The sequence below is a fragment of the Pseudoalteromonas sp. DL2-H2.2 genome, assembly GCF_021532535.1.
GTDB classification, from domain to species: domain Bacteria; phylum Pseudomonadota; class Gammaproteobacteria; order Enterobacterales; family Alteromonadaceae; genus Pseudoalteromonas; species Pseudoalteromonas rubra_A.
Genome location: NZ_JAKGBD010000014.1, coordinates 57,672 through 115,342 on the forward strand (window position 1 = coordinate 57,672; position 57,671 = coordinate 115,342).

Annotated in this window: 50 protein-coding genes (2 of these 50 cut by a window edge); 20 read left to right on the top strand and 30 right to left on the bottom strand. The window is 48.0% G+C overall.

Translation table 11 applies throughout. The features are described 5' to 3' along the window. Together L1285_RS19470 and L1285_RS19475 are read right to left on the bottom strand one after the other, a co-directional pair. A protein-coding gene (locus L1285_RS19470) for a VOC family protein (RefSeq protein ID WP_235413862.1) crosses the window boundary here: on the bottom strand, window positions 1-342 show its 5' portion. The gene continues 66 nt to the left of window position 1, outside the view; the window shows 342 of its 408 coding nt (coding positions 1-342); its start codon is at window positions 340-342; its stop codon lies beyond the left edge, outside the window. 72 nt (window positions 343-414) lie between these two features. Beyond that, window positions 415-825 (bottom strand): AraC family transcriptional regulator, encoded by a 411-nt coding sequence (locus tag L1285_RS19475; RefSeq protein WP_235413864.1) that lies wholly within the window; start codon window positions 823-825, stop codon window positions 415-417. Window positions 826-1,189: 364 nt separating this feature from the next. On the opposite strand from L1285_RS19475, the gene L1285_RS19480 reads away from it, so the two are divergent. From L1285_RS19480 to L1285_RS19500, 5 genes are all read left to right on the top strand, one after another. Further along, window positions 1,190-1,660 carry a GNAT family N-acetyltransferase gene (locus tag L1285_RS19480; protein WP_235413865.1) on the top strand — a complete coding sequence of 157 codons (471 nt, stop codon included), beginning with the start codon at window positions 1,190-1,192 and terminating at the stop codon, window positions 1,658-1,660. A 15-nt stretch (window positions 1,661-1,675) separates the two neighbouring features. Further along, on the top strand, window positions 1,676-2,074 hold the full coding sequence (fos, locus tag L1285_RS19485) for a fosfomycin resistance glutathione transferase (RefSeq protein WP_235413867.1): 399 nt from the start codon (window positions 1,676-1,678) through the stop codon (window positions 2,072-2,074). Window positions 2,075-2,216: 142 nt separating this feature from the next. After that, window positions 2,217-4,250 (top strand): S9 family peptidase, encoded by a 2,034-nt coding sequence (locus L1285_RS19490; RefSeq protein WP_235413869.1) that lies wholly within the window; start codon window positions 2,217-2,219, stop codon window positions 4,248-4,250. A gap of 189 nt (window positions 4,251-4,439) precedes the next feature. Beyond that, entirely contained in the window at window positions 4,440-5,438 is a 999-nt protein-coding gene (locus tag L1285_RS19495; RefSeq protein WP_235413871.1) for a S41 family peptidase, read from the top strand. Between the two features lie 211 nt (window positions 5,439-5,649). After that, on the top strand, window positions 5,650-6,408 hold the full coding sequence (locus tag L1285_RS19500) for an alpha/beta hydrolase (protein WP_235413872.1): 759 nt from the start codon (window positions 5,650-5,652) through the stop codon (window positions 6,406-6,408). 55 nt (window positions 6,409-6,463) lie between these two features. On the opposite strand, the gene L1285_RS19505 is transcribed toward L1285_RS19500, so the two are convergent. Next, window positions 6,464-6,745 (bottom strand): hypothetical protein, encoded by a 282-nt coding sequence (locus tag L1285_RS19505; protein WP_046006507.1) that lies wholly within the window; start codon window positions 6,743-6,745, stop codon window positions 6,464-6,466. Between the two features lie 168 nt (window positions 6,746-6,913). Continuing rightward, a complete protein-coding gene (locus tag L1285_RS19510; RefSeq protein WP_235413874.1) occupies window positions 6,914-7,267 on the bottom strand; it encodes a MerR family transcriptional regulator in 354 nt (117 codons plus the stop codon). A gap of 81 nt (window positions 7,268-7,348) precedes the next feature. On the opposite strand from L1285_RS19510, the gene L1285_RS19515 reads away from it, so the two are divergent. Next, window positions 7,349-8,164, top strand: a complete 816-nt coding sequence (locus L1285_RS19515) for an aminotransferase class IV family protein (protein ID WP_235413876.1) — start codon at window positions 7,349-7,351, stop codon at window positions 8,162-8,164. Between the two features lie 44 nt (window positions 8,165-8,208). On the opposite strand, the gene L1285_RS19520 is transcribed toward L1285_RS19515, so the two are convergent. The 7 genes from L1285_RS19520 to L1285_RS19550 all read right to left on the bottom strand — a co-directional run bounded on the left by L1285_RS19520 (window position 8,209) and on the right by L1285_RS19550 (window position 13,852). Continuing rightward, window positions 8,209-8,811 carry a hypothetical protein gene (locus L1285_RS19520; RefSeq protein WP_235413878.1) on the bottom strand — a complete coding sequence of 201 codons (603 nt, stop codon included), beginning with the start codon at window positions 8,809-8,811 and terminating at the stop codon, window positions 8,209-8,211. After that, window positions 8,808-9,296 carry an RNA polymerase sigma factor gene (locus L1285_RS19525; protein WP_235413879.1) on the bottom strand — a complete coding sequence of 163 codons (489 nt, stop codon included), beginning with the start codon at window positions 9,294-9,296 and terminating at the stop codon, window positions 8,808-8,810. The genes L1285_RS19520 and L1285_RS19525 overlap by 4 nt, the downstream gene beginning before the upstream one ends. Window positions 9,297-9,474: 178 nt before the next feature. After that, window positions 9,475-11,637, bottom strand: coding sequence for a S9 family peptidase (locus L1285_RS19530; protein WP_235413880.1), 2,163 nt, complete (start codon window positions 11,635-11,637; stop codon window positions 9,475-9,477). Between the two features lie 197 nt (window positions 11,638-11,834). Continuing rightward, on the bottom strand, window positions 11,835-12,026 hold the full coding sequence (locus L1285_RS19535) for a hypothetical protein (RefSeq protein WP_125779337.1): 192 nt from the start codon (window positions 12,024-12,026) through the stop codon (window positions 11,835-11,837). A gap of 41 nt (window positions 12,027-12,067) precedes the next feature. Beyond that, window positions 12,068-12,238, bottom strand: a complete 171-nt coding sequence (locus tag L1285_RS19540; RefSeq protein WP_235413881.1) for a DUF1328 family protein — start codon at window positions 12,236-12,238, stop codon at window positions 12,068-12,070. A 70-nt stretch (window positions 12,239-12,308) separates the two neighbouring features. Further along, the gene (locus L1285_RS19545) at window positions 12,309-12,755 is read right to left on the bottom strand and encodes a PA2169 family four-helix-bundle protein (RefSeq protein ID WP_235413882.1); all 447 of its coding nucleotides are present in this window, start codon (window positions 12,753-12,755) and stop codon (window positions 12,309-12,311) included. Between the two features lie 152 nt (window positions 12,756-12,907). After that, entirely contained in the window at window positions 12,908-13,852 is a 945-nt protein-coding gene (locus L1285_RS19550) for a mechanosensitive ion channel family protein (protein ID WP_235413883.1), read from the bottom strand. 250 nt (window positions 13,853-14,102) lie between these two features. On the opposite strand from L1285_RS19550, the gene L1285_RS19555 reads away from it, so the two are divergent. Then, window positions 14,103-14,663: a BON domain-containing protein gene (locus tag L1285_RS19555; protein WP_235413884.1), complete on the top strand. Its 561-nt coding sequence runs from the start codon at window positions 14,103-14,105 to the stop codon at window positions 14,661-14,663. A gap of 48 nt (window positions 14,664-14,711) precedes the next feature. Here L1285_RS19555 and L1285_RS19560 read toward each other — a convergent pair whose 3' ends face one another. From L1285_RS19560 to L1285_RS19595, 8 genes are all read right to left on the bottom strand, one after another. Further along, window positions 14,712-16,661, bottom strand: coding sequence for a hybrid sensor histidine kinase/response regulator (locus L1285_RS19560; protein WP_235413885.1), 1,950 nt, complete (start codon window positions 16,659-16,661; stop codon window positions 14,712-14,714). Window positions 16,662-16,670: 9 nt separating this feature from the next. Then, on the bottom strand, window positions 16,671-17,117 hold the full coding sequence (locus L1285_RS19565) for a response regulator (RefSeq protein ID WP_235413887.1): 447 nt from the start codon (window positions 17,115-17,117) through the stop codon (window positions 16,671-16,673). Then, window positions 17,089-18,597, bottom strand: coding sequence for a sensor histidine kinase (locus tag L1285_RS19570; protein ID WP_235413889.1), 1,509 nt, complete (start codon window positions 18,595-18,597; stop codon window positions 17,089-17,091). The genes L1285_RS19565 and L1285_RS19570 overlap by 29 nt, the downstream gene beginning before the upstream one ends. Before the next feature lie 11 nt (window positions 18,598-18,608). Next, the gene (locus tag L1285_RS19575; protein WP_046006493.1) at window positions 18,609-18,809 is read right to left on the bottom strand and encodes a histidine kinase; all 201 of its coding nucleotides are present in this window, start codon (window positions 18,807-18,809) and stop codon (window positions 18,609-18,611) included. Window positions 18,810-18,822: 13 nt separating this feature from the next. Beyond that, window positions 18,823-20,232 (bottom strand): sigma-54-dependent transcriptional regulator, encoded by a 1,410-nt coding sequence (locus L1285_RS19580; RefSeq protein ID WP_235413890.1) that lies wholly within the window; start codon window positions 20,230-20,232, stop codon window positions 18,823-18,825. A 15-nt stretch (window positions 20,233-20,247) separates the two neighbouring features. Then, window positions 20,248-21,879, bottom strand: coding sequence for a diacylglycerol kinase family protein (locus L1285_RS19585; protein WP_235413891.1), 1,632 nt, complete (start codon window positions 21,877-21,879; stop codon window positions 20,248-20,250). Window positions 21,880-22,140: 261 nt separating this feature from the next. Next, window positions 22,141-23,130 (bottom strand): tetratricopeptide repeat protein, encoded by a 990-nt coding sequence (locus tag L1285_RS19590; protein WP_235413892.1) that lies wholly within the window; start codon window positions 23,128-23,130, stop codon window positions 22,141-22,143. A gap of 74 nt (window positions 23,131-23,204) precedes the next feature. Then, window positions 23,205-23,660, bottom strand: a complete 456-nt coding sequence (locus L1285_RS19595; RefSeq protein ID WP_235413893.1) for a DUF6326 family protein — start codon at window positions 23,658-23,660, stop codon at window positions 23,205-23,207. A 199-nt stretch (window positions 23,661-23,859) separates the two neighbouring features. Here L1285_RS19595 and L1285_RS23930 point away from each other — a divergent pair, with 199 nt between their 5' ends. Next, window positions 23,860-25,044 (top strand): helix-turn-helix domain-containing protein, encoded by a 1,185-nt coding sequence (locus L1285_RS23930; RefSeq protein WP_235413894.1) that lies wholly within the window; start codon window positions 23,860-23,862, stop codon window positions 25,042-25,044. A gap of 205 nt (window positions 25,045-25,249) precedes the next feature. Beyond that, window positions 25,250-32,152 (top strand): leucine-rich repeat domain-containing protein, encoded by a 6,903-nt coding sequence (locus L1285_RS19605; RefSeq protein WP_235413895.1) that lies wholly within the window; start codon window positions 25,250-25,252, stop codon window positions 32,150-32,152. 90 nt (window positions 32,153-32,242) lie between these two features. On the opposite strand, the gene L1285_RS19610 is transcribed toward L1285_RS19605, so the two are convergent. The 5 genes from L1285_RS19610 to L1285_RS19630 form a co-directional block, all read right to left on the bottom strand. Then, window positions 32,243-32,656, bottom strand: a complete 414-nt coding sequence (locus L1285_RS19610) for a GNAT family N-acetyltransferase (RefSeq protein ID WP_235413897.1) — start codon at window positions 32,654-32,656, stop codon at window positions 32,243-32,245. Further along, entirely contained in the window at window positions 32,649-34,604 is a 1,956-nt protein-coding gene (locus tag L1285_RS19615; RefSeq protein ID WP_235413898.1) for a methyl-accepting chemotaxis protein, read from the bottom strand. The genes L1285_RS19610 and L1285_RS19615 overlap by 8 nt, the downstream gene beginning before the upstream one ends. A 216-nt stretch (window positions 34,605-34,820) precedes the next feature. Beyond that, window positions 34,821-36,173, bottom strand: a complete 1,353-nt coding sequence (locus tag L1285_RS19620) for a sigma-54-dependent transcriptional regulator (RefSeq protein ID WP_235413899.1) — start codon at window positions 36,171-36,173, stop codon at window positions 34,821-34,823. Beyond that, on the bottom strand, window positions 36,173-36,712 hold the full coding sequence (locus tag L1285_RS19625) for a hypothetical protein (RefSeq protein ID WP_235413900.1): 540 nt from the start codon (window positions 36,710-36,712) through the stop codon (window positions 36,173-36,175). Before L1285_RS19625 ends, L1285_RS19620 begins: the two co-directional genes overlap by 1 nt. Further along, the gene (locus L1285_RS19630; protein WP_235413901.1) at window positions 36,709-38,118 is read right to left on the bottom strand and encodes a sensor histidine kinase; all 1,410 of its coding nucleotides are present in this window, start codon (window positions 38,116-38,118) and stop codon (window positions 36,709-36,711) included. The genes L1285_RS19625 and L1285_RS19630 overlap by 4 nt, the downstream gene beginning before the upstream one ends. Window positions 38,119-38,417: 299 nt before the next feature. On the opposite strand from L1285_RS19630, the gene L1285_RS19635 reads away from it, so the two are divergent. The 4 genes from L1285_RS19635 to L1285_RS19650 all read left to right on the top strand — a co-directional run bounded on the left by L1285_RS19635 (window position 38,418) and on the right by L1285_RS19650 (window position 39,410). Further along, a complete protein-coding gene (locus L1285_RS19635) occupies window positions 38,418-38,639 on the top strand; it encodes an EF-hand domain-containing protein (protein ID WP_235413902.1) in 222 nt (73 codons plus the stop codon). Between the two features lie 26 nt (window positions 38,640-38,665). Next, a complete protein-coding gene (locus L1285_RS19640; protein WP_235413903.1) occupies window positions 38,666-38,881 on the top strand; it encodes an EF-hand domain-containing protein in 216 nt (71 codons plus the stop codon). A gap of 23 nt (window positions 38,882-38,904) precedes the next feature. Further along, complete coding sequence (locus L1285_RS19645; RefSeq protein WP_054013406.1) at window positions 38,905-39,111, top strand: EF-hand domain-containing protein; 207 nt, start codon at window positions 38,905-38,907, stop codon at window positions 39,109-39,111. A gap of 95 nt (window positions 39,112-39,206) precedes the next feature. Then, complete coding sequence (locus L1285_RS19650) at window positions 39,207-39,410, top strand: EF-hand domain-containing protein (RefSeq protein WP_046006480.1); 204 nt, start codon at window positions 39,207-39,209, stop codon at window positions 39,408-39,410. Between the two features lie 320 nt (window positions 39,411-39,730). Here the strand turns inward: L1285_RS19650 and L1285_RS19655 are convergent, their stop codons facing one another. After that, window positions 39,731-40,288: a GNAT family N-acetyltransferase gene (locus L1285_RS19655; RefSeq protein ID WP_235413904.1), complete on the bottom strand. Its 558-nt coding sequence runs from the start codon at window positions 40,286-40,288 to the stop codon at window positions 39,731-39,733. A gap of 22 nt (window positions 40,289-40,310) precedes the next feature. Further along, on the bottom strand, window positions 40,311-41,477 hold the full coding sequence (locus tag L1285_RS19660; RefSeq protein WP_235413905.1) for an MFS transporter: 1,167 nt from the start codon (window positions 41,475-41,477) through the stop codon (window positions 40,311-40,313). Between the two features lie 106 nt (window positions 41,478-41,583). On the opposite strand from L1285_RS19660, the gene L1285_RS19665 reads away from it, so the two are divergent. Beyond that, the gene (locus L1285_RS19665) at window positions 41,584-42,459 is read left to right on the top strand and encodes a LysR family transcriptional regulator (RefSeq protein WP_130243818.1); all 876 of its coding nucleotides are present in this window, start codon (window positions 41,584-41,586) and stop codon (window positions 42,457-42,459) included. Window positions 42,460-42,779: 320 nt separating this feature from the next. Here the strand turns inward: L1285_RS19665 and L1285_RS19670 are convergent, their stop codons facing one another. Further along, window positions 42,780-43,370, bottom strand: coding sequence for a hypothetical protein (locus L1285_RS19670; RefSeq protein WP_235413907.1), 591 nt, complete (start codon window positions 43,368-43,370; stop codon window positions 42,780-42,782). A gap of 194 nt (window positions 43,371-43,564) precedes the next feature. Here L1285_RS19670 and L1285_RS19675 point away from each other — a divergent pair, with 194 nt between their 5' ends. Next, window positions 43,565-45,748, top strand: a complete 2,184-nt coding sequence (locus L1285_RS19675; protein WP_235413909.1) for an OsmC domain/YcaO domain-containing protein — start codon at window positions 43,565-43,567, stop codon at window positions 45,746-45,748. 432 nt (window positions 45,749-46,180) lie between these two features. Here L1285_RS19675 and L1285_RS19680 read toward each other — a convergent pair whose 3' ends face one another. The 3 genes from L1285_RS19680 to L1285_RS19690 are packed head-to-tail and all read right to left on the bottom strand — an operon-like array spanning window position 46,181 to window position 53,056. Continuing rightward, window positions 46,181-48,142 carry a YcaO-like family protein gene (locus L1285_RS19680; protein ID WP_235413911.1) on the bottom strand — a complete coding sequence of 654 codons (1,962 nt, stop codon included), beginning with the start codon at window positions 48,140-48,142 and terminating at the stop codon, window positions 46,181-46,183. A gap of 41 nt (window positions 48,143-48,183) precedes the next feature. Beyond that, window positions 48,184-48,957, bottom strand: coding sequence for a hypothetical protein (locus L1285_RS19685; RefSeq protein ID WP_235413913.1), 774 nt, complete (start codon window positions 48,955-48,957; stop codon window positions 48,184-48,186). Between the two features lie 10 nt (window positions 48,958-48,967). Then, window positions 48,968-53,056, bottom strand: a complete 4,089-nt coding sequence (locus L1285_RS19690; RefSeq protein ID WP_235413915.1) for a TOMM system kinase/cyclase fusion protein — start codon at window positions 53,054-53,056, stop codon at window positions 48,968-48,970. A 454-nt stretch (window positions 53,057-53,510) separates the two neighbouring features. On the opposite strand from L1285_RS19690, the gene L1285_RS19695 reads away from it, so the two are divergent. The 5 genes from L1285_RS19695 to L1285_RS19715 all read left to right on the top strand — a co-directional run. Beyond that, a complete protein-coding gene (locus L1285_RS19695) occupies window positions 53,511-54,239 on the top strand; it encodes a hypothetical protein (RefSeq protein ID WP_235413916.1) in 729 nt (242 codons plus the stop codon). A 96-nt stretch (window positions 54,240-54,335) separates the two neighbouring features. Beyond that, window positions 54,336-55,574 (top strand): hypothetical protein, encoded by a 1,239-nt coding sequence (locus L1285_RS19700; protein WP_235413917.1) that lies wholly within the window; start codon window positions 54,336-54,338, stop codon window positions 55,572-55,574. A 9-nt stretch (window positions 55,575-55,583) separates the two neighbouring features. Continuing rightward, window positions 55,584-56,555 carry a methionyl-tRNA formyltransferase gene (locus L1285_RS19705; protein ID WP_235413918.1) on the top strand — a complete coding sequence of 324 codons (972 nt, stop codon included), beginning with the start codon at window positions 55,584-55,586 and terminating at the stop codon, window positions 56,553-56,555. Window positions 56,556-56,728: 173 nt separating this feature from the next. After that, window positions 56,729-57,202 carry a hypothetical protein gene (locus L1285_RS19710; RefSeq protein ID WP_235413919.1) on the top strand — a complete coding sequence of 158 codons (474 nt, stop codon included), beginning with the start codon at window positions 56,729-56,731 and terminating at the stop codon, window positions 57,200-57,202. A gap of 167 nt (window positions 57,203-57,369) precedes the next feature. Then, window positions 57,370-57,671, top strand: partial view of a phage tail protein gene (locus L1285_RS19715; RefSeq protein WP_235413920.1) — the beginning only. It continues 313 nt past the right edge of the window; only the first 302 of its 615 coding nucleotides appear in the window; it begins with the start codon at window positions 57,370-57,372; its stop codon lies off the right edge, out of view.

Here is a 57,671-nt window from a genome sequence, read left to right on the forward strand (position 1 = left end):
CTGCTCTGTGGGCGGTTGCATAAATTCCACACCTTTGGCGACAAGTGCGTCGTACGTTTGCTGGCAATTTTCCGTTTCGAACACGCCCGCGCCAAATGCGCCTTCTTTGACCAGGCTGCGGATTTTATCCGCTGCGTCTTTGCTGAACATGGGGCCCTCTTTTGGCTCGGCCAGTACCAGCTGAAGCTGAGAGTTCGATTTCGGATAAACCGTCAGCCATCGAAAACCGCCTTCTACTTTCATGTCATCACCAACTTCGAATCCGAGCTTATTTTTATAAAAATCAAGTGCTTCATCCTGGTTAAGGACATAGATTGTTGCATGTGCTATGGATGTGATCATGGTTATATTCCCTATTGTAAGTTCAACTTTATTGTATAGATAAAATCCTGCTAAGGTTTCTCCAATATTGCGCTATTTGCCCAAAAAGTGAAAAGCGTAGCAGGCAGGAATGGCCCGCGCGGGAAAGCAAAATGGCTCAGCCGACAAAGCCCACAGCTTGCGTCGATACAAAGTTGGCGCCATACCCGTTTGTTTTAAAAACAACGAAGAAAAGCTTCCCAGACTGGTGTAGCCCACATGCTCGCACACCTCTGAAATACTATAATTCTCTGTGATCAGCATTTTCTTAGCCTGCTCAACTCTGAGCCGGATCAAAAACTCGTTGGGCGTTTCACCGTAAGTATGCTTGAAAACACGTAAAAAATGGTAGGGCGAGAGATATGCCTGCTGTGCCATATCAGCCAGGCTAAGTGGCGTTTGAAAATTGTCAGTAATGTAATCCCTGCCAGCTTTCAGCCTGGTTAATTTGTAGCTTGTAGCCATAACAATTGACTTGCTGTCCGTTTTAATAATGCAGCGAGATTAGCCTGAGCCAAAAGCTGACTGCGCTCTTAAAAGCGCTCTATGCTAATCACAACTTGCGATAAGAATAATAAACTAGCACCGCTAAAACTCTTGCTCAAGCGCAAAATAGCCGAGTTGCGTTTCCAGTTTACGCGAAATAGGCGGTGCAACCAGATGTTGTTTAGATGCAAACGAACCGAACCTGATCTGCGCCTGTGAGTGGCGCTGAGAACACACTGACAGAGCCATTTTTTACTAGCATACATACTTGCACACACGTACCAATATTGAGACATTAATATTGAGGTATTAGTGCCTATCAGTCAGACAAGGAATAACACCATTGGAATTTTGTTTTCTCGCCGAACGACCCGAACTCAAGCCGCTGGTCGCAAAATGGTATTTTGAACAGTGGGGCGCTATCGTGCCCGATGCCTCTTTGTCTTCGTTTGAAGATAAGCTCACAGAGTATCTGCAAACGGATGCTATCCCTTTAATCGTGCTGTTGATGCAAGATAACAGGCCCATTGGCGCGGCTCAGCTGCGTTTTCATGAAATGACCATCTATCCGGATAAAACCCACTGGCTGGGTGGGGTTTATGTTGCTCCCCATGCAAGAGGCAACAAAGTTGCATCGGTACTGGTACAAAAAATTGAGCAGCTGGCGCTTTCTTTTGGTGTCCGGGAATTACACTTGCAAACCGAGCAGCAAGATGGTGGTTTGTACGCTCGCCTGGGCTGGCAGGCTCAGGAGCGAGTGAATTATCGCGGTGTAAATGTGGTTGTGATGTGCAAGCGTTTACCACATTCGTAAAGATTTGGGGGGAACATGATCACAGGATTGAACCATATCACTATAGCAGTCAGTGATTTACAGCAATCTATAAATTTTTATATGGATGTATTGGGCTTTACCGGTCACGTTAAATGGGAGACGGGTGCGTACTTATCAGTCGGTGAGTTGTGGTTTTGTCTGTCGTGCGATACCCCAAGTGCCAAAACGGACTATACGCACATTGCTTTTACAGTATCAGACGCTGACTTTCCCGGCTATTGCCAGAAGGTGCTGGCTGGCGGCACAAAACAGTGGAAACAAAATTCCAGTGAAGGTCACTCTTTATATATTCTGGACCCGGATGGCCACAAACTAGAGTTACATGCAGGTAATCTGACCAGCCGTTTGGACGCGCTTAAAATTAAGCCTTATAAACAGCTGGAATGGCTTTAATTGACTGCCTGAAAGCCCATTGACAGTGTGACCTTATAACACATCGGGTTTTTATCCGCTTTTATCGCGTATCAAGTGACATCTGTGGCGCACTGCATAACTATGTGGCTCTTATTAAAATGATAACAATAGGAGGCTGTCCATGCCTTTTGGACTCAAACGTACTTTGCAATGTTCCTTACTGGCGTTTGCAACACTACCCGTATTGGCGCAGGCAAGTGCCGGGCTACAGGCTGAAGATATCTTTGAGCTGGAGTATGCAAGCGATCCACAAATATCGCCCAATGGTGAGCAAGTGGTGTACGTGCGTAACAGCAACGATGTAATGAAAGACGCCAAAAGACAAAATCTGTGGCTGGTGGATGCCAAAACCGGCGTACAGTCTCCGTTGTTCTCAGACGAAAACCGTTATCATCAGCCTCGCTGGTCGCCTGATGGCAGTAAAATTGCTTTTCTGAGCGATGTGTCTGGCAGCACTCAGGTGCACGTGCATTACATTGCGCAAAATCGCACAGCATTGTTGACTCAGTTACAGTCTGGGATAAGTGACCTGACCTGGTCGCCAGATGGTAAATGGCTGGCATTTAGCCAGAAAGTAGAAGAAAAGCCGGCAGTGATTGCCAAAATGCCTGCTAAGCCCAAAGGCGCGCAGTGGTCAGAGTCGGCCATAGTAATTGATAAAGCTTATTATCAGGCGGACGGGCGCGGTTTGGTTAAGCCCGGGTATAGACAAATTTTTGTGTTGCCAAGTGAAGGCGGCACGCCTCGTCAGCTGACTTCAGGTAATTATCACCACAGTGGCAAACTGGCCTGGCGCAGCGATTCAAAGGGTATCGTGTTCTCGGCTAATCGCATTGCAGACTGGGAATATAAACGTTTAGAAGGCGATCTGTTTGAAGTAGGCTTTAACGGCAAGATCACACAGTTGACCAATGCACCGGGTCGTGAGCACTCTCCGAGTTTTTCGGAAAATGGCAAGCAGCTGGCGTTTTTGAGCTCATCAGGCGAGCTGAACCCGTACCGCAATCACAAACTGAACATTATGAACTGGCAAAGCAAGCAATCTCGCATGATTGCGAAAGACTTTGACCGTTCAATCCAAAACCCAAGCTGGATAGGCAGCGCTAAGCTTGCCATCGCCTATGACGACCATGGTATGCGCAAGCTGGCCACCATTACCACTAAAGGCAAAATTAAAGATCTCACCGACACGCTGTCGGGCACCACGCTGGGCAGGCCTTATCTGAGCGGTCAGTTCAGCGCCAACTTTGATGGTGAAATCGCCTTTACCAAAGGTTCAAGCTCGCGCCCTGCGGATGTGGCAGTGACAACCAGTAAAGGCAAAGTGAAGCCGCTGACAGCCCTGAATGAGGACTTACTGGCGCACAAATCACTGGGTAAAGTGCACGAGATCACTTACAAATCATCGTTCGATGGTGAGCCAATCCAGGGCTGGTACGTTACGCCGCCGGACTTTGATCCGAGCAAGAAGTACCCGCTGCTGATGGAGATCCACGGTGGTCCACACCTGGCTTATGGCCCACATTTCTCGGCTGAGTTACAACGCTACGCAGCACAGGGCTATGTGGTGTTTTACGACAACCATCGTGGTAGTAGCTCATATGGTGAGCGCTTTGCCATGTTGCTGAAATACAAGTACAGCTCAAAAGAAGACTTTGCCGATCACAACTCGGGTGTAGACGCCATGATTGCCAAAGGCTTTATTGATCAGGATAACCTGTTTATCGCGGGTGGCTCTGCGGGCGGTATCGCGACTGCCTATGCCATTGGCCTGACCGATCGCTTTAATGCTGCTGTGGTGGTTAAGCCGGTGATCAACTGGTTAAGTAAAGTACTGACGGCCGACAGTGGCCTGGTGCAGATCCCCACTCAGTTCCCAGGTATGCCGTGGGAGCATGTTGATCATTACTGGGAGCGCTCGCCGCTGTCTCTGGTAGGCAATGTCACTACGCCGACTATGCTGATGACGGGCGAAGAAGACTTGCGTACCCCAATGGCTGAAACCGAGCAGTTTTATCAGGCACTAAAACACCGTAAGATTGACTCTGTGCTGGTGAAAATCCCGGGTGCACCCCATGGTATTGCCGGGCGTCCTTCGCGGATGATCAGTAAAATAGAGCACACGCTCGCGTGGTTCGAAAAATATAAAAAATAACGGAAAAGCCGCGCAATGCGGCTTTTTTAATGTCTGTTAGCAAAAGGCAAAATAACCCTTCGGTGCGCCTTTATTTTGCCCAACAATCCCGCGATGAGCTGAAAAAGCCTGAGCAGTGAGAAAAAATGAACGTTTTCCTGAATCGGGTATCTTAACTGCCTAATAACTAATAATTAGAAGGAATTACAAATGAGGCTTATTCAGTACTTTGGCTTACCTTTGGCGCTGCTATCTTGTATTAGCAGTGCTAATGAGGGTCTTAACAAGCAGGAAGTTGTCAGCTCTTTAGTGAATGAAATTGAAAACAGTTATGTTGAAACAGACAAAATTCCCGGCCTGACAAAGAGTTTACGTCAACTCAAAGATAACCCAGCCTTTCACGGCGCTGTTACTCAGGATGAATTTGCCGCTTTGTTGTCCACAGAGCTGAAAAAAACCGACCCGCATTTTAGTGTGCAGTGGCGCGATCCGAGTGGTGGTGTGGCACAGAAAAAAAATGAATCCTGGTTCGCTAAACTGGCGCGCAATAACTCAGGCTTTAATAAGGTTGAGATCTTGCCCGGCAACGTCGGATATATTGACTTCTGGGGCTTTGATAATGTTACGGATGACTCAAAAAGTACCGTGGCAGGGGTGATGAAGTTTGTGGCCAATGCGGATGCCTTGCTCATTGATCTGAGAAAAAATGGTGGTGGCAGTGGGGAAATGGTGCAGCTGATCAGCAGCTATTTTTTAAAGCCCGAAACGCATTTAAATAGCATCTACTGGCGCACCACCAACACCACCCGCGAGTTTTATACTATAAAAGAGGTAGCTGCGAAGGCGAATTTGACCATTCCCTTGTATGTGCTCACGAGCAAAGGAACCTTCTCGGCAGCTGAAGAGTTTGCCTACAACCTGAAGCATCTGAGCAGAGCCACTTTGGTGGGGGTGGTTACCAAAGGGGGCGCAAACCCCTGGCAATACTACGAGCTGGGTAACGGTTTTCGGGCCGGCATTCCTATTGCCAAGGCTATCAATCCTGTAACCAAAAGCAACTGGGAAGGCGTTGGCGTGAAGCCAGACATTGTTACGACCAGTGAGGCGGCTTTCAATGCGGCTTATAAACTGGCGCTCAAAGACGTCGCTAAGGTCGCTGATAACGAATATCAGCTGGCCCAGATTAAGGACAAAATCGATACTCTGTAACTTTTTGTTCCCGCAAGTGCCTCCCTGTTCGTCACGCATGGCAAAAAGGGAGCACATGCGGCAAATCTTGCTGGCGTTGAAGTTTGTCGAGGCTTGCTATAACGTCCAGCATCAGCAAAGGAATCAGGTTTTGAACCGGGTACAAAAAGTGGTATTGGACGTTTCAAAGCCGCATAATACGGCTTTTTAACAATGTAGTTCAGGAGTTTTTATGAAGTTTTTAAAAGGATTTTGTCTGACAGCTGCCTGCTGGCTGAGTACAGCTGCGGCCGATATTCAACCTGCCAGTGTTTACGATAAAGCCCGTGACAGGGCCATTCCGGTTGAGATCACTTATCCCAAATCTCACGCACAATGCAGTGACAAAGCCCCTTGTCCGGTGGCGTTTTTTGGCGCGGGCTACGGTATATCGCATACCGCTTACACCTTTTTAGCTAAAGTGCTGAATCAACATGGATATATGGTGGTCGCAATTGGACATGAGTTGCCGGGTGATCCGCCGCTGTCTGTCTCTGGTAATTTGTTTGAAACGCGCAGCGAGAACTGGCAGCGGGGTGCAAAAACACTGGCGTTTTTACAGGGGGAATTACAACGCAGCATAACAGGGTACGATTTTAATCATTTAACTTTGGTTGGCCACTCTAATGGGGGTGATATTTCTGCCTGGCTGGGTAATGAAGGCAAGCCCTATGTAAAACAGATCATTACCTTAGACCACCGCCGTGTACCACTGCCAAAAACCAAGGGTATCAAGGTGCTGTCGATCCGTGCCAGCGACTTTGCGGCAGACCCGGGCGTGTTACCCAGCGAGGCAGAGCAAGCCGAATTTGGTAGCTGTGTGGTGACCATTCCCAGGGCGCGCCATGATGATATTGCCGACTTTGGTCCTGGCTGGCTGAAGGATAAGATCACGCAACTGGTGAGCCTGCATCTTGCTGGAAAACCATGTGCTGTATTGAAGAGCGCGTGAACCCGGGAGTAACCTGAGCAGTAAAGTGCCTCTGAGGGTCAGAGGCACCGGCAAGTTAGGATAATTGGCAGATCAACATCACCTGATTGTTGAACCTGCTGAGAACTGGGTAGTAGCCATTGGCTTTGCCCCAGATTGCGGCGCGCTCGGTTATGGCACCAACGTGCAGGGCATAGTCAATAGGCTCTGAAATAAGGATCGGTGGTCTCGCGCCCATGCAGCGGCTTTTATCTCCGTATAAGGCTTGATGTTTGTATTGGGCCAAGTCCATAGCTGCGAGCGATTTGAAGGGGAGCATCCATAATGCGCCCAGTAGCAGTGCTGACTTTAGTTTCATAAAAGTATCCTTCTAATTTTTGGTTAATAGATGGTTTCTTTTATGTTATCAGTTTTGTTCATTTAATAAATACATAATGTGGTGTTTTTAATACTATTGTCTTGGGCGGCGGCGGTTTATCCCCGCTACAGATGTGGTATGCAGCTTTAAAGTGCAGAGATAATCACTTTACCCCTGCTCAATCTCTGTTAAAAACTGACTCAGTATCGCTTTACTCTCGGCCAGCCGCGCCGTTTGTTCATCAACCGCTTTTATTTCGCGATGCAACAGGGTTCGAAGCTCGTCGCAGGGCTCAAAAATGGGTCTGTCACCACGAATACAGGGCAGGAACTGTAAAATGGTACTGAGCGTCATGCCCGCACCACTTAAGAACTGGATACGTGTCAGTGTTTGTATGTCCTTTGAGTTGTAGTCACGATAGCCTGAATGGGTGCGGCTAGGGTGCAGCAAGCCCTGCTCTTCGTAGTAGCGCAGCATACGTATGCTAATCCCTGTTTGTTTCGATAATTCACCAATTTTCATTTTGCTCCCTTGACTCTCACAGTACTGTCAGGGTTTATAGTACTGGCTTCCATCAATGCATTCAAACCGGGAGTTAATTGTATGAATGAACACACCTTTACACCGCAAACTGTACTTAATGGCCAGTTAATTCAAGAGCCACAGATGAGCCCCCTAGCCTTTGCCGGCTTTGCACATTTTACTGCCATGCAGGTACGAGATGGCAGGGTAAAAGGTATGGACTTGCATCTGGACAGGTTACGTAACGCGTCGGTGGCGCTGTTTGGACAGGCGCGGCCTGATGCTGACATTCTGGCTTCAGTGCGCGCTGCCATGGCAGCATCGGACAAAGACGCCTCTTTGACCGTAACTGTGTACTCTGCCCATGGAGAGTTCACCTCTGCCAGCATGAATGGTCAACCTGAGATAATGGTACGCACTGGCGCGCCTGCAAACGGACCAACCGGACCGCTTACGCTGCTGGCTACGGAATATAGTCGGCCATTGCCAGACATTAAGCATGTCGGCGAAATCAGCAAAACTTACTATCTCCACAGGGCGGTAGAGCAGGGCTATGATGATTCGGTATTCCTAGATAGTACCGGTTGTTTGAGTGAGGGAACCATCTGGAACCTGGCCTTTTGGGATGGCGAAGCGGTAATTTGGCCACAGGCTCCTAAACTACAAGGCACTATGATGAGTGTGCTACAGCGGCAGCTAAGGTTACTTAATATCGAGCAGCGTACCGAGCCGGTCACCTTGAGCCGTGTGCCATCGCTGCGCGGGGCTGTGGTGATGAACTCCTGGACGCCAGGTGTGGCGGTAGCAGAAATTTCCGGGCACAGCCTGAGAGAGTCTGAGTCTTTGCGCACGCTGCTTCATCAGGCCTATGAAGCAGAACCTGTGCAGGCTATCTAGTACGTTGAGCCCCGGTAAGTCTGCCGGGGCTCAACGTGATGTGTTTATTCGTCGCTCAACTCATTAAGCTGCTGCTCCACGCGCGCAAGCAAAGGTCCAAACCTTTTCTCGGCGGCGCGTTTATTCCAAAAGTAGATCCCCACCATACCGAGCAGCACAATCAGGTAATACAATTGCATGTGCGTATCGAGTTGAATCACCCCGTTATCATCCATGTTGGCGCCCAGCGTGATCAGCATAACACTGACAAAGACCGGTGCTATGTACCACCAGACAATGTTCTCCAGTAGTTGTTTTTGCTGAGCAAGCCTCTGCTGCTCCTGGTGTAAATACGCACGGATACTGTCATCTTTGCAGGGGGTCAGACGTCGGGCTTTGAGCAGTTTATACGGAATATACAAGCTGCTGAGCGTTGCCAGCACACAGCCCAAAGACTGCATCCAGTTAACACTGATAGTCAGGCCATACAGCCAGACGGGGATAAGCAGCAATGAAATGGAGATCTCCATAAAATCGCGCACCTTAATGTCGCGCTGATATTTTTTTGTTTTGGCTTTCAGTTCGTCGACCTGTAGTGTCAGTTCTGCCTCTGAGCTGCTCGATTGAATTTGTTGCTCGAAATTTTGCTTTAGATCATCCAGTTTCATGACTCATCTCCTACAAAGTTTTGCTCAAACTCACGCTTAATGCGTTTGATCCGCGAACGCACTGCGTTATCGCTTATTCCCAGGACCTCTGCAATATCCTCCGATTTAAGCCCATCCAGGTACATGATGAGGACGCCCACATCAATATCGCCCAGCCGATCCATAAACTGCGTCAGAATATCGGCCTGGCAGCCTGTATGCTCAGCTTCAGATTGCTGCGCAACGTGATTTGATATGCTGTGGTGGAGGTCGTTGCGCTTGACCCTGTTTCTAACAAATGAATTGGCGGTGTTGAGCGCCACTTTATACACCCAGGTGCCGATTGATGCGCGCCCGGAGAAGCTTTCATAGCTGCGCCACAATTGCAGTAGGATCTCCTGGTACATATCATCGCGCTCGCCCGGACCGCCATAGCGTGAAGCGATGTACCGTATTCGCCCGTCGTTCTCAGCGAGCATTTGTTCGAATGAAGGTTGCGTATCCACTTTGTCCCTGCTTTTTGTTGTTGATGTTATTTGGTTAGTCGTGCCCAGGACCTGAATGTGTCATGCCTGTCAAAAAAAGTGCAGCGAATTTAAAAGCGGGAGAGGTATGCCATAACTTTACAGGTGGTTATGGCTTGTGTCCCCGGTTGAACAACCGGGGATGAGTGTAACGAGCGTGCTATAGTTTGCCTTCAGCCAGACCAATGATAAAGCCATAGCTCAGTGCAATATCGTTGATGCGCTTAAAGCGGCCCGATGCGCCACCGTGACCGGCTTCCATATCGGTTTTTAACAGCAAGGTGTTGTTGTCTGTTTTATACTCGCGCAGTTTGGCCACCCACTTGGCAGGCTCAAAGTATTGTACCTGAGAGTCATGCAGACCTGTGGTGACCAGCATGTTGGGGTAGTTTTGCGCGCTCACTTGATCGTACGGAGAGTATGAACGCATATAGTCAAAATAGACCTTCTCATTCGGGTTGCCCCACTCGTCGTATTCGTTGGTGGTCAGTGGTAATGAATCGTCCAGCATAGTGTTGATCACATCCACAAAAGGTACTGCAGAGTGGACACCGTGATACAGCTCAGGCGCTTGGTTGATCACCGCGCCCATCAACAGGCCTCCTGCGCTGCCGCCTCGGGCATAAAGACGTTCAGAGTCGCCATAACCCGACTTAACCAGTGCCTTGGTGACATCAATAAAATCATTAAAAGTGTTCTTTTTATTCAGCTTTTTACCGTCTTCATACCAAGGTCTGCCCAGTGTCTGCGAGCCGCGAATATGTGCAATGGCATACACAAAGCCACGGTCCAGCAAGCTCAGCGTGCTGACACGGAAGTTAGGGTCAAAGGTTACGCCATATGAGCCGTAGCCATATTGCAATAACGGGTTAGTACCGTCTTTTTTGAACATTGATTTTTTATAGACCAGTGTCACGGGGACCTTGACCCCATCTCTGGCTTCAATAAACAGGCGCTCAGAGGCATAGTCATCGGCATTAAAGTCGCCCAAAACCTTGGTTTGTTTACGCTGTGTTTTTTCCAGCGTATTGAGGTCAATATCATAAATGGTATTGGGCGTGGTCATGCTCTGATAGCTAACCCGAACAAACTGGCTATCCAGCTCGTAGTTACCTGTCATCGAGGCCATATAGGCAGGATCATTAAAGGTCAGTGTTTGGCGTTTTTGGGTTTTCAGGTTTAACACATTCAGTGTGCCTATGCCTTCAACGCGAGACTGATACACCAGGTGATCATTAAACAGCTCTACTTCTTCGAGCTTAGCGTCTGGGTTATGTGCAATGATGGTTTTCCACTTACCTTTGTCCGCTACGTCATTCTTGTGGGCTTTCATAAGCTTAAAGTTGACGGCGTTGTCGTTGGTGTAAATGAAATAGAAATCGCCCTGTTTAAGCAGGCCGTACTCGTGGCCTTTGGTGCGTGGCAGCAGACGTTGCGGTTTGGCTTTAGGGTTATTGGCATCCAGGATAGAGAGTCCTTTTGACTCAGTCGCATGGTGAACAATGTAGACCTCACTGCCGTCTTTGCTTTTGGTCAGGTAAGTGTAGTAAGTATTATCTTTTTCTTCGTAAACCAGTTCATCTTTTGACTGGTCCTCACCTAATACATGGCGAAAGACCTGAAAACCGAGCAAAGTGACCGGGTCTTTTTTGATATAGTAAATGCTGCGATTGTCATTGCCCCATTCAATGCTTTGTGCTGCGCCTTCGAGCTTGTCTGTGTAGATTTCACCGGTTTCCAGGTTTTTCACGCTGATTGTGTAGATACGGCGGCTGAGGGTATCTTCCGCAAACGCCATGAGTTTACCATCCGGACTCACACTCAGTGCGCCCAGGCCATAATATGACTGACCTTCGGCGCGCTCATTGGCGTTAAAAATCTCTGTGGCATCACTGCCATCGGCGTGTTGGCTGCGATAGTAAGCACGGTATTCCTGGCTGCCCTTCACTTCACTGAAGTAATAATAATCACCGCGTTTTAACGGTACGCTGCGATCGTCTTTGGCGATTTTATTTTTTATTTCTTCAAACAGCGTTGTGCGCAGCGTATCAATCGGCGCCAGCTTTGCATCGGCGTAACGGTTTTCCTGCTCCAGGTGAGACAGCACCTCAGTTGAACTGCGCGTGTCATCCCGCAGCCAGTGATAATTGTCGACCAGTTTGTAACCGTGGATCTCGGTTACATGAGGTATTTTTTTTGCAACGGGTGGCTGAACCTGTTGTTGGCTAGCCTGAGTGTCTGTGTTTTGTGTAGGTGTCGTCTGGCTGCATGCGCTGGCCAGTAAAACAGCTCCGGCAAGAGCGCTTAGTTTTATTGTTCTCATGTCTGTCCTTTGTGACATTCGGGTGTGACCCGTTTATTAGTGAAGCGAGCTAGGCCCAAAATGTGTTTAACTTAATTGTTGTGGGATTGTAATCACATTCGAAACAAAAGTACAAAAAGGCTGAGACAAGCGGGGGTTAGCGAGTAAATAAAGGTAAACGAAAGGGCCAGCTCAGTGTTGAGCTGGCATGCCCTCTGTTAGCAGTTTTCGTTTTCTGCATTAAGGTTTTCTTTGGCTTCTTCGCACAGGTCTTCAGCCTTGTTCTGTACATCAGTGATGGCCTCGTCTACGCGCTCGCCTGCATTTTCTGCCGGGCCGTCAGAACAACCAGCCAGACCTAAAATGGTGATAAATAAAGTGGCTTGTAGTGCAGTAATAATGTGGTTCATAATGTGCTCCTTAATCAATTCAATGAGGTTACTTGCGGCTGCTAAGCGTTTGGCTTTTTAATCACAGGCAGCACAAACGACAGCAAAACCAGCGCAATAAACACAAAGAACAGTATTTGTGCTATGCCTGCTGCGGCACCGGCGATGCCCCCAAAGCCTAAGATGGCACTGATCAGTGCAAGTACTAAAAATCCAAGTGACCAACGTAACATGTGAACCTCCTGTCGGTGTTTTGTTAAGCAGGGCAACAGCCCTGCTAAGTCAGTGATGTGACCTGTACAACTAGGCGGTCAATTCCTGAAGTGCTTTCATTTCGTCATGGCAAGCCTGCATGCGGACCTGAACTTGTCTTAAGTCCTGAACACACTGAGGTGGTAATTGTTGCTCCAGCGCATCGGCCACTTTATCTAGCACCTTGTCCTCTACTTCTTCCAGCTGAGATATGTAGGTGTGTGTTTTGTCAGTACTCAATACACCCAGCACCTTAGTGTAATGCTCACGCAACGTAACCAGCATGTCAGAGTCAGTCTCGTGCTCGCCTTCATCAATCAGCGCGTAGGTTTGCAACTTCGAGATAGCCTGAACCTTTTCAGTGATCATGGTGTTGAAAATGGCACTGATGCGCTCATCGTCTACTTTGTCTTTGGCGTCTTTGTAAAACTCCATGCCACCATTGAGCACCTTGACTAATTCCTTCAACGGTTCCATATCGTAGTTCGAATGTGTCATCGTTTAACTCCTTACTTGATTGCTTAAGTTTGTTTGTTGCTTAGACTAATGCATTGCCCGTGCCAGCTTTAAATTCGTTTAATATCATATATTTATGCTTCTTTGATTAAACGGACGATGCAAGCTTTACCTTGAGTCTGTAACTTTTACGCTTAACGACTCTGTACTTCTTTCTCACCTTGCGGTTTGTGTGTACGCTGGCGCATATTGATTTGCATGTCCTCCAGGTTAGCACCGCCTTTGGCATTAAAATCCAGCGTACGAATAGGAAAGGGAATAAGAATGTCGTTTTCTTCCAGGGTTCTGTGAATTGCAATAATGGCTTTGTGGCGCATCTGCATAAAGCCAATCTCACCGGGATAGTCAATCCAGAACCACACCAGCAGATTGACAGAGCTGTCACCAAACCCGCAGGCATACACATCGGTTTCGTGTTGTTTTATGACGCCATCCAGCTCGTTTATGGCCTCCACTATCACAGATTCGGCCTGCTCGATATCATCGGCATAAGAGATCCCTACTTCTATTTCTATTCGTCGGGTGGCCAGGCGGGAGTAGTTGATCAATTCATTTTTAAACAGGATCTTGTTGGGCACTATGGCCAGCTGACCATAAAAGTTCTCAATTAAAGTATTGCGCAGGTTAATTCGGCGGACGGTGCCGAAGGTGTCGCCGGCTTCCACCACATCGCCAACCCGAAATGGTTTTCGAATACCCATTACAACTCCGGCTATCATGTTTTCGGTCATATCCTGAAAGGCAAAACCGACTGCCAGGCCTATGATGCCGGCACCGGCAAGTAGTGACGCCACCGCTTTTGACAGCCCCATAATATCCAGGGCAAAGAAAAACCCGATCGCAACCAGGATCACACGACAGATCCCCGCAATCAGTCCGGCTATCTGGTTTGACTCAAACAAGCGTTTGAGCAAGGTCAGCAGCCAGCGCGCAAGGAATTTAGACAGAATCACAAACACAATAAAAATGAGTGTTGCAATGACCAGGTTGGGCAAATTCTTAATCGTCAGTTCGGCCCAGTGGACGAGCTTTTCGTTGATCAGCGACCAGAAGTCTTGTGGGGTAAATGTAAATGACATAACGCCTCCTTATTTGTATCTGGTGATAGCAGCAGGGAGCGTGCCATTGAGCGATGTATTTAATTTCAATAGGTTAGTAAAAATCGCGCTGATCTGTGTAGAAATTGCCAGTAAATAGTTCCACGCTGGTATGTAAAAGATACAGGCAAAAGGCAGAGGGAATCACCTAACTACTTGATTTTAAATGGTTAAGGGAATTGGCATGCAAGCTGCACCTGTGAAAGTGAACTCATCCACAAGGAGAATGATTATGAAACGCACAATTTTAACTCTAGCTTTTGCTACGGCTTTTTCAACTACTGCGGTTAATGCTGCTGACAATCAGTGGGAAAAAGAGGCCAGCGATGCCTGGATAGACGGTAAAGCCGAGGCCACATTACTGTTCAATGGCAACCTGAATTCGTTCGATATCAACACAGACGTGAAAAACGGCGTGGTGATCCTCACAGGTAAGGTCGACCACAGCGTTGATAAAAAACTGGCAACTGAGCTGTTGATTGGTATTGACGGTGTAAAAGAGGTAGACAACCGTTTAACTGTGGTACCAGAGAAAAAGGATAAAGAGGACAAAGGCGATGCAGAGTCTGACTTTGTTGATGCCAAAATCGCGACAGTGATTAAAACCCGTCTGCTGTTTGATACCGACATCAGTGGTACCGATATCGATGTTGATGTCGACAATCAAACTGTGACGCTTACCGGTGAAGTCGAGTCAGACGCCGAGAAACAGTTAGTCGTGAATATTGCAGCCAATGCAGACGATGTAAAGCGCGTTAACAACAAGCTGACCGTTGTTGATGAACGCTCTTAATGTAAAAGATAACTCCCTGGACTTTTAGGCACGCACAGCGTGCCTTTTTTATGCGCTTTGCACAATGGCGGCCAAATCGGGAAGCGAAACGGGTTTAAGTAACACCTGGCTGACCGGGTAAGAGAGCAGGGCGTCCGGGTCGGGCTCACTGCCGCTGACCACCACCAGTTTAGCCGGGCTCTGGCGCTTATGAGCTGCTGCAACCAATGCCAGCCCGGAGCCATCGGGTAAATTCAGATCCAGCATCACCACATCAAAATCTGCGTGTTTTTCTAGCTCGCTCAGGCCCTCAGCACAGCTGCCCGCAGCGATGACTTCACATTCCAGAGACTCCAGCAGTAGCTTCATTAAGTTGCGTGCATCCGGGTCGTCTTCAACCAGTAAAATCCGTTTGTTTTTGATGTGTGAATCACCCGGCTGTGTAGTGAGCCCGTCTTGCGCTGGTTGTGCGGATAAATAATCCTGTAAGCAGGATTCAAGCCCAGTAACGTTAATAGGTTTGGTCAGCGTATCGTTAAAGCCGAGGGCTTTGAGGGTATCCAGATTGCCCTTTTGAGCTGCGGCCGTCAGTGAGATAATCGGTGTACTAATGCCCTGTGCGCGCAGTTTTACAATGGTGTCTTTGCCGTTTAATACCGGCATGTGTAAATCCATAAACACCAGGTCAAAATCCGCATCAGCCTGAGTGAGTAAATCACACGCAACTTTGCCATTTTCCGCAAAGCAGACCTGGGCACCCGTGGCTGTAATGAGTTGCCCCAGCAACTGGCGAATTTCGGGCAAATCTTCAACGATGAGCACCTTACCGGATAAATTCGTTATCCTTGTCGAAGGCCTATTTACTGTGGTACCAAGCAGATCTAGCTGACCAAGCTGGCCGGAACATTGGCCCGGCTCAATAGTAAAGCTGAAGGTACTGCCGCTGCCCACGCTTGACTCAACCTGTAAACTTCCCCCAAGCAGACGGATCAGGGCTGAGCTGATGGCCAGTCCAAGGCCGGCACCTTCCTCAGAGCGCGTGGTACTGTCCTGCACCTGCTCAAAGGGCTTAAAAATATGTGTCAGTTTATCCTGAGGAATACCAATGCCGGTATCCTCAATCGAAAAACTGAGCTTACCTTCAGCGGCTGGCCGCACTTCAATTGAGACCTGCCCACTTGGCGTGAATTTTATGGCGTTGTAAACCAGGTTGATTAGCACCTGTTTAAGACGTTTTTCGTCAGACTCGATATAAGCGGGTAAATGCGCGTCGGTGTGAATCTCAAACTGCAGGCCCTTTTTATCCGCAGCCATGGAAAACAGGCTGTGCAGATCGGCAAGTAACGAGGCCAGGCAGATCTCACTTGGCTCAACTTGCAGGCTATCGGCGTTGATTTTCGACAAGTCCAGCACGTCATTGAGCAGGTTAAGTAAATGCTGGCTGTTGTTGTGAATGATAGACAGCTCAGGTTTGATATTGTCCAGCTCGCTGCGGGTTAGCAACAGATCGGTGTAGCCCATGATAGAGGTCAGCGGGGTGCGTAACTCATGACTCAGATGCGCCAAAAAGCGGTCTTTGGCGCGGCTGGTGGCCTGTGCCCGCAGCCGCTCCAGACGCTCACTTTCAAGCTCCCGACGGGACAGAGCATAGCGGATCGCGCGGATAAAGCGCGGGCTGCTGATCTCAGATTTAAGCAAGAAATCTTCTGCGCCCAAAGCCTGGGCATCGGCGTCCAGCACCTCGTCGGCCTGGCCTGTGAGCATCATAAAGGAGGTATTAATGGGCAGCGCTTTGGCGGCTTTAAGAATGGTCAGGCCGGTATGTCCGCCAAGCTGATGGTCAAGCAGGCAGAGATCGAACTGATCAGACTCCAGTGCCTGAAGCACCTCATCGAGTTCACTGAGCCAGGTTACTTCAAACTGATAGTTAGGTATTTGCTGTAAGTAATCCAGTGCCAGTATATAGTCGTCTTCGTCGTCCTCTACCAGTAGTAGCTTGACCAGCTGCGCATGTTGCATCTGTGCCTCCTAAGGTAACTCGACGATTTCGATCCAGTATTTCCCCAGCTGACGCATCAGCTCTACCAGGCCATCAAAGTTCACGGGTTTGGAGATGTACGAAGCCGCGCCAAGGTCGTACCCTCTGAGTTTGTCTTCTTCTTCTTTTGAGGTGGTGAGGATCACCACAGGGATTGAACGCAGTGTGGGGTTGCTCTTGATTTTTTGCAGCGCCTCACGTCCATCCATGCGTGGCATGTTCAAATCCAGCAGTATAATACTGGGACGGGGGTGTTTGGTTTTGTCTTCGAACGGCGGTTCATTGTTAAGATATGCCAGCAGCTCAACCCCATCTTGCACAAAGTTCAGGTTGTTCAGCACCCGGCTTTCCTGCAGGGCGTCCTGGGTTAGCAAACGATCGTCTTCATCGTCGTCTGCCATCAAAATATTAATGCGTCTGGTTGGTAAACTGCTCATCAATGGTATCCTTTAAGGTGAGAGTGGAAGCAAGGTCGGGCAGCAGGATCCGAAAAGTGGTGCCCTGGCCTTCAATACTGTGTGCGCTGATCTGTCCGCCATGACGCTCGACAATGCGTCGGCACACGGCCAGACCAATTCCGGTGCCTGCATAGGTTTTGCGATTGTGCAGGCGCTGAAATGGGGTAAATATTTTTTCGCTGTATTCGGCGGCAAAGCCAATGCCATTGTCGGTCACATCAATTTCCAGCCAGTCGCATTCAATGTCTTCAAGCAACTTATTAGGTGCGGTGGTCTGGCTCATGGTAATGGTGATCTTTGGTGGTACGCCCTCGCGGCGGAATTTCATGGCGTTGGATAACAAATTCAAAAACAGCTGATGGAGCTGACTTGGGTCGCCTTCAATGGTTGGTAAAGGGTCGACCTGAATGCAGGCCTGGGCGTCATTGATTGCGATTTCAAGGTCATCCAGAACTGTGTTAATCAGCGGGTTCAGTGCCACGTCTTCGAATTCCTTGCCTTTGGTGGTTACGCGGGACAGCGCAAGCAGGTCAGTAATTAATACCGACATGCGGGTTGCGGCGTTGTCCATTCTCGACAGATAGTCTTTACCTCTGTCATCCAGTAGTGTTTCGTAATTGGCCTTGATGCGATCGGAAAAGGCGCGAATTTTGCGCAGTGGCTCTTGTAAATCGTGTGAGGCGATAAAGGCAAAGTCTTCGAGCTCCCGGTTGCTGCGGGCCAGCTCATCGGCGTAAAGCTCCAGCGCCTGGGTGCGCTCTTTTACTTTGTCTTCTAATTGCTCATTGTAACTTTCTATCTGTTCCTTTGAGCTGCGAATATCATGGAGGTGCTTAAGTAAAAATAATAAAAATAAGGTGCTGACCGCAATGCTTAATATCGTAAACCAGATCAGGTTGTTCTGTGCAGTTTCACGCGCCTGTGTCAGCCGCGCCATCAGCAGGTTCCGGATCTCAGTTTCTTCACGCATGATGGTGGCATACATGGTGCGCAGGTTTATTCCTGTACTTCGTACGTCGTCCAGCATTCTGTGTGGCTCAAACTGCTCCTTGTCACGGGCAAGGGTTACGCTTGCCGACAGCGACTCAAACTTTATCTGGGCATGCTGAATATAACGTTCAAGGCGCTTTTGCTGTGGCGGACTTTCCGACTGAATGGTCTGCGCCTGTTGCAGACTGTGCTCGAACTTTTTTAGCGCAATCTTATATGGGTTCAGATCGCTTTCACGCTGAGAAATAAGGTAGCCGCGTTGCCCTGATTCGGCATTAAGAATATCAATGTGCAGCTGATCGACCCTCAGCATGACCTCGCCGGTATTTTGCAAACTGCGCTGGATCCGGGCGATTTCATCGGTATTTTTCAATCCCAGCGCGGCCACTAACACGATCCCGATAAGGATCAGCAATGGGACCAGCCAGATCAGTTTTTGCTTGTGGTTTGATTGATTGAGTGAGTGCAAGTCAACTCCCACTAGTCTTGTGTCATCAGGGTCTGTAACAGTTCGCTACAGGCCTTGCTGGCTTTAATGATGTCGTCGGCTGATTTCTGGATTTCGGCTTCTGAGCCCGGTTGTTGGCTCAGGATCTTGATAAGCTCCGCGTGCATGGAAATATGATTAAGTGGCTTTCTGGCATCATGGATCAGGGTTGCTAAATCGGGTTTGTCTGTCATTGTTGCCCTCGCTTCACTGGATATCTTCAGAAGGTGATTGTTCAGAAGTTGATTGCTCATAAGCATTTAAGCGGTTGTAAAGTGTTTTGGTGCTGATCCCGAGCATTTTGGCCGCCAGGGTTTTGTTACCATCAACCGAGTTCAGGGTTTGATAAATCAGCTTTTTCTCGACTTCTTCGATGGTTTCTCCGACTTTTACTGGTGCGGATGGGGCTGCCACACTGGCGGTTGTTGCAGCAGGCCCCGCTGGCTGCACTTGTCCTTGGCTCTCCTGTGGGATTGTAAATGGTGAGCTGACAATCTCGTCTATCGTGAGTGTTGTTGTATCCGGGTCTGCCATAATAAAGGCCCGATGGATGCAATGCTTAAGCTCGCGTATGTTGCCCGGCCAGCTGTGTGCGGCCAGTACTGAGTGAGCCTGCTCACTCAGCTGATAGTGGGTCTTGTATTCCTCATTTAGCTGATGCACAAAGTACTTACTGAGCAGCGGAATATCCTCTGGACGCTCACGCAAGGGCGGGATTTCAATGGGGAACACCGCCAGGCGAAAATAAATGTCTTCTCGCAGTACGTTTTTATGCGCAATTTCAGCCAGAGTACGGTTGGTAGCAGACACTACCCGGCAGTTGACGTCGATGGGTTTTGCGCCACCTACCCGGGTAACGGTTTTTGTTTCCAGTGCCCGCAACAGGTTGGGCTGCATTTCTATCGGCATTTCGGTAACTTCATCCAGAAATAGAGTGCCATCCTGCGCCAGTTCAAAGACCCCTTGCTTTTGGCCGACGGCGCCGGTGAAAGCACCTTTTTCATGACCGAACAATTCGCTGCCGATCAGATCTTTGGCAATCGCACCACAGTTAATCGCAACTTGTTCACCGCTGCACTGGCTGGCGTTATGAATGGCCTGTGCAACCACTTCTTTACCTGCGCCGCTTTCTCCCATCAACATCACATTGGCATTGGTTTTGGCAACCCGCTCTATCATAGTGACCAGCTTTTTCATGGCCGGAGAATGGCCAATAAGACAGCCAAAATGACGTTCAAAGGGGTCTGCCTGACGCGGTTTTGCCGTGGTATTTCTGTTTAATACGCGCTTAACGTCATCGGCTTCAATGGGTTTGGTCAGATAGTTAATTTGGTCGTCGCACATATTGGCCAGCGCGGCTTTAACAGACGGATGGCCGGTGATAAGTGTAATGTGCGCTGAAAGTTTTTGATTGCGAATGTGGTCTATCAGGTGCAGACCACTGCCATCGGGCAGCATAAAATCAAGAAACAGATGATCAAAACGCATATCCGCAAGCCATTGTTTTGCTTCTTCAATACTGCCTGCGGTGTATACGTCACAGCCAATAAACTCAATGATCCGTGCGGCGATTGTGGTAAATTCCTGGTCATCATCAACCAGTAAAACGGTTTTCATTCGGGTTCCTTGTTATTAGTCTTGTGCTGGCTTTGGTGCCATTATCCACAGTGAATCCGGGTTCACCTCTATGTTCAGGTTTTCGGCACTTTTTACTTCACCATCAATACTATACTGTATTTGTTCGGTGTCTGCGTGTAAAGCGACTTGCTGGCAGCGGGTATGCGAAACGGCGCTTTCCTGAGCCGTTGTGCCAGAAATACCATGTGCAATGAGCTGTGCCACACTCAATGCACGCGATGTCGACTCCGGCTCATGACGTATCAGCGTCAGGTCCAGTAAGCCATCCTGATAATTCGGCTCACCCGCGCCCTGGGCCAGCACAGTGGTGACAGGGGCCGCGTTGGCCACCACCAGGCTGGCAATATCCAGGCTTTGCTGTGGTTCGTCATCCACACTGAGTGTCACGCGTTGCTTTTGACCATCAGAGACCGCATTAATAAAACCGCTGATGTAAGCCAGCTGACCACTGCGGTTTTTTTCACTGCGGTTGGCATGCTCAATCATCTGGGCTTCAAAGCCAAAGGCGGCAACCAGCAGGCCGGTTTCGCCGTTGCAGCGCATAGTATCTATGCGGATGTGGTGCTCGCTCAGCAGGGTATCACAAGCGCAATTAATGGGGTCGACCTTACTGCGTACGCCCAGCAGTACGTGCGCCAGTGCATTGGCAGTACCCAGTGGAATAAACCCCAATTTACACTCGCTGTTAACCAGTGCATGGGCTACGGCAGTCAATGTGCCATCGCCACCACAGGCAACCAGACGTTCTGTGTTTTGGCTCAGTTTGCTTGCCAGTGCCGCAACATCGGTGTCTTTTTCTGTAAAGTGCAACCGAGGAGTGTACTGGCTGCACAGCAAGCCAATCACCTGATTATCGTATTGATGCCACTTTCCCGAGCCCGAAACGGGATTGATGATCATCGGCAAGGCTGGGCTCGGAGTGTCGTGTACCTGCTGCATGAGGGCACTGAGACGGCGGTGCTGGTAACGGTTTAAGCGCGCCGTCTGACGTTTGCTGTTGATAAACTGCATGGCATCATCCACAGACAAAGATGGGTCTTTTGCCATCAGGTACGCTGCAACCACAAACACTGAGCGACCGCGTCCAAGCGCACAGTGGACCACCACCTTTTTGTTGAGCTGATGCATCACACTGAGCCAGCTCAATGCCTGCCTCAGCTGAGCTTCGCTGGGCGTTTGATGATCTAAAATGGGGATATTCTGATAATACAGACCCTGTTCTTCGGCAGACCAGTTTAGTCCGTCAAATTCTGCGGTCACATCTAAAATGGCTTCAACCTGTTTGGATTGCAGCATGGGAATGTCGCTTGGAAATAACCGACAAGCCAGAAACAGATTGTCTTGCAATTCCTGAACGGGCGGTACACTGTCCTGATATCGTTGCCAGGCGTTATAAAGCTGAGCCCCCATAAAATAGGGCATGAGTAAAACCTTGATATAAAAAGGTACTTGTCCTGTGGTCCGTTTTCGAAACAGCCCCGGTCTGTCCAGGGCGTAAGCCACATAGACACAGCCAACAGAAGCACTGAGCCAGATGGAAGGCAACAGAAACACGCTGTCCAGGCTAAGCATGGTTAGTAACAAAGTAAACAGCCAGAGAGCAAGATAGTAGTGCGCAGTGCTCATGGATACTCCTTAAGTGAGAGACTGATAGACACTATTCAATTTTCATTCCGCTTTGAGGGCCATGAAAACGGGGTATATTCATTTCAATGTAGGTGAGTTTTACAGAGTGTGTAAAATTTACCGACTCATATTGGTGCATAACAAACTTGCATCTCTGACATAAGATATGAATGAGTTGGAAGAAAGGCCACAGATAAATTATTTTGCCAGGCGATGAGCCACAAACAGGGAGCATGACAACCCCGTCTGTGGCAACAAGGATCAGGTTCTGGCTAGCTTTCTCAGCGCAGAGCGGGCTTTTTTCTGTAGCTGGTTACTCAGTGTTTCTGTCAGGACTTCGTTCAACAGTTGTTTTGCCATTGGGGTTTTGCTGCTGTCTATGGCTAACTCGGCCAGCCTGAATTTGACCTGGCTTTTGTCGGGTAAATCGTAGTAATAGGGCGCCTCTTCCAGATACTTGCGCAATGCCGCCTCACCTTCGCTGTGATACTTGCCTAATTCCTTGCTAAGCAGGCCAATGAGCACCAGTGCCTGATATCTGGCTTTTTCTTGCTGCCTGTGGATTGTTTTCAGGGTTGCAGCTTTGCGCAATTCAATCAAGGCTTGTTCGTTTTGGTCGCGTTCGCGATATACCTGTCCCAGGGTAAAAAAGAAGCGCGGATCAGTGGCAAAGCTCTGCTGGCCGATGGCAATTAAGCGTGCGAACTCTTCCTTTTCATCTGACATTCCAGCGAGGTGCAAGCGGGTCAGGAAGGCTTCAAAGGGCGCGGTTTTTTCTAACTCTTTAATATGTGCCAGAGCGGCCTGCTTATCGCCACCAAACAGGGCTGGGGCATTAATGTAAAACTTGATCAGCGCAGTGCGATACTCTGCATTATCCGGGGCCAGTTCCACGGCTTTGATAAACGAGGCTTTGAGCTTTTTAATATAACCGGAGACGCTGAAAATACTTGCCTGCTCAGCGATTTTTGCGACTACTTCAACATGGGCAAAATAGAGCTCGGGGTTGTTGGGGTGCTGAGCGAGTGCATTTTCTATGTGTTGCAGCGCAGCTTCGTCCTGATCTTTTTTTAGCGCAATGCGGGCCAGAAGCAACGGCTTTTGATAGTCAGTGGTGTGTTGTTGGTTCAAAAGCGTATGCGCCAGGCGCAGATCCCCTTTTTCGAATGCGGCAAGACTGCGCTCCATACTGGCAGAGGCTGTGGTGCTGCAAATAAGCAGTGCGAGGGCTGTTAAAGAGGCGTTTTTCATGTGTCTGTTTCCTTCTGAGTATTTTAGAGTCTGCGTGTTACTTTTATCCCTGAGTGCGTTGGGCGTGTTCTGAGCTAACTTATGGTGCTTCCCTGGGGCAGTGTGGCAGGCGCGCGCCATCGGACGCTTGTCCAGGCAATGGCCAACAATAAGCTAAGCTGAATGGCGGCCAGAAACAGATAAAACGGATCTGTTTCTACACCACCCAGTACAAACAGAAACGTCAACGGGACAGCGACAAGATTACAGACGCGGTTTGGCCAGTAGCCGAGAAATTGAGACAAGAGGATCATCATAATCGGCACTTCGATTAGCAAAGCCGAGACCAGCAGCAGTGGCTGAGATAACTTAACAGAGCCGGAATATCCACTCATCAGCGTGTCGATAACACCCGGTGTAATAAAGGCCGAGACAAAGGCCAGAATATCGGCATAAACCATATTCAGCATGACCAGCAGCCACAGTGTGGCAAGTTTGCGGCGAATATGGGCATCCTGTGGTGTGTCAGCGGTTGTCATTGAGATTGTCATACGTGGTTCCTTAAGTCATATTGGGTGTCCATGTCACGGTGTTTGCCCTGATGTATCCGGGCTGCACTCAGACTAGTCGCGCTGAATGAAGGTGTCGTCCTGGCGTAAAGGCTCGGACAGTTTTGTGACAAAGTGAAAATTAAAAGTAAACAAAACAAATAACTAGGAATGACTTTATTTCAAGTGTCAGGGGAGAGAAGTGGCTGAACCTATTGTGATGGTGCTCACGGCAATGTTGCTTGGGCAAGTGGTAATGAGTGTTCCGGTGTTGCTGATCAACCGTGCAACGCGTGCGTATCGATTGCCGCTGGCGTTGTTTCTCATTGCCTGTGGCGTACTGGCGCTCAATGCAATCGTGCCCGTTGCATTCCCCGACAGGTATCAGGCCTATACCGTGGTAGGGTTTCCCATGCTTTTTGTACTGTGTCCCGCGTTGCGCTTGTACATTGAGGGGCTGACAGCACAGACACACTGGACCCTGAGCAAAGCGACATTAAAGCAATTCGTTTTAATATGGCCTGCGCTGGGAGTATCTTGTTTGATGGCTTTATTACCGATGCAGCAGCACCAGGCACTATTTGTCACAGATGAGGTGCCAGGCGGTCTATACGTTGTAATACTGGCCGGTTCTATGCTGGTGCTGATGTGCTTGTGGTTGTTGGAGTGTGGGTTAACCCTGCTGATGATAACAAAGCGTCTGTTGGCTTTCAGAGCGGCACTAAAAGCACGTTATTCCAATCTTGACGATCCCAGAATATTTGCTGCCAAAAGGCTCGTTTTTATCGCGGTGTGTATCTGGGTGTTGGCACTGAGCTCAGCCTTCCTGTCCAGCTTGCTGGGGCACACCATACTAACGCTGGGCAGCGAAATGCTTATTGCTCTGATACTGATCTGGAGCCTCACTTTTTTTGCCATGCAGCAAACTTCGCCATTACTTGCGCCTGAAGCGGATTGTGCGCTGAGCAAGCAGAGGGCGCCGGGCACATCTTTAAGTGAAGGCTCAATCAGTAAATATCACAAATCAGCGCTGGATGAGTCCCAGTCTGCCCGGATAGTCAACAAAATCACGCACGCCATGCAAGATAACCAGCTCTATCTGGATGCCGATCTGACACTGCAAAAACTTTCGCAAGTAAGCGGTGTCTCTCCTAACTACCTGTCTCAGGTGTTAAACGAAACACTGCAAATGAACTTTTTTGATTTTGTAAATCACTGGCGCATTGAAGCCTCGAAATCACGCCTGCTGACCAGCCAAGACTCGGTGCTGCACATTGCACTTGAGGTTGGGTTTAACGCCCGCTCTTCATTTTATAAAGCATTTAAGAAAGAAACGGGCCTGACACCGGGGGAGTATAGATTGAGCCGGCAAACGGACAGAAAGTAATGATGAGTCACAGAGTTTGAGAGCAGGTTACTGGATGGTATGCAGGCTTAATGAGCTAAAAGGCAATTTTGTACAATTGAATGGGAAAATTCAATTATTAATATAATCATAATCTTATGTGCTCATCATCTTGATGTTGTTTCTTTAATGGGTATAATTGGTTGGATTTATTTTTCAATTATGTTGAAAGGATTTAGCTCAGCTCATGGAATCGTTCGGTTATTTTTCCCGTCTCTTGTTTACTATTCTGGCTTTGAATACGCTGGTGGCTTGTGGTGGTGGCAGTAGCACAAGCAATAGCAATAGCAATAGCAATAGCAATAGCAATAGTGAAGTTCAGAAGCCGACAGCAAAGCCAATGACAGTAAAGGTCACTGGTATTAGCGAAGTGTCAGCATTAACCTCACACACGTTAACCTCAAGTGTCGATAACCCCACAGGGGCAGTCACGTATCAATGGCATTACGAATCTGAGCTGGCGCTCGATGTATCTGAGTTGGGGCAGCCAAACTTGACCGTCACAAGTCAGGATATCGCAACCGGTGGCGATGCGGTGTTCACGCTCACCGTCACTGATGAGCAGGGCCGCACCGCGCAAGCCAGTCATACTATTATATTCAAAGCCGGCGAACCGGTGACTATCTCAGTCGTCGGCCCTGAACAAGTCACAGATTCGGACAAAGTGACATTTGAAGGCCGGACTGATGGTCCACAGGTGGTCAGTTACCGCTGGCAACATGATAGTGAGCTTGAGCTGGACCTCACAGGACAGGGAACGGCAACCTTGGCGGTGACACCCCCCGTGATATCGACTCCTTTGATTGTGACCTTTACCCTCACGGTGGAAGATGTGCATGGGCGTAGTTATCAGTCTGTACACGTTGTAACATTTGCTGCAAACAATCCAGGGCCACCAGACCCTGAGCCAAACAAAGCACCACTTGTTGAGATTAAAGGAACAGAGCTGGCCCGTGCGCAAGATGCCGTCGTACTGAAGGCAAATGCCAGCGATCCGGATGGAGAGATTAGCCAATATCAGTGGTCTACAGATAGTAGCCTTCCAGTGCTGTTATCAGATATTAACTCACCTGAGCTGAGCTTTACTGTTCCACTCATAAATGAATCACAGACTGTTACTTTCACACTTGTGGTCAGTGATGATCAGGGCCTGTCGGCTCAGGCTACCCATTTAGTTGAATTTCTTCCTCTACCCAATCGTCCCCCTGAAGTGACCTTGGTGTCTCCAGCTGAAGTAATGGAAAACCAAAATATTACTATCACCGCACAAGCGAATGATCCGGACGGTGAGATTAGCCATTATGAATGGGGCTACGAAGGTGATGTATCACTTAATATTGGCGACAATTCGGCCGCCGAGTTGGTACTCGGTCCAATAGATGTCAGACAGGATACCGAACTGAGTATATTTGTTATCGTGACAGATAACGATGGTGCAAAGAGCCGCAAAGAGACGAGTTTAACAGTGCGTGCCCTGCCTGAAGTGTCGATAGAGCTGGCCACACAGGCACTCTTAGAGAAGCAGCCTATTACCCTGAGTGCGCAACTTCATGACCCGCACAACCGGGTCGCCAGCTATACCTGGACACATAATGGTCAAGACTTGTTAAGTGTTAACGGGGAGTTCAGCGAGCAAATGATGCTGCAAAGTTCTGATATTCAAGAAGACTTACCTGTTACGGTAAGCCTTGCGGTCACGGACACACTGGGCAATCAGGTACAAACGCAGACAGAGCTGACAATACAGGCGATAAAGCATGTTTTGACCGTAGCAGGTGAGGTCTTTGCCAGAGAATATCCTGTTAGTAATACCAATGTGACCGCACAGGTCAGCGGCGTAGCAGAGGCTGTTGCAGTTGATGAGGTGGGGCGGTACACCCTGACATTAGAGCTGGACGAGTCGCAAGCGAATGCCATGATTGCGTTAACAGCACATCAAGAAAATAACCCCGTGCGCGCAGCGGCCTCTGTGTTGGGGGAAATACAACACCTGATTGCGCTTGGGGGCGAGGACGGGGTTCTGACAGCCGATGAATTATTTGCCGTCAATATTAACGCGGCAACGACCGCCGAGTTTGCGCTTCTGCATGACGACCACGGGTTGCCAACAACACAATTGCAACTGAGTGAAGCGCGCGCGAACCTGGATCCTGCACAAAAGCGTTCACTTACCGGGCTGTTTTATGACTTTAGTCGCGTGTCTGAACGACATTTAAGTTTGCCCGATGGCTATGAGGATCTTGTCGCGTTGGCAAAAAACCTGCGCGCCAGCAAACGTCAGTTACGTCAATACCAGCGTGAATACGGCGCAGCTGCCGACACAGTACGTCATCAGGTGGCGCAAAACTCGCACTTGTTTGAGCCTGCTACTGTGTTGCCCGAGGGCCGCTATTTACTGAGTGAACTGAACTATTTCAATGGCTTCGCTGCGTCGCTGACATTTAATGAGGACGGAACTGGTCTGTTGGAAGGCTCTGAACGCGTGTCTTTTAACTGGGCGCAGGTGGAGTCTGACATCCTGCTCACGCTCAGCCAACCACTTGGCATCTACCGTAACGGGGTTGCTGAGCAACCTGATTATTATACCGAACAATTGCGCCTGTCACTGAACAAAGACCCGGATGGCAACATTGCTGCAAGCGTGAGCATCCCAGACAGCCATCATGCCCCTTGGTACACCCGTTTGGTCTCTGTCGATGATTTATCGGCGTATTCAGCAAGTGATGTTCTTGCGCAATGGTTAATTAGCTTTGCAGAACCACAAAGCCAGGACCGCCATTATGATATCAATCTGTATGATGATGGCTCGGCACGTGTTAAGTCGGGTTTGACTTCTGACGTAACACACTGGCAGCTCATTGGTGCTCAGCTTGAGCTTAGCCTGGATGATGTACCTTATCGCCTATATCTACTGAGGGAATTCTCTTTAGGTTATCAGCTTCTGGTTGAGTACGACGCTGAACAGGGAAAAACAATCGTGCCTGGAGTGATGTTGCGTCAGCAACAAACCAGCTTCGACGAGCTCAACTACACCCGAACCTGGGAGCTACTGCACAGACAAGGTGAAAGCGAAATATTTCGTATTGATGAAGACAATGACTACCATTACCCCTGGCGTCGCCACGTCCGGGGCGACAAACAAGATGGTAAGCTGGTACAACAGCGCTACGAATTTGCGGGCATGGAGACTCCCTGGTGTGATGTATCTTTGCCACAGTGCGAAGCCAAACTGCATGCGGCGTATCGTCTGCTTAGCGTTCAGGATGATCTGATTGCAGTCGAGTATGCTACGGCTCGCAACCGCTTGAGTGCCGAGCTGCCTAAACGTCAGCTGTATGTGTTCGAATTGAGCGATGATGTGCTGAGCACGCCCCGATTAACCGATGGTCTTTTCAAAACCAGTAACAATGGTGCGTTTGCCGGCATAGCCAGTTTATACGCTGAGACTGAGCAAGGCGTGGTTCATCTTCAAGGGGGTCAGCATTGTGATTCGCGCTTTTCTGAACCTCAATGCGCGGAAGCAATCTATATCGGCGAGCACAAGTATTGGGCGTCCATGGCCGGTGAGGAAATCAGACTTGTTTCGATAGACCGCAGAAATACGCTTTACCTGACAATGACTGATGCCGACGAGCAGGGTGTTACCTTGTGTTTACGGGAAAATGTAGAGCAGCAGAGCTGTACTGAGACAAATTCACTCTACTACCAGTTTTCAGCTCCTCGTCTGGATATCGAGTTTGCCGTGTCGGGTGAAGGCGCCTTGCAGCCTTCGGTGAATACGGTAAGTTACAAACAGAGTTTTGATACCCTAATTTTACCAGAGCAAGGTTTTGAACTAGACGAGATATCGGGCTGCGATGGCGTACTTAAAGAAATCGACAATGACTCTTTGCTGTATTCGGTGACAGAGCCAGAACAAAATTGCACCATTAACGCAAGCTTTAAGCGCTCCGCCCCGCATGTCGGCAAGAATGTGGTGTTTGTGGACAATGGCGATATCCCGCATAGCTGGTATATGCATATCCATCGTAATGGTAAAGGTGCTTTGAAAACCCGAACAGGCACGGCTTATTTTACGATTACTAAAGAGAGCGAGTCTCACTATGTTGCGCGTTTGAATGATCGCGCCGCGTCAGTGCGCGACGGGCAGGGTAAAACGCATACTGTTACAGGATTTGCATTTGACTACCGACCGGATGGGGTCTACCTGAGCTGGCACGAAGGTGCTGGAGCCGAACGTACGGTATACACGACTCAGATCCAATTTGCTAAAGATCTCGAAGCACTCGTTATCGATCCGCAAGTATTGACAGGCCAATGGGCGCTGACCTTTGGCGAGTATGCCGAATCGCAGCAAACGCACACTCAGCAGCACCTGGTGTTTAATCTGAATGCTGATCACACTGGTGAGCTACGTGCAGGAGAGCACCGCTCCTGGGCACAGCAGCATGCACTGAGTTGGTCATTGACAGAGCAAAACCGACTGCGACTGTCTGCACGCTCTGGTGCCCTGATAGCGGAGTTTAAATTAATTCGCCAATCTAAATGGGGCTATCAGTTCGTGATTGAGCATGTTACGCATGCCAGCTTCGGCTATCACAAAGATTGGTTTCAGCATGGTGCAGGCTTGCTGATCAAGCGCGAAGCGCAACCCCTTGAGCTGGCGCAACTAGCAGGTAAGTGGCGCTATCAGTCTGATAACCAGCGTGATGGCTTTGAGTTATATGCAGATGGGACATACCGCACTGGTAAGTTTAATGGTGCAGGGCGAGCATCGTTAAGCGGTCCGACTTTGTCTGTGTCAGCAGCGTATAACATTGAGCTTAATATGTTCGATCCGATTTGTAACATTGATGCTCCTCAGTGTGTATTGGGATACCAAAAAACGTATACCGTACTGAGCAAGCAAGACGATACGGTATTCGTATTGTTTAATGAAAGTACCAGTAACTCTGAAGCTGAGATCCGTCAGTTTGAGCTGGATAAAAACCTGAGCTTGACACAATTTGAAGCGCATTTCTTCCGCGAAGTATCTGAACTTGAAGCGGGTATTGATACGCCTTCTTCCAATAATTTGTATGAAGTAACACCTCAGCAAACACGCTACTGGCGATTCTTTGAACGGGAAAGTGAGCATGGCATCCAACAGTATTTGCACATTGAGGGGGAAAATGCCACTGAGGTTACCATTGATCAGGGTAAGCTGATTTTTGGTGATGCACAGCAATACCAGCTTGAAATCATTGAGAGCACAAACGAAGGGATATTGGTGTGTCGCTCTGCGCGAGGTAACGACTGTCAGGCAGCTGAACAGCACTTTCTTCGCTACGAGGTGCCAGCCTACGAGGTAACCTTAGATGTCGGCCCAGGAGGTGAGGTTGTAACCGACATATCCGGGTCTTATATCTTATACGGCAGATGGCTGGGTGTGGAGATAGCATATCAGCAAGATCAGGTGCTGTCCGCTTTATCCGGATGTGATTTATCCTTAAGCGATGAAGATGATCAGGTGTTGAATTTTTACGCCAAACGGCTTGTCAGTGCTTGTCATATCCACGCACGGTTTGAACCCTGGGTCGGCAGCCACTCCGCACGGCTGGACATTACGGATCCGCTTCTGGGTGCCTGTGTTGATCAGTTCAATGAGCAGCCCGACAGGCATATCGAGTACAGAACGCATTTGGCCTGTGATGGGCAAGACAATCTGCCACTGACGGATATTTCAGGCCTGGCGAAGTTTACGCACCTGACATCTTTGCATTTGCGCAATGGCGCACAGATCAGCCCATCAGCTCTGGTGGCACTGAATACACTGACGCAGTTAAAGGCATTATCGCTTGAGGATATTAGTATTCCGGAGCTGGATCTCAGTGGTCTGAGCACCTTAGAGGAACTCAGCCTAGCATTGCCAGATCTTACGGCACTCACCTTGCCACAAGATAGTGCATTGACATCGTTGGCCATAACACAAGGCGGCCCGGCCACTTTGGCACTGAGCGGGCAAACAAGTTTGACCAGACTCAGTCTGTCTGGCAGTGCAATAAGCCGGGTGGATCTCAGTGGATTGCAAAACCTGACATCGCTCGGGGCAAGCAACAGTCAGCTGGAAGAAATTACTTTCATGGATGCGACTTTGCCAGTCGAAAGGCTGTGGCTGAACAACACCCCGCTGACTCAGTTAGACCTGGCTCGTTTTCCTCAACTGACTCACGCGAATCTGGACCATACTCAGCTGTCGGCTTTGGATGTCACCAGTAATAATGCATTACATCGCCTGAGTGCTCAGCATACACCACTGGAACACTTTGTCGCAGCGCCCAGTGTACCGCTGGATGAGCTTGTCTTGTCAAACACACAGCTGACCAGCTTAGCGTTAACAAGCATGCCTGCGCTGAATTGGTTAGAGATTGATAACGCGCGTTTAACTGCGCTGGACTTCAGTGGTTCAGGCATTAATCACCTAAGTGCCAAGGGTAACCAGCTAACGTCACTGACATTGCCAAGTGATGCCAAATTAAAGCGCCTATGGCTGGACGATAATCAAATAGCGAGTGTAAATTTATCAGAGGATAATTCGTGGTTGTTGGTTCTCAGTCTGTCAGGCAACCAGCTTTCGACGTTTGATACATTGGGCCCCCGCTACCTCAATACTCTGGACTTGTCGCATAACCCTCTGACGAAGTTTGCTGTCAGATTGAATTCCTGGCTACATACCCTGAATCTGTCACATACGCAGCTGGAGGACGTTGATATTTCTTACTTACATCGCCTGCGTACTTTAGCTATAGATCATACATCGATATCACAGCTGGCAATTAAGGCGCACATAAAGCACCTGGATTTGAGCAATACCCAAGTGAAGGAGTTGCACCTGCCTGATGGCATGGAAAATACAGAGATATACTTTACAGACAATACCCTGAACAGTCTGACTGCAACAGGAAGTCATCGAAATATCAGGTTATTTCTGGAACAGAGCGAGCTGAGCGATCAGGTCAGAGAGTTTCTGATCATGAATCAAAGACAGATCCGGGGATTACTGTGCCGTGATTTATCGGTCCCGGCTGAATGTACGGTTATTAGACGCTAAGCCAACTAACCTTCGCGAAAACCTCTGGTATTCGCGAAGGCTGCCACCTCATTGATTGTGCTTCAGGAGGGCAAGTTTGCTTTGATATACTCAGTAAAACTTACACATTCCCAGTCCCAGCGTTTCGCCGTTGCGCAATGCGTAGCCGTAGCGCTGGTAGAAGGCCTCTTTGCCCTGTGCCGCCAGCAATGCCGCGGTTGCACCGCTGTGGCAATGCGCCGATAAGTATTGCTCAATGCCATCCATAACGATACTGCCAAGACCACAACCCTGATGATCCGGATGCACGATGACGTCCTGGATGTAAAAGTACATTTGTCCATCGCCGACTATCCGGCCACAGGCCACCAGTTGTTGCTCTTTGCGACATTGCACCCAGTACAGTGAGGCCGCAATGCTGGCTGCAACTTGCTTAAGGGCTGGGTTTTGCCAGCCGACACTTTCGCGCAGCGCACTGAACTCAGTCGCTGTGGGTGGCGACTGTAAAATCTGCAGCTCAGTCATCAACATCAAACCTGTCCACCAGTTGGTCAAGGTTATTGGCCAGCTCAACTAATTGGGTTGCGCCAGCGTGCAACGCATCGGCAGAATCCCCCACTTGCTGTACCGACTGGCTGACGCCCTGGATACGAGACTGGGTTTCTTCGGCGGCTTCGCCCTGAGCGTTTGCCTGGCGGGAAATATCGGCAATGATGTTTTTCACACGAGAGACCGAACTGGCGATGTCGTCGAATGCCTGATGTGCCAGCTCCGATTGCTCTATGGCCTGTTTGGACTCATCGACACTGGCGGTCATGCGCTCAGACACACTGCGAGTCTGCTCAATTAGTTTTGTCAGTACCTGTTCGATATCCTGAGTTGCATCATGGGAGCGTTGTGCCAGTGTTCGTACTTCGTCTGCCACCACGGCGAAACCGCGACCTTGTTCACCGGCGCGGGCGGCCTCAATGGCGGCGTTCAGCGCCAGCAGGTTGGTCTGCTCGGCAATGGTACGGATCACTTCCAGAATATTGGTGATGTTATTACTTTCGTTTTCGAGCTTGCTCATAGCGGTTGCTGAGTCGCCCAAAGAGTCGTTGAGCTTGGCGACCTGGCTAACTGTGCTTTGGATCATCTTGTTACCGGTCTCAGTGTGCTGCTCTGTGGTGGATATTTCGTTGAGTGCATCGCCACAGTTGTCGCTCACCGTCATGGCCATGCTGGCCATCGACTGCGTGGTATCTGTGGCGGTTTGCGAGGTTTTTTCCTGATGGCGGCATTGGTTGCGGATATCATTGATCCGCGACTGCGAATTATGGGCTTCACTGTTGAGTGTGCGTGCATTGCCCTGAATGTCTTTGACCAGCGCATTAATCGAATTTAAAAATTGATTAAACCAGGTTGCCAGTTCACTGATCTCGTCATTGCCTATCACCTGTAGCCGTTTTGATAAGTTGCCCTCACCCTGAGCAATTTCTTTAAGGCCGTCCGAGACCATTTCAATGGGGTAGACAATTTTGTTGGCCAGCACAATGGCAATCACCACAAACAGCGCCAGCATTATCACTGCGATGATACTGATGCTGTAAGTCATATTGTAAGACGAAGTGAGGATCTCGTCTTCTTCAATGATGGCAATAAAGGTCCAGCCGAGTTCGTCAGAGCGATAAAACTTGGCGTTGAACACCTTCTCCTGATGTTCTAGCGTAATAAAAGGTGCATCGCCCGCGTTGCGGATTGCTTTATATCGGGCGTCGCTCAGGTCGCGGATATTTTTAAAATTGTTATCGGCATTTTTGGGATCTGCCAGTACGGTGCCCTGATTGTCGAGCAGCAATAAATAGCCGGTGTTACCCAGTTTGATGTTGCTGACAATGTCGGTAAGGGTCGATAAGGTTACGTCTAAAGATTGAACCCCGAGCAGGTCGCCGTTTTTCAGGATCCCGGTGGCCACAGAGACCATCGCCTGTCCGGTAACGCCCTGATAGGGCTCAGTGACCACTACCTCAGATGGATTGGCGCTCACCTGCTGATACCAGGGCCGCTTGCGGGGGTCGTAGTTGCCAAGCGGCTCGGCCGGATACTGGATAAAGCCGCCGTCGCGGGTGCCCAGATACACAAACAACAACTCCGGGTGGGTCTTGCCAAAGGTGGTGTACAGATCAAAAATGGCGGCCTCTGCTGCCCCGGAGGATTCAGGCGTCATCATTTTCTCTGCGCCAAAATAAGTGGTGGTGTCTTTGCCCACGGATTGCACGGTTTTACTTTGTGCTAAGAAGCGGGTATTGCTTTTCATCTGGTCAAAAAAGATGATAAAGGCGTTTTCTATTTGTCGGATCTCGTTGACCGATGTCTCTAAGAATCGCTCCAGTGACTCTTGTTTGGTGCGCGAGATACTCATGATGGATATGGCAAGAATTGGAATGATAACGGTCATTACAAAGCTTAAAATCAGCTTTTTACGCATTCTCATGGGCAACCACCTCGGTTTTTATTGTAATAATAGTGTAGTTGTGAACGGAGCAATTTGCCCCGAATTAGCCTAATTTATGGGCTTTGAATTAATATTACAAACTTCTGTGGGTTGAACAAGGCGTGCTGCAATAAAAGTGACAGAGGCGGGCTGAGGTTGGGTGATGCAGGGCCCTAAAAAGCGGGAACCCGCATGAAGAGTTGGCTCGGCAGGGGATTATTGTATATCGTGTTTTTTCATCAGCTTATAAAAGTCGGAGCGGTTTCTTTGTGCCAGCTTAGCGGCTTGCGGCACATTGTTCTGACATAACGCCAGTACTTTCAGTATGTAATCTCGCTCAAACTGACGCTTGGCATCATTAAGCCCGATAAACGCCTGGCGGTCGTCCTGCGCCGGCAAGGCATTGAGTACACTGTCCTCAGAAATATGGCTGCCCGGCGTCATCGCCACGCAGTACTCAATCACATTGTGTAACTGTCGGATATTGCCGGGCCAGGCATAGCTTAACAGGGCGGTCATGGCATCCGGCGAGAGCCGTTTGGGGGTTTTACTTAACTGACTTAAAAACAGGTTCGCCAGCAAGGGAATATCTTCAACACGCTCTTTGAGCGAGGGCAAGGATAACTGCACAACGTTAAGCCGATAATAAAGATCTTCTCTGAATTTACCTTCGCTGACCGCCTGCGCAATGTTTTTGTGGCTGGCCGAGAGAATACGCACGCTCACGGTTTGCTCCTGATGCCCGCCAATTGGGCGAACGGTTTTTTCCTGCAAAACCCGCAACAGTTTGACCTGTAAATCGAGCGGCATATCACCGATTTCATCCAGCAGCAGTGTGCCCTGATCGGCGCTCTGAATGAGTCCCTGTTTATCTGCAATGGCACCGGTAAACGCGCCTTTTTTATGGCCAAATAATTCGGATTCCAATAAATGTGCAGGCAGGGCACCACAGTTTATGGCGATAAATGGCCCCTGGGCATGGCTACTTGCCCGGTGAATAGCCCGCGCGGTAACTTCTTTACCTGTGCCGCTTTCGCCCTGGATCAGAATATTGGCCTGACTGGGCGCGATGGCTTTAATTTGTTGCACCAGCTGGCGCATGCTCGCGCTTTGGTGATACAAGCCATGAAAATTATCTGGCTCGGGGGCGTGTGACGTACTTTGCTCGGGTAGCGCCTTGTTAATTGCCGCCAGCAGCTCATTACTGTCGATAGGCTTAGTAATAAATGCCGTGATCCCCTGCTGAATGGCATCTACCGCATCGGGGATAGAGCCGTGCGCGGTCATCATGATTACCGGCAGGCCAGGATAGCTGGCCTGTAATTTCTGGTTCAGGGCCAGGCCGTCCATGTTATCCATGCGTAAATCGGTCAGCACCAAATCGATGGCGGTGTTTGCCAGTTGTCGCAGTGCTGCATGCCCACTGCTGGCCAGCGTTACCTGAAAGCCATGACTTTCCAGCCGCATTGCCAGCAGCTCGCTCAGGGCCGGGTCGTCGTCTACCAGCAAAATAGAGGTGCTGTGCGTTGCAGGCTGAGGATCTGTGGTCTCGATTTCAGTGTAAGACATTATTGCTGCTCCTTGGGTGTCTGAGAGGACTCATTCAGGGGCACGTCCTGAAGTCTTTGTTGCTCAATATCCGCAAGCTCCTGCTTGAGGGTCATCAGCGCCTGATTGGTTTGGCTCAGCTGTGATTGGATCTGGCTCAGTTTGGCATTGCTGCGATGCAGGCGGATTTTTTGCCCCCGCAGCACCTGAGTATGTTGTTTCAGGGTGTTAAACCACAGCATATAGTGCTCCGGCCAGGGCTGACTTTGCTCAAGCGCGGTGATCAGTTGTAACTGTCTGGTGGTCGACACTGTGTTGCAGTAGTCGTGCATAAAGGTTTCAATGGCGGCCTGACCAATATAGCGCGCCGATTGGTTATGCTGTGGCGGCAACCCCTGCTGGCAAACCTGTAAATAACGCTCGAGCAGAACCGCCAGTGACGCATAGTCCGGGCTCACTGTTTTGCTTGGCCCGATAAAGCTGCTTTTGTGTGTATTAGGGCTCAGCTGACAGCCACTCAGAACGACAATGAGCACTAAGCTCAAAAACGGGATCCTCATTTGCTTTTTCCTTGTTTTGGCAAAGTTATACTAAATTCGCAGCCCGGATGGGTATTTTGCCACCCTAACTGGCCGCCAAACTGGGTCACGCACTCCTCAACTATGGCCAGCCCCAGTCCGCTGCCTGCAACCTGATTACGCTGTTTGCCTCGAACAAAGGGCTTAAACAGGTGCTTGGCTTCTTGCGGGTCGAGCCCGGGTCCATCGTCCCGGACACTGACTTGCCAGTGGGCTGGGGTGTCTGTGAGGTCTATGTTGATTTGGCTCTGGGTATACTGAATGGCATTGCCAAGCAGGTGTGTTAGCGCCAGTTTGACTGGCATTTCGGGTAAGTGAGTGAGTGCAGGGTCAAAGCGCCAGTCAATCTGAATACCTGCGCTTTGTAGCCGCTGTGCAAAGTGCTCTTCAAGCTGCTCTTTGATTGCCTGGGCGCTACAGCGTGCCTGTTGATTATGCGGATGGCTGGCAGCGCTGAACGTGAGCAGATCTTCAATCAGCTGAGTGAGTTTGTTCACTGAGGTGCTCAGAATGCCGGTTACGCGCCGCTGCTTGTCGTTCAGCTGGCCCAGATGTGGTGTATTCAGCAACTCAGTGCCTTCTTTGATTGAGGCCAGCGGGGTTTTTAGCTCGTGCGAAACATGGCGCAAAAAGGTCTCTTTTTGTTGCTTGCTGGCGGCCAGCTCATTACGTAATTGCTCAAGTCGCACACCCAGCTGAGTAAACTCATGACTGCCGGACAGTTGAATGGGCGTGGCAAACTGACCGGCACCGACGACCTCAATGGCCTGCTCCAGCTGAAACAACTGGCGGGAGATCCGTTTTATCAGCCAGATACTGAGACCGATCAAAACAGGTAACAGTATGCTCAGTCCGATTAAAAAGCGTTGCCGGATCGTACTTTGCTGCGCCAGCGCTTCGTTGAGCGTGTGATCGAGGGTCTGCTGGAGCGGTTGTGACTCTTGGGCCAGGACATTAACCATGGCTGATAAGGTTTTACTGTTGGGGGCCTGAGCTTGTGACAGGGGCTGTTGCCAATTTGCAACGGCTGCGCTTTTTTCGAGCTTTATCAGTAATGCTTTGAGCGAATTTTTACGCTTTTGCCAGTTTTCGTTGATACTTTTTTGCAATTTTTTGCTTTGTAGCAGCTGATTGTTTAGCTGGGCCTTTTCGAGCGCCTGGAGCGCGTTTCTCAGCTCATTAAAATCTGATGTAACCTTCTGATTATTGGCATAAATATCCTGTACTACTTGTTGCTGATAGGCAACCGATTGAATAAACCACAGGGTGAGCAGTAACAGGGGCACCAGGGCCAGTAGCAGCGCCATCAGTGCCTGTTTCCACAACGCTTGAGAAAAAAATTGTTTGAGCGGCTCACGAGCGCGCGGTTCTGAGCTGGCATGCTGCATAAAATATCAGGCTTTTTAGTGCGTTTTCGGCCCGCTGTTGCTAAATAGCAACAAGTGTAAGTTATTGATTTTTAAAGTTGAGCCAAAAACGCAGGTTAAACAGTGTTGCCATTTAGCAACAAATCACCTTAATCCCACCTGAACTTTTTTACCCATAACCTAGTAAGTTATTGAAAATAAATAACTAAATAAAGCTGGCATCAAAGTTGGAATAGTCTTGTCAAACGCAGCCAACAAACCCCAAACGGTTTCGCGGCAGCAGCATTAACAGCAAATACGAAAAACAGAAGGAAAGTAACATGAAAACATCTATGACAATGATTGCGGCTTTGGGTCTGACTGTACTAGCAACCGGAGCGATTGCAGGCGGTGACTTCGAGAAGTATGACACAGATGGTGATGGCACTATCAGTCTGAGTGAATCAAAAGCAAATCCCAGATTGATGGGTCAGTTCAAAGACCTGGATAGCAATGGCGACTCTCTGCTGAGCAAAAGCGAATTTTCCGGCTTCAATAGCTAAACACCGCCCCGACAGGAGGATTTATTATGCAACTAAAACATGTAGTTGTACTAACAATCGGAATGTTTACCAGTGCACTGGCACTTGCCTCTGAGGTGGACTTTGCATTACTGGATGCCAACAACGATGGCTTGGTCAGTATGTCAGAAGCGAAACAGGTCCCTGCGGTAGCAGAAGCATTCAGACGCCTGGACAGCAATCGCGATGGTGCGCTGAGCGCCAAAGAGTTTAGTCACTTTTAAGCCAATTTAGTGAGGAAATAATCATGAACAAACTCATGTTAAGCACAGTATTAATGTTGGCCAGCCTCGGTGCACATGCCGCGAGCAGCTCATTTTCTTCCTTCGATACCGACGGTGACGGGTTTATTTCAAAGTCAGAAGCAGCTGGCTCAGAAACCCTGACGGTTATTTTCGACAAGCTCGACAGCAATGGCGACGGCAAGCTGTCCGAGCAGGAATTTCGCCAGTAACAGACTGAAGGCAATAAACCAAGTGGCGCCAGTGTCGCGTCACTTCCCTCAAGGTTAGATAAAACAGATTAAAATCTTACGCTAAGGAGCTAAGTATGAATAAGTTAATGATCACAGCAGCCCTAATGATGGCCAGCCTGGGCGCACACGCAGCAAGCACGTTTTCATCGTTCGATAAAAATGACGATGGTTTTATCAGCAAATCAGAAGCGGCAGTATCGACTGAACTGAGTTCAGATTTCGATAAACTGGACAGCAATGGCGACGGCAAGCTGTCTAAGCAGGAGTTTCGCCTGTAACTGGCTGATATAACTCAGGCACACTCTCCCAATTTTGTATTTTTACGCAACAGTCTTCATGGGTCCTTCCATGAACCAAGGCACCTGATAAGGGTGCCTTTTTCGTTTCTTATACCAATTTGCTTAATTAAGTGTTCTATTTTGAGGCGAGAAAATATTGTCGATAACACCGCTCACGCGTCCTGCTATCGCTGAGGTACCTACGTCCATGTAGGCAAGGCAAAAATTTTGTTATTTAGTTGTTCTAAATGAGAAATTTTTAACGCCGTTAGCGTCATATTTGCTCCGTCAAATTGAACAGGTATTTAGTGAAATTGGTATTACGCCGTTGCTGCCATGCTATGTTCACTGCGCAACAGACCGTACATATAGCCATCATAATAGCCATGGCTGAATTTGAAGTGTTGGCGTAAATGCGCCTCCTGCTGCATACCCAGTTTTTGCATCAGCCGCCACGAAGCCTGATTCTCAACCGCGCAAAATGCACAGATCTTATTGAGTCCAAACTGCGCAAAGGCAGCTTCTATCAGGCCGTTTGCAGCCTCAAACGCATAACCCTGACCGATATATTTTTCATTCAGACGATAACCGATCTCTGCCGTTTTAGTATTGTGACTCAAAAACTTATACATGAGTTCACCGATCAGCACATTGTCTTCTCGTCTGACTACAGCCAACAGCAGCCGCTCATGCTCCTTGGCCTGCCAGGGGGCACCTGCCTGATCAATACGAGCCTGAGCGTCTTCCAGTGTAGCCGGTTCGCCAATATATCTGGATGTCTGAGGGTTGCGTCTGCTTTCGTAAATGGCGTGCAGATCACCTTGCTGCAATGGCCGAATGGTAAGGCGGGCCGTGTTAAAATGAAGTTTTTCGAACATGAATGATCCCAAAAAGTATGCGTTAAGTGTGTTCAAAATGTGGTCGCTGAATGCGGATAGTACGCCAGCTTAGTAACAACAGCGCGGCGCATACGGCTATCAACAGCGAGAGAGTTTGTGTGTTGTCTGGCAGCCACAGATTAACCAGCCAGGCAATCACAGAGAAAATCAGTAACTCGATGGCCCCGACCAGGGCGTTGGCAGTACCGGCCTGAGTGGGATGAAGCTGGCCAATCAGGTGCATATAGCTCGGAAAATAGCCGCCAAACACCAGCATGATGGCGGCATACGCCAGTAACACTGCCAGGGCGTGGTCGCTGGCCAGCAGAAAAGTCAGTGCGCTCATAAGTAATACCGGCCACAACCACAGGACAATTTTCATATAGCTGACATGACGCTGCAAAACCTTAGCAAACACGGCGCCCAGCAACAGGCCCACCATAGGCAGCATCATCGCCTGCCCGGTCTGGCTGGTGGTAAAGCCAAAACGCTCCTGCAGTAAAAACGGCAAGTGCAGTTGAAGTGTTAAATACAAAAAGGTTGGCACCCATTTAAAGCTGGCCAGAGATAGAAAAACCTGGCATCTGGCCATATTCTGATAGTGCCTGATGAGGCTCATCGGGTTTATCGCAATAGGCTGAGGTGCGCGGGTCTTGAGCAGGCTCAGCCCAAATAACGTGATAAACAAATAGTAAGTGATGAGCACCAGGGATAACCCCTGCCAGCCAAACCAGCTGCTAAGCATGCCACCGAGCAGCGGCGCAATAATGGCAGTAACACTGGCTGAGATAGCCACCGTTGCCATGGCACTTTTTAGTTTGGCACCAGACAGCCTTTGAGCCAGTAAGGTGCGGCTAATTAACACCGGTGACGCGGAGCCTGCGCCTTGTAATATTCGACCAATTAAAAAGGTGGTGCTGTCTGGTGCCACGGCGCATAACAGGGTGCCGATCAGCAGGATGATTTGCCCGGCAATAAACAAAGGCCGATCACCATATTTGTCGCGCAGCGGGCCGACAATCAGTTGCGCCGCGCCCAGGGTAATAAAGTAGCTGATGATCATTGCCTGACTTTGGCCATTGGACAGCATCAGGCTGTCTGCGATATCAGGCAAAACAGGCATATATACCTGGCTGACCAGCTGAGAGCAGGACATCAGTAAAACAGCGAGCATAGTAAACAAATACACGGGCACTCCAGGCGCAGAGGATTTGACCCGGGCACTATACGCCGCTTTCCTTGTCCTAAAAATAAGGTAATAATTAAAATACTATTTCCTTACAGGAATTAATTAAATGGATTGGTTAACGGCAACACGCAGTTTTTGTGTTCTGGCGGAGCTGGGCAGCTTCACCAAAGCGGCAGAACATCAGGGGATTTCGGCATCAGCCATGAGCAAGCGAATTGACTGGCTGGAGCGGCACCTGGGACAGAGTTTATTTATTCGCACCACCCGGCAGGTCAATCTGACCGAGCAAGGGCTGCACTTTTTCCCTCGCGCAAGAGACTGGCTGGCACAGTTTGAAGCCCTGGTCGAAACCGCACAATCTGAGCAATCTGAGCTACAGGGGAGCCTAAAAATTGCTGCTACGCAAGCGGTGGGCAGCAGTGTGCTGATGCCCAAAATAGAGCAGTTTTTGGCGCACCACCCGCAGATCACCATTCATCTGAACGTGCTGGCACCGGGCGAGCCACCGGATCTGCAACACGATGTGGTGATCACCCGTTATAACGAGTCATTCGATTCGGTGTCGCACAAAGGCACCCGGTTGTTTGATTATCAAATGCAGTTATTTGGCGCGCCCGAATATCTGGCCCGTTGCGATGAGATAACCTGCGTTGAGGACCTGGCAGCGCATAAGATGTTGCTGAGCAGCTATTATCACAAAGTTGGTGGCGTGGTGCTTGAAGATGGTCGGCTGTTTGAGTTTACTAACTATAATTTTGTGACCGATCATCTGGATGCCATTTTAAAGGCGGCAGTGCAGGGGATTGGCCTGCTATTTATTGCGCCCAGTTATATTGAGCGGGAATTAAGCTCAGGCGCACTGGTGCCGATTTTGCCGGATATTCGCTCCGAGGTTAAACAGCTCTGGGCTTATTATCCCAAGGCGAGCTACACTCCCCGCAAAACCCGATTGTTTATCGAGCACCTAAAAACGACGTTGTAATACAGTGGAGTAGGGCATTCCTTGGTGTAAAATGCCCATTCATCGCGGCATTCGAGTCGGGAGCTACTCAGTATTGAAAGGTGATACTGGTGCTGAGAGTCAGTAAACCCCGCATCAAGTGCGGTATGACTCAGGTGCAGTACTGCATGAGTCAGGGCCCGTCGATTTTTCAGGTAAGTCGTTTGAACGAACTACCCAACTCGTCATCCCGGCCAACGAGCCGGGAACTACTTACATTCAGCGCAATTGCCTGTGGTGGCATTGGTGTTGCAGTTTCACCAGGTACGCGATGACCGACGACATAACGCCGGCCGAGCGAGTTAAAAACGGTAAGTCAGGCCTACATTCAGCTGAAACTGATTAAGCACATCGCCGTCGAAATGCCATGCACAGACATCCTCGTCGCTGCCATCACAACGTACTTTAGACGAGTTTTTAATTGCAGACGCGAGCCAGCGTAACTCAGTTTGCGCGCTAAATCCGGCGCCCAAATCATATTTCAGGCCGCCATAAAAGCCCGCAGCAAAAAAGTGATCCGGCTCTTCAAAGTTAGGGGTTACTTTATTCACGCCGATTTGGGCACCGATGTAGCTATCGAGATTATCTGTGATACTCACATCTATGGCGCTTTGAAACATCAGATATTCCATATCCACTTTCTGGACTGGCGCATCTTCAAATTCAGTTTCGAGCATGCTGTAAAACAAGCCATAGCGTTTCTTATCTAAATAGCGATCAAAGCTGACCCCAAAGTGGTTCTCATCGGCTAGATTAACCACTGCTTTTTGACTGGTGTGCAATTCCTGATTGCTGCTTTTACCACCATACAAAGTGACACCAAAGCCGTTATCGGCCAAAGCAGAGCCTGAAAACAGCCCTAAACCAAGTGCTAACCACACATAGCTGCGCATAATAAATCCTTGTTATCTCGTGTGTTGTCGGATGAGTTTAAGTGCCAAGAAAGTAACATGCCTTTGCGGCCAATAACAGGCATTTAATGACTTAATTTGCGTTGGTTTATAGATTTGTGCTATCAGCATTGGCACCGCCTTGCAACCTCAAGTACAATAGGGGTTTTCGATTGCAATACACCGGAACCTTCCCCATGGAAATCAAAGTAAATTATCTCGATAATCTTCGAATTGACGCCAGATTCGATGATTTTTCTGTCATTGCCGATCAGCCTATTCGCTATAAGGGCGATGGCTCGGCGCCCAGCCCGTTCGACTATTTTCTGGCTTCGTCTGCGCTGTGTGCGGCTTACTTTGTGAAAGTGTATTGTAATGCGCGCGACATTCCGACCGACGGCATTCGCGTGGCGCAAAACAACATTGTTGACCCCGAAAACCGCTATAACCAGATCTTTAAAATTCAGGTAGAGCTGCCAGAGAGCATTTCTGAAAAAGACCGCCAGGGCATTTTGCGCTCTATTGACCGCTGTACTGTGAAAAAAGTGATCCAGACCGGCCCTGAGTTTCAGGTTGAAGCAGTAGAGAGCCTGGATGACGACGCACAGGCTATGCTGATGGTAAATACAGAGTCAGATGCCAGCACCTTTATCCTCGGTAAAGATCTGCCACTGGAGCAGACCATCGCTAATATGACGGGTATTTTGTCTGATCTGGGCATGAAAATCGAAGTGGCCTCGTGGCGTAACATTGTGCCTAACGTCTGGTCTTTACACATTCGTGATGCCGCATCACCTATGTGTTTTACCAATGGTAAAGGGGCAACTAAAGAAAGCGCGCTGTGCTCAGCACTGGGCGAGTTTATTGAGCGCCTGAACTGTAATTTCTTTTATAATGATCAGTTCTTCGGTGAAGAAATTGCCAACGCCGAGTTTGTTCATTACCCCAATGAAAAGTGGTTTAAACCGGGTGACAACGACGAATTGCCTAGCGAGATCCTCGACGGCTACACGCGCGAAATCTACGATCCAGAAGGCGAGCTGCGCGGCTCAAACCTGATAGACACCAACTCGGGCAATGTCGAGCGTGGTATTTGCTCTATTCCTTACACGCGTCACAGCGACGGTGAAACGGTTTATTTCCCGTCAAACCTGATTGAAAACCTCTTCCTGAGCAACGGCATGAGTGCGGGTAACAACCTGTTTGAAGCCAAAGTGCAGTGTTTGTCTGAGATCTTTGAGCGCGCGGTGAAAAAGCAGATCATTGAGCAGGAAATTGTGCTGCCGGACGTACCTGAAGACGTACTGGCCAAGTTCCCGGGTATTGTGGCGGGCATTAAAGGCCTTGAAGAGCAGGGCTTCCCGGTTGTGGTAAAAGATGCATCCCTGGGCGGCCAGTTCCCGGTCATGTGTGTGACTCTGATGAACCCGAAAACCGGCGGTGTGTTTGCCTCTTTTGGTGCTCATCCGAGCCTGGAAGTTGCGCTGGAGCGCAGCCTGACTGAGCTGTTGCAGGGCCGCAGCTTCGAAGGTCTGAACGACGTACCAAAGCCAACCTTTAACAGCATGGCAGTGTCTGAACCGGAGAACTTTGTTGAGCACTTTATTGATTCAACCGGTGTGATCTCCTGGCGTTTCTTCAGTGCCAAGCACGATTATGAGTTTGTGGAGTGGGACTTCACAGGCACCAACGAAGAAGAGTGCGACAAACTGTTCGCCATTTTGAAAGATTTAGGTAAAGAAGCGTATATCGCTGAGTTTACCGATATGGGCACGGCATGCCGTATTTTGGTACCTGGTTACTCAGAGGTTTACCCAGCCGAAGACTTAATCTGGGATAACACCAACAAAGCCCTGCAATACCGCGAAGACATTCTGAACATTCACTCGCTGGAAGACGAAGCACTAGCCGATTTGGTTAATCGCCTGGAAGAAAGCCAGCTTGATAACTACATCGACATCATCACCCTGATCGGCGTAGAGTTCGATGAAAACACGGTTTGGGGCCAGCTGACTATCTTAGAGCTGAAGATCCTCATCTATCTGGCGCTGGGCGACATCGAAGCCGCTATTGAGTTGGTCGAAACCTTCCTGCAATACAACGACAATACGGTTGAACGCGGCTTATTCTACCAGGCTATGCACGCGACGCTGGAAGTAGCACTGGACGAAGAGCTGGAAATTGAAGACTACATCCACAGCTTTACCCGCATGTTCGGCAAAGAAGTGATGGACGCCGTGATCGGCTCAATTAACGGCGATGTGAAATTCTATGGCCTGACACCAACCAACATGCAACTGGAAGGCTTGGACAAGCACCTGCGCTTAATCGACAGCTACAAAAAGCTCCACGCCGCACGCGCCAAGTTTGCCAAGGGGTAAATAGCTAAGTGTTCTATTAGTCCGCTCGTCGCAAGGGCTGGCGGATTCAGAGCTGTTATACCAATCCGCATTAAGAAAACTGGTACAAGCCCGGCCTGAAGCAACTCGTTGGCGTCAGGCCATTCCAAACAGAGCTGATAGTCGGGGCCTGTATTGATAGCGCCATTTGGTAGGTGTTAGGCGTAGATACCTTCAATTTTTTCAATAACCTATAAAGGTCAACCATTCCACATAAAAGGATGTTTGATTCACCGCCATAATCCATTTTTTAAATGCTTCTTTAGCATCTGTCATAAATGGTTTGTTGAATTCTTCATCAGTCCAAGCTCTTGATATCACTCTAGACCAAGCTATTCTCTAGTAATAAATCAGGTTTAATGCGGGTAATAGGGGCTCGTCGCCATTTTATGGTGTGTTGTTCACTTCCTTCCCTCATATAGTTATGTTATGTCTATTCAGCTCAGACTCAGTATGTTTTTGCTTTAGCCATCCCATTTTAACGGGAACATCGTAAAGCCTCTTTTGTCCAGTTCGTCTCCAAAAATGGCACATTCCCGGGGCAATCATTTTGACACAGGGCACTAGTGTATCTTGTGTAGTGATATCCAAGGCATATAACTCAATATTGTTGGTCCGAAGAGATTTGGAGATGAAATTTATTGCGGACTCTAAACTGTTTTCACTAAGATCTGTAAATTTATCAATAGAAATTGGTTTAACTTTAGGGTCTAAGAATTCGTGTTCCGTTATTTTTTGTTTTTTGACCCAGTCAAAAAATTCATTATCGTTAACGACTTTGTTTTTTAATGCTAACGGCAAAAGTTGATTTATTTCAAGAGTAGCCCTTTCGATAGCGATGTGTGGATTTACATGGCAGCCAAAGCCATAAATAATTCCATGCAAGGTATTCTTTTCATAACTTATTGCTGCAAATGTAGGGATTCCTATGTCAGAAGTAATATCAATTATCGTAAATGAACGGTTTATTGAAGAATAATATTCTTTTGTTTTATCAATGTATTTATTATTTACACTTGATAAATCGATATGCTGTCTTTTTATTCTGTTATACCACCAGATAGCAACCGCATCTCTTTCTATAAGCTCTAATGTACCTTGCAGTACCGCTTCAGTGTATGTGTTTCCCGCAGCGCATCCATTTGAGTCGGCAAAAGCATGGGCTGTGTCGGAATAGTTAAAGTCACTAAACGCAATATCTGCTAAAACGTACTTTTTCTGATTTGTGTTAATACCGTGCACTTCAAACCATGGAAGTACTTCGGAGTTAGTTATAGGTCGCGGTACAGCACGATACCGGGGGAGGTTGTCATGATTCATTGCATTATACTGTCTATCACTAAACCCAAGACAGAGTTTGGGCGATAGAGCCTTATGCTTTAACTCATTGTAGCTTCCATAAATTGGCTTTTGTTGATGATGAAACCGCATGGAGTATCGCTCAATAGCCTCAGCCAATGCTCCGACCTTTGATTGAATGGCTGATTTCCCTTTTCCACCACTTGATGACCGAAATGTAGTTAGAGCTGCTTTTGTAATTGTTTCTGAGAATAGAGGATTTTTACCTGAGTTGTAATTGTAAATGAAGTCACATTCAGATTCTCTGTACTCTTCTAGTCTTTGAATTATGCCAACATATTTTGATACAAAAGGCTGTAGGTTATAAAATGTAGTTTCTAAATCAAAGGCTCTAAAACCAATCGTCTTGTTCTGCATTTCCTTTTCGAAAATACTTTTAAAGTTTGGTGGTTGGGTTGTCTCATAGCAGTTGCATGCATTTAAGGGGCGAATTATGTGCTCACAAACATTCTCTGATTCTGTATTTTGCACTAGTAGACAATTATTTTTTTTGCTAACGTTTATGTCATTGAATTGTTTGGTGCTGTCTGGCTTAGCTAGTTTATGATCACTAATTTGGCCTAGAGACATAACAAGTATAGGTCTGTGTGAAAATAATCTACTAACAATACAGTTCTGGCATAAGTCAAAATTTTTTAATTTTAAATGCAATACTTCCTTAGATTGAAAGCTATAGTTAGCTTCTTGAAGTCCAAATACTAATATTTTTTCAAAATAGTTGTATGAGTGGTTGATATGTGCATGAACACAGGGAGGAGGGGGGGTATCATCTGTGATGGTTATTATTTCGGAAGACTTTAATTGACTAAAGGTTCTGACAGCTATACTCGGGCCAACTAACCTTGATAGCTCCATTATAAAATTGCTTTCTTCCAAATTTGTATATTTGAGTTTAAATATAGAACTTGCTAAATGTATATCCGTTATATGTAAATCGGATTCTTTGTTAGATATAACTAGGCTCTTATCTTTTAAGTAAAAATAAGAAAATGAGGGGTTTAATGATAGATGTTTCATATGAGATGTAAGTGAGGCTACGCCTCACTTTTAAGATTCCATTATGTTGTGAATAATATAACTTCTTCTTCACCATCAAAGCTAATCGAGGTTAGAGCATCGAAAGCAGCGCAAATGTATGGAAGCTTAAAGGTAACTTCTTTTACATCGCCTTTTATGTCTAAATTAACTTTGGTTTGGCCCAGTTCCATAATGCTGTCAGAGTAAGCAGTATGAGTTTCACCACCATTCACATTCCACTTAACACCGCATTCAAAGTTTTCGATTTCGATCAAGTTTTCTTCAGCATTTTGTTCTGACTTTAAGATAACAAGTGGCCAAAGACGAGTAGGGTCTAATTCAAAGTTAGTTTTGTATTTAGTTGATGTAGTCTTTGGTACTTTGAAACCACAACCGTTTAATTTGTCCTCTAAGATTACTTCAGCTGCAGGATCAGATAATAGTTGTTTCAGTTCCGCCGATGCTTTGTCTTGTTGCTCACCAGCTTCATTAGGAACAACCAAATATGAATGCACACCTTCTTTTTTTATAGAGTAAATAGCAAGGCCTTCAGTTAAAAAGTGGCGAGTATAGTCAGTTGTATAGACATTCCACTTTTTATTTTCGGAGTCAAACTCTTCTCTAGAGAAAAAGCTACGTAGTCTCGGAGATTCGACTAAGTTAGTCATTAGTATGAAGTAAGACCTAGTAATACTATTTATCTCGATAAAGTTTTTCTCTTCACCATTAATAGTTACGTCGAGATTCTCGAAATGAACTGTAGACTCATTTTCCTGGCGGATATTAGAAAAAGAGAGCACTTTTTCATTTTCCATGGTTAACTCCTTAAAAGTTATCGTTAAGTAATTCAGTTACACTTTCAGCATTAAAGTTGTTAGTAGACTTTAATGCTGATATTTGACTTTCTAATAGTTCACTGTTTCCATACCCGAGCATTAGCATATCGTTAATTATTAGGGTTATCAGCCATTCTGTTTTATGTTCTCTAGACAGTGTTAGCGCTTTTTCAAATAAGATCTCACTTTGCTGGTTCTGAGTGTTCTTTTGCAAGTGAGTCGCTTTTGCAAGTAACCGAAGCGCAATAGGTAAAATACAGACTTCATTGGATTGTTGTTGTCTGTTTATTGACTCTGAGAGTAAGTTAATCGCTTTCTCATACTGTTTGGTGCTGATATAAGTTTCGGCTAACGAAGGTTCATACCAAGAAAGAAATCCACTTTGGCCTCCTGCAAGTTCTTCTTGGACTATTTTTTCTGCAGTTTCATATCCATCATGGCCCCAATCCCTCATTATAAGAAAATATCGATGAACCCATGCGCTTTTGATTTTGTCCCCGTAAATATCAAACGCCTCTTGTGTCGATTGTTTCATCTTCTCTTTCGAGCCAAATACATAATACATGCACGTGCCGAACGTATAAGCTGTAATTATGTTGGCGATGTTATCAGTTGCTTTTGCATAGCGCATACATAGTTGCAGGTAGCGCTCACTTTTACAGTGAGCGCCCATCAAGGATTCTATACAGAGCAGATTTCCAGAGGAAAATAGATAAGGATCTATTGCGAATTCCATGAAAAGCTTGGAATCCTTTTGCTCGTCGTAGAGCGACAATACTGTTTCAAAGTGCGTTTTTGCAATCTCGAAGTCAGCATCAAAAAAGCATGCTTGACCAAGTAATGTGCGGGTTGTTAATTCAAATTGGCGGTTTTTCTCATTGAGAGCATATTCTAGTAGTTCTTCACCTAATAACCTTGCCTTTTGACGGTTTGCTTGAAGATGAAAATAAAACAAGTTTGTCCATAGAGCTTTTTCCTTACATGCTTTAAGTGTTTCCATGGAGATGATGTGCGATGGCTCTTCAATACTTTCTATCAAGCTTATGTTTTGATTGGCTAAATCGTGTATTACATGGCTTCCCCAACCGTCAAACATAGTCCTGATTGGTAATAATGTATTGTTTATTTTAAGTTGTAATGCAGCTCTATTTTGAGGAATTTGTACTTTATCAACCCAGCTAGAGATATATGAACTGAGTTCGATTGCTTCGAAGTTAAAAGATATTCTTCCTAAATCCCCAATAGCTATATTTCCGTAGTTGACGGCCTCTTCATATAGCTCAGCACTTGCAAAGTGCTTAGCAATTGAGAGAGGGAACTGAGCTGATTTTTGAGGGAAGTACTTAATTAATGTATCTGCGACCGATTTGTGAAACCCTTTTAAGTGATCAGTTGACATACTCCCATAAGCCGCGTCCCTCACCAGCGCGTGTTTAAAGATATAACTGTCATTCTCAACTCGGCGTTGTTGAATGATGAGGTCTTTCTCGATCAGCTCATTCAAGTCGTTTTGGATCTGATCTTCGCTGAGTGATGACGCGGCGACGAGCAGGTCGTATTCGAATTCGCGGCCTATGGTGGCGGCGAGTTGTGCGGTTTCCTTAGCGTGTACCAGGCTGTCGAGTTTTTGCTGTAGCGATTCGCGCAGGCTGCTGGGGACCTGATCGAGTTTATCCGGGCTGACGAAATTGACTTCGCCGCTTTGCTCGCTGACCAGTGCTTTTTGTTTCAGCATATCAACCAGCTCTTCGATAAACAGTGGGATGCCGTCGGTGCGGCTGACCAGGATGTCGCGTACGTTTTTCGAAACGGCTTTGCCTTCGAACAGTTGCTCGATGAAATCTTCGGTTGCTTTGGCGGTGAGCTTATGTAACTCCAGCTCCAGCAATGTCAGGTCGTGCAGGCTGTCTGGCTTAGGCTGGCGCGAGGTGCTGATCAGCACGCTGCCATCACTAAGGTTCTCGGCAAAATGATGAATAAATTCTAAGGTGGTGGAGTCCGCCCAGTGAATGTCTTCAATGATGTATAGCTTGTGGTTACTGAGGCTGAATTTGTGTGACAGCAGCAGGGCACTCAGGCCTTTGAACAGTAACTCTTTTTGTGCGTCCGGTGCCAGTGACGACGGCTGCATGTCTTCTGGCAATTCGATGTTCAGCCAGACCAGCAGGATTGGCAAAATGGTCTCTGTACTGAGTGAGCTGTCCTGTTCATTTAGCAGCGATACAAACAGGTCTATGACCTCGGTATTGCTGAGGTTGCTGGTATTAAACAGGTAACGTACCAGCGTTAGAATAGGGTAGAGCGCATTGTTCTGGTGCTCGGGTAAACACTGGGCAACCAGGTGCTGGTATTTACCGGCGTTGGCACGAATTTCTTGCAGTAAGCGCGATTTACCAATGCCGGCTTCACCGTAAATATGGGCAACCCGGGTGGTTTGTTGTTCGTTATTAATGATAGACAGGGTTTTGTCCAGCTCGCTCTGACGACCGATGAGCTTGTGGTGATGGCGTGTACCACGCATAAAGCCAAAAGCTTCGACGCGTTTTTCGCCTTTCAGGTTATAAATGGCTTGCTGTTCAAACGCCATCCCCAGCTGCATATTGTCGAAATAATCGAACTCACTGTAAGGCTCAAGGATGGCGCGTGACTCTGCGGTACACAAAATTTGTCGTTCACCAGCAAGACGCGCGAGCTGCATTGCTGTATTGGCGATGTGTCCTTCTGGTACCGCGTTGGCGTAAGTCACAAAAATGCCTGAATGCAGGCCAATATGGGCGTTAAGTTGCACGCCGTGGGCTTCTTGCATCAGCGCATTACGCTTACCGAGCTCACTGATCACATCCAGTGCGGTACGTGCGCTCAGTCGGGTGTCGTTGTCGCTGGCGACAGGATAACCGAAATAGAATAACGCGGTATCGGCGAGGTTGCCTACATGGTAGGCACCAAAACGGGTCGCAATATCGATACAGGTGTTACGCTGCGACTTAAACAGAGTGTCTATGACATCCAGATCTTTGGCGTTTTCATCCAATATTTTGGCACTCAGTCTTAACGCCATTACGGTGATTTGCTTACGCTCTGTCAGTGTTGTGTAATCCTGCTGACCCGGGTGGGCTGGATCATCGGTGCGCAACACTACGGTTGCATCATCGTAACCATGTTGCGCATGCACATCTGCCAGCACGCCAACCAGGTTAGAGACGTTCATGGAGTTAAGTTCAGCAAACGCCTCTTGACCAGAAATGACTCGCTCAGTTGCATTTTTTTGTAATACGCGGCGTAGTAATCCGGATAATGGGTGGCCTAGCAGGGCGCTTGGTAGCGGAATATGAACATCGCTCAATTGCTTGTGATAAATCGAGGCAATACTAGAGCCGGTTACGGCAGGTAACCCCGTCAGACATTCTAAAAATACCAGGCCCCATACATAGATATCAGTTTTGGCAGACGCAGGCTCACCGCGTAATTGCTCGGGGGCGCTGTAAGAAGGCGTACCCAGGGTTTCTTGCGTGAGTGTGAGTGTCGCAAAGTCCTGATGGCGGTTTTCCTGGCTAAGCGTACCAATACCAAAGTCGAGAATCTTTGCATAGGTTTTGGCACCAGCCTGAGTCAGCATGATATTCGCAGGTTTGATGTCCCTATGAATGATGCCTTGTTTGTGCGCATGGATCAGTGCGTCGAGCACCTGCAACATAATGTCGGTTGCGTCTACTGCGTCCAACGCGCCTTCCTGGATCAGGTGCTCGCGCAGGGATTGACCCTCCACATACTCAAACACACCGTATAGCAGGTTTTCATCAACCTGGCCTTTGTCCAGCAGTCTCACGATATGGGGGTGCTGCAACTGGCTGCTCAGAGTGGTTTCGCGTTTAAATCGCTCCACATAACGGTGCTTCTTGGCTTCGTCCAGATGTGGTTCAAGTGCCAGGAACTTGATTGCCACGATCTGATCGGTGTTTTTATTCTTCGCTTTATAGACCTTACCAAAGCCGCCTTCACCGATTTTGTGGATGAGCTCATATTGAGTCGACTGAAAGCGATCCTGGATATAAGGATCAGAAAATTGAGTTAGTGGCATAGTATTTTGTTTTTATCTAATTTGTTAACAGGGCTCGAACTTAAGCTCTAAATTATTGTTAAGAATTACGATTATTACAATGTTTTTTCAACATCCTTGCCCACAGTATCGTTTATTTGACATCAGACAGGTTTCACTAAGATGAAGATCGTAAGCATTACTGCATACTCACCTCATAGCATGAGTAAATTTCAACAATTTCAATAGTTACTGATTGGTCTGAAACATGCTGTTGTTCTTGCCGGTAATCTTCACCGATTATCAATAGAGGGTCAAATGCTTCTGGCTTAGTATTGGGATAAATTACCAAGAGAAAGTGCTAAATTATTACGTTTTTGGCATATTCCAGTACTTAATTGGTATATGTTGCTTGTGGTGTAATATAGTGTAATATCTAATTATTCAGTAGTTTGTAATAATAAACCAGTTTTTCGGTCGCTAATGGTGTATAAAGATGGAACGTCGTACTTTTCTAAAAACAAGCTCATACTTATGTGCGAGTGGCGTATTGCCAGTCACTGCACTTGCCGCTAATAGCACTTCATTTACATTTTCAGAGCAGGATACGCAACGTTTAAGTAGTGAACTGCTCGACACGTTGGCGATTAAAGCGCCGAAAGTCTCAATCGAATCTCCAAACGGCGATGCTGTGCAAATCACCTTAAAACCCGCAGTGGCGAGACGCTATAACGCAAACATTTTTGTTTATTTTGAAACGCGCAGTGAGATAAACGTGTTTGATTTGTCCGGTAACCCTAGCGGAACGATTAAATTACCGCAAGGGTTTAGCAGTCTTAACGATTTTGCCATTGAGCCAAATCAGCAGTTGCTTTACCTCATTGAAAGAGGGCAGCATTCTGTCACTGTGGCAAACTTTTATGGTGATAAACTCACAGAGATCGGCGAGTTTGGTACTGAAGTAGACACCCAATTAAACGGACCTAAAAAAATTACACTGGATACCCATGGCCACATTCATATTCTTGAAATGGGTACGGCTAGCATCAAAGTATTCAATAATAATGGCGCTTTCTTGTACTCATACGGCCGTTCTCGGTTGGGCAAAAAGCCACTTTACAGATCACTGGATGGTACCCAGCATATCCTCGTGTCAGGGGGCAAACTGAACGACAGAAAGTGGGTTTTTAATATTGATACTCGCAAATTGTCAACACTCAACTAGACTGAACAGTGAACGCTGACAGGCGTTACGTATGGCATCAAAGTATGTCAGGTAACGCCTTGTAATCACGGAAATATCATACTTAGGTAGCGCCCGATGGAAAAACATCAGATGCGTAATGTGTCAGTGACAGATTATGCCGATCCAAAAATAGACCAACTCTTAAAACATACCGTCCGAAATCAACTTGAATCACTGCTTAAGGCCAAGCTCACCACCGCACAAAGACAACAGGCGCTTACCCAGAGCTTTGTAGAGGCGATGGCGCTAATATTCAGCACCACGCAAGCGACTCACGCGCAACTTACAGCAGCTTTTGAAGCGATGTACGAACATGCCTTGCAGTCAATGTCGATGGCAGAACTCAGTGAAGAATTATTGACGCGTCAGTATATTTCGCCGACCGGTCTTATTATGTCACCTTATAATAGCCGTAACACGATAAGGGATATATACCGCATTCAGGGATATGCAAAAGGCATTGATAAAGCAATACGGGGCATGCTGTCTCATAAGGACTCCGTCACTATTTTATATCCTGCTTGTGGCCCATTTGCGCCTTTGATACTACCTTTGCTCAGCTACTACAAAAATCAGAACGAGTTTAACCACGAGCAAATTAAGGTGCTATTCATAGATACTCATCCTGGTGCCATCGTCACGCTAAAACAGCTGATTGATGACTTGCAGTTAGGTGAGTTTGTCGCAGATATCATTGAAGAAGATGCCACGGTATATGAGCCAGAGCAGGCCGTTGATCTGCTGGTGCTGGAAGCCATGCAACATGGGTTTACCCGAGAAGGGCAGCTGGCCATTGCAAAGCACTTAGTTAAATTTCTGACGCTTGATGGCTGGATGATACCACGCTCTGTATCGATTAAAGGCATGATGATCCATGGCGAAACAGAATATAATCAGCAATGGAAAGACGCCGAATACTGCCACTCCGATCACTTACGTGACAGTGCTTTAAACGAGCGCGTTGAACTGGGCGAGCTGATGCGTATTGATAAGTCTGCGCTGTTAGAAATGACAGAGATAGAGCTTGATGATGACATTCGGGTCGTTGCAGCGAATGCAATTACACTACCAACTGGCGTTGAGGATATGTCGACTCGTATTCTGGCGATTTATGCCCAAATCAACACGTTTGGCGAAGAAGGACTGGATCAATACGACTCAGGCATTACGCACCCAAAACCCGATATGAACTTCTATGTTGATGCCCGACCTCGAGAGCTTGAACATACGCATTTTGTGGCCAATAGCGGCGACACAGTGCAATTCTACTATCAGCTCAGCGGCATGCCTGGGTTTGTTCCGGTCAAGGCTTAGGAGATGACCATGGAAGTGAAATATGCGTTGTTCAGCGGCAGTTGCTTATGCCTGGCCGCTGTGCAGTACCTATTGCAAAGAGGCCAGCTTAGTTGTGTGGTGTTGATTGAAGCGGAACCTAATCCGGATCTTGTTCAGTTACAGCGCTTTTTGCACCACCATCAAATCCCTATGTTGCAATATAAAACAGAATCTGACGACGCCCTGATTGCCGATCTCGACAGACTGGGCGCAAACAGTGGTATAGCCTATTTGTTTAAACATAAGCTTCGCGCCAAGCTGATAGACTTTTTTGCCGGTGATGTACTTAACATTCACCCCAGTGCGTTGCCCGATTATCGCGGCCCAATGCCTGTGTTCTGGCAACTTAAAAATGGTGCGGATACCATCCGGTTGACGTTACACAAAGTCGCGGAGCAGCTCGATACAGGCGATACTGCAACGCACATTGATTTACCGGTGCATCCTTTTGATACCTCACAGTGCTTTCACCAGAAAATAGCCCAGGCAGTGCCCGCTTTGCTCGAGCAATTTGCTCAGCAGCAGGCCGCAGGGACTTTGAACTGGCAAGAACAAAAAGAATACATCGAAATGGATGGCGAGCAGTGCGAACCTCGCTATGCAGCGCATGTTCAGGTGGAAGATTTATTAGTTGACTGGCGACACCATACCAGTACTGAGATTGTCAACCTGGCGCGTGCAGCCAATGCTGAACTGGGCGGCGCCCGCTTTAAGTTTCGTGAAGGTATGCTTCAGCTTATGCAGGCCAGCAGCATGGAATGTAAGTTGGTGGGTATTAAGCCTGGTACGATTCTGGAACTCGACCGAATCAAAGGGTTGTTAGTTAAAACGGTTGATGGTGCTATACGCCTGGATACGATATTGACCGAGCAAGGTATTTTTGATGGCTACCGGTTTGCAATTTTGTTTGGACTGGAACCTGGATTAGAAGTAGCAGCCTCATCTGAAGGCAGAATGTAGAGGCTAAAAATTAAGTGTTTTGATTGAGGTATATCAATTGCAAACCGATACCTTTGTACTAAATTTTACAATGGTAGCTTAGTTGAGAAGGACTTGTGAGTGGCCCAGCCGATGTACTTATTATCCTGCATTTCTAACTATGCTCTGAACTTTAACTCAGAAGCGAGATAGATATGAATATAAAGATCAATCTGACCAACCGATATGGTTATGATCTTACGCTGTTTCCTTATAACGGAGGCGATGTACCAAGTGGTGAAGGACAGCGTATTGCGAAAGTTGAAGGCACTGGCGAGATAGTTGTCGCACAGGGCGAGAGCAGTATTTTGGAAGTACCCGGAATGGGAAGCTTGTTAGTCCAGTTTTTGGGAGAACAGAAGCTCGTTGACTGTCACGAAAGGTTCTGCGATAGCCCCAGCGAATTTGACGGTTACCCGTTAATGGCACTCTTACGTTATAAAACCACAGAATTATACTGGCGTTTTGCAGACAGCGATGATCCGGCTGAGCTCAATATCAGCATTAATGATATCGGTACAATCTGCCTTGACAAGGTCTTGAGCGGCGAGGCGCGCAGAGTGCAGTTGCCCGAGTTTTTTATCCCTCCCGTTTTTACCGCCCATTTACCAGAAGGAAATCCTGATTAGTCCGAGCAATGATAGCTCTGCAATAGATGTATGCCGTTCAGGCAAAGTAGTAACTGAAGTAGTAGGTGCGAACTAATCGCAACAAGTCGATAAATCACTGAGTGAATTTTAGTGGTACTGAGCGTTTATCGTTTAAGGGTATGTTTACGAATTAGAGAGGAATTCATATGTCTACTGACCCGTATATTGGCTCAATGGGTACCTTCGGCGGTGCTTTTACAATCAGAAACTTTGCAATGTGTTTAGGCCAGACCATGGCAATTTCACAAAATCAGGCGTTGTTCGCTTTAATCGGGACTATTTATGGTGGTGATGCGCGCACGACCATGGCTTTACCAGACTTACGTGGTCGCAGCCCGGTGGGTGCTGGTACACGACCTGGCGGGATGGATTATCGTCAAGGTGCGATGCTAGGTACTGAGCTGGTAGGTATTGATATTGTTCACATGCCTGCGCACTCACACACGGC

Coding starts and splice junctions, on each gene's coding strand:
- L1285_RS19685 (WP_235413913.1), bottom strand. CDS start 48,957: ATGGAAAATGAAAAAGTGCTCTCTTTTTCTAATATCCGCCAGGAAAAT.
- L1285_RS19585 (WP_235413891.1), bottom strand. CDS start 21,879: ATGAGCACTGCGCACTACTATCTTGCTCTCTGGCTGTTTACTTTGTTA.
- L1285_RS19495 (WP_235413871.1), top strand. CDS start 4,440: ATGAGGCTTATTCAGTACTTTGGCTTACCTTTGGCGCTGCTATCTTGT.
- L1285_RS19580 (WP_235413890.1), bottom strand. CDS start 20,232: ATGAAAACCGTTTTACTGGTTGATGATGACCAGGAATTTACCACAATC.
- L1285_RS19565 (WP_235413887.1), bottom strand. CDS start 17,117: ATGAGCAGTTTACCAACCAGACGCATTAATATTTTGATGGCAGACGAC.
- L1285_RS19700 (WP_235413917.1), top strand. CDS start 54,336: ATGGAAAAACATCAGATGCGTAATGTGTCAGTGACAGATTATGCCGAT.
- L1285_RS19650 (WP_046006480.1), top strand. CDS start 39,207: ATGAATAAGTTAATGATCACAGCAGCCCTAATGATGGCCAGCCTGGGC.
- L1285_RS19550 (WP_235413883.1), bottom strand. CDS start 13,852: ATGTCATTTACATTTACCCCACAAGACTTCTGGTCGCTGATCAACGAA.
- L1285_RS19510 (WP_235413874.1), bottom strand. CDS start 7,267: ATGAAAATTGGTGAATTATCGAAACAAACAGGGATTAGCATACGTATG.
- L1285_RS19545 (WP_235413882.1), bottom strand. CDS start 12,755: ATGACACATTCGAACTACGATATGGAACCGTTGAAGGAATTAGTCAAG.
- L1285_RS19675 (WP_235413909.1), top strand. CDS start 43,565: ATGGAAATCAAAGTAAATTATCTCGATAATCTTCGAATTGACGCCAGA.
- L1285_RS19540 (WP_235413881.1), bottom strand. CDS start 12,238: ATGTTACGTTGGTCACTTGGATTTTTAGTACTTGCACTGATCAGTGCC.
- L1285_RS19505 (WP_046006507.1), bottom strand. CDS start 6,745: ATGAAACTAAAGTCAGCACTGCTACTGGGCGCATTATGGATGCTCCCC.
- L1285_RS19615 (WP_235413898.1), bottom strand. CDS start 34,604: ATGAGAATGCGTAAAAAGCTGATTTTAAGCTTTGTAATGACCGTTATC.
- L1285_RS19705 (WP_235413918.1), top strand. CDS start 55,584: ATGGAAGTGAAATATGCGTTGTTCAGCGGCAGTTGCTTATGCCTGGCC.
- fos (WP_235413867.1), top strand. CDS start 1,676: ATGATCACAGGATTGAACCATATCACTATAGCAGTCAGTGATTTACAG.
- L1285_RS19475 (WP_235413864.1), bottom strand. CDS start 825: ATGGCTACAAGCTACAAATTAACCAGGCTGAAAGCTGGCAGGGATTAC.
- L1285_RS19530 (WP_235413880.1), bottom strand. CDS start 11,637: ATGAGAACAATAAAACTAAGCGCTCTTGCCGGAGCTGTTTTACTGGCC.
- L1285_RS19655 (WP_235413904.1), bottom strand. CDS start 40,288: ATGTTCGAAAAACTTCATTTTAACACGGCCCGCCTTACCATTCGGCCA.
- L1285_RS19520 (WP_235413878.1), bottom strand. CDS start 8,811: ATGAAACTGGATGATCTAAAGCAAAATTTCGAGCAACAAATTCAATCG.
- L1285_RS19635 (WP_235413902.1), top strand. CDS start 38,418: ATGAAAACATCTATGACAATGATTGCGGCTTTGGGTCTGACTGTACTA.
- L1285_RS19645 (WP_054013406.1), top strand. CDS start 38,905: ATGAACAAACTCATGTTAAGCACAGTATTAATGTTGGCCAGCCTCGGT.
- L1285_RS19710 (WP_235413919.1), top strand. CDS start 56,729: ATGAATATAAAGATCAATCTGACCAACCGATATGGTTATGATCTTACG.
- L1285_RS19610 (WP_235413897.1), bottom strand. CDS start 32,656: ATGACTGAGCTGCAGATTTTACAGTCGCCACCCACAGCGACTGAGTTC.
- L1285_RS19500 (WP_235413872.1), top strand. CDS start 5,650: ATGAAGTTTTTAAAAGGATTTTGTCTGACAGCTGCCTGCTGGCTGAGT.
- L1285_RS19590 (WP_235413892.1), bottom strand. CDS start 23,130: ATGAAAAACGCCTCTTTAACAGCCCTCGCACTGCTTATTTGCAGCACC.
- L1285_RS19555 (WP_235413884.1), top strand. CDS start 14,103: ATGAAACGCACAATTTTAACTCTAGCTTTTGCTACGGCTTTTTCAACT.
- L1285_RS19665 (WP_130243818.1), top strand. CDS start 41,584: ATGGATTGGTTAACGGCAACACGCAGTTTTTGTGTTCTGGCGGAGCTG.
- L1285_RS19670 (WP_235413907.1), bottom strand. CDS start 43,370: ATGCGCAGCTATGTGTGGTTAGCACTTGGTTTAGGGCTGTTTTCAGGC.
- L1285_RS19625 (WP_235413900.1), bottom strand. CDS start 36,712: ATGAGGATCCCGTTTTTGAGCTTAGTGCTCATTGTCGTTCTGAGTGGC.
- L1285_RS19695 (WP_235413916.1), top strand. CDS start 53,511: ATGGAACGTCGTACTTTTCTAAAAACAAGCTCATACTTATGTGCGAGT.
- L1285_RS19490 (WP_235413869.1), top strand. CDS start 2,217: ATGCCTTTTGGACTCAAACGTACTTTGCAATGTTCCTTACTGGCGTTT.
- L1285_RS19595 (WP_235413893.1), bottom strand. CDS start 23,660: ATGACAATCTCAATGACAACCGCTGACACACCACAGGATGCCCATATT.
- L1285_RS19640 (WP_235413903.1), top strand. CDS start 38,666: ATGCAACTAAAACATGTAGTTGTACTAACAATCGGAATGTTTACCAGT.
- L1285_RS19575 (WP_046006493.1), bottom strand. CDS start 18,809: ATGACAGACAAACCCGATTTAGCAACCCTGATCCATGATGCCAGAAAG.
- L1285_RS19515 (WP_235413876.1), top strand. CDS start 7,349: ATGAATGAACACACCTTTACACCGCAAACTGTACTTAATGGCCAGTTA.
- L1285_RS19560 (WP_235413885.1), bottom strand. CDS start 16,661: ATGCAACATGCGCAGCTGGTCAAGCTACTACTGGTAGAGGACGACGAA.
- L1285_RS19690 (WP_235413915.1), bottom strand. CDS start 53,056: ATGCCACTAACTCAATTTTCTGATCCTTATATCCAGGATCGCTTTCAG.
- L1285_RS19630 (WP_235413901.1), bottom strand. CDS start 38,118: ATGCAGCATGCCAGCTCAGAACCGCGCGCTCGTGAGCCGCTCAAACAA.
- L1285_RS19680 (WP_235413911.1), bottom strand. CDS start 48,142: ATGAAACATCTATCATTAAACCCCTCATTTTCTTATTTTTACTTAAAA.
- L1285_RS19535 (WP_125779337.1), bottom strand. CDS start 12,026: ATGAACCACATTATTACTGCACTACAAGCCACTTTATTTATCACCATT.
- L1285_RS19620 (WP_235413899.1), bottom strand. CDS start 36,173: ATGTCTTACACTGAAATCGAGACCACAGATCCTCAGCCTGCAACGCAC.
- L1285_RS19605 (WP_235413895.1), top strand. CDS start 25,250: ATGGAATCGTTCGGTTATTTTTCCCGTCTCTTGTTTACTATTCTGGCT.